This window comes from Actinomadura geliboluensis, assembly GCF_043197915.1.
GTDB classification, from domain to species: domain Bacteria; phylum Actinomycetota; class Actinomycetes; order Streptosporangiales; family Streptosporangiaceae; genus Spirillospora; species Spirillospora geliboluensis.
Genome location: NZ_JBICUA010000001.1, coordinates 1,124,552 through 1,166,528 on the forward strand (window position 1 = coordinate 1,124,552; position 41,977 = coordinate 1,166,528).

The window sequence follows — 41,977 nt, forward strand, 5'->3', positions numbered from 1 at the left end:
GGGGAGATGCCGCCGGAGATCGAGTGGGTGTTCGCCGAGCTCGGCCTCGCGCTCTTCCCCGGCTCGGCGTCCGACCTGCACCTCATGTGCGACTGCCCCGACTGGGGCGACCCGTGCAAGCACGCCGCCGCCGTCCTGTACCTGCTCGCGGAGGCGTTCGACGACGACCCGTTCCTCATCCTGCTGTGGAACGGCCGGGGCCGCGACCGGCTCCTCGCCGGCCTGCGACGCGGCGCCGCGGCCGAACCCGACCCGCTCGACGTCGAGGACGAGCCGCTCACGGCCGCCGGTTTCTGGACTCCCCCGTCCGGCCTGGCACGCCTGCGCGAGCGCCCGCCCGCACCGCCGGTCCCGCCCGGCTTCGTCCTGCAGGTGGCCACTCCCCCGCCGGTAAAGATCCGCCGCCGCTCCCTCCCGGACGTCCTGGCCCCCGCCTACGAGGCCCTCGCCACCCAAGACGACACCCCCGACTGACGAGCCCAACTGACAAGCCACGCCCCCTGACCAACTGCGCCTTCTGACCAACTGCGCCGCCCGGCGGGGAGTCACGGACATGCGCGCCGCACCGCTCGGCCCTGGTCGTCAGGGCGTCAGGGGGTCAGGGCGTCAGGTCAGGGCATCTGGGCGTCAGGGCGTGTCGAGGACTTCGCGGAGTTTTTCGGCGAAGCGTTCGGGCTGGCCGGCCTGGCCGAACTCGCCGCCGAGGAAGCCGCCGTGGTGGCTCGGGAACACCGTCGCGTCCTGGCCGAGCAGTTCGGCCGCCGCGAGGGAGGTGCGTCCGGTCAGGATGCCGTCGGACTCCTCGCCCACCGCGATCACGATCCGTGTGGACGCGGCCTTGAGCGCTGCGGCGTCGGGCCGGTAGTCGCTGACGGCCCAGGACCGGTCGGACAGCAGCGGGTCGCCGCGGGTGCCGTCGTCCTCGGCGGGCATCCCGAACGTCGCGGGGTCCGGCGCGGGCTGGGCGAAGTACGCGTCGGTGAACTCGCCCTTCCACGACGTCATCGCGATGAAGGCCGCCATGCCGGCGCCCCAGCCCTTGCTCTCGTACGCGTCCCGGACGGCGGCGCGGGCGCGCGCGGCGGCCGCGGCGTCCGGCAGCAGCGGGAGGAGGGGCGGCTCGTGCGCGACCAGGACGCCGACGTCGGCGGGGTGTGCGGCCACGAGGGCGAGCGCGGTGACCGCGCCGCCGCTGCTGGCGAACATGTCGACCGGGCCCCCGCCGAGCGCCTCGATGAGGGCGTGGACGTCGCCGGCCTGGGTGACGGGGTCGTGGTCGTCCCGGCCGTCCTTGCGGGTGCTCCGGCCGAGGCCGCGCGGGTCGTAGGCGACCACGGTGCGGTCGGGGAGGTGCGATGCCAGCGTGCGGAAGCCGGTGGCGTCCATCGGCTGGCCGATCGTCAGCAGCGGCGGGCGCCCGCCGGCGGCCGGCAGCGGCCCGTGGACGTCGTACACGAGGTCGGCTTCGGGAGTGCGAAGTGTGTGCTCAGTGGTCATGCCGGTGGTGACTCCGGCTGCGCCGGAAACTCATCGGCGCGGGCTAGAGCGGGAGCCGGGCGCGGACGGTGAAGCCGCCGTCCGGGCCGGGGCCGGCCTCCAGGGTGCCGCCGAGGGACTCGGCGCGGTCGCGCATCCCGCGGATGCCGCTGCCGTCCTCGGACGGTGCGCCCGGCGGCTGCTTCCCGTCGTCCTCCACGGTCACCGTCACGTGCCCGTCGGCGTAGGCGACGCGGACGACGGCGGTGGACGCGGCGCTGTGCCGGGTCACGTTCGTGAGGGCCTCCTGGACGATCCGGTACGCGGCGAGGTCGGCCTCGGCGGGCAGGGTGCGCGGTTCGCCCTCGGTCTCGGTGCGGATCGTCAGGCCGGCGGCGGCGATGCCGGCGGTCAGCTCGTCCAGCCGGGCGAGGCCGGGGGCGGGTGCGACCGGCGCGGCCTCGTCGACCTGCCGCAGGACGCCGAGGGTGGCGCGCATCTCGCGGAGCGTGTCCTTGCTCGCCTTCTTGATCGCGGTGAGGGCCGTCTCGGCGCGCTCGGGTTCGCGGCGCAGGCCGTGCAGCGCGGCGGCGGCCTGCACGTTGATCAGCGAGATGTTGTGGCCGAGGACGTCGTGCAGTTCGCGGGCGATGCGCAGCCGCTCCTCGACGGCGCGGCGGCGGGCCTCGGCCTCCCGGCCGCGCTCGGCGACCCGGGCCCGCTCCTCGGCTTCGCGCAGGTAGGCGCGGCGGTTGCGGACGACGCCGCCGATCGCGACGACGGCGACGAACCAGCCGGCGAGCAGGAAGGACGCCGCGTCGGCGAGGTGGTTGATGCCGTCCTGCCGGTCGGCGGCAACCGAGCCCGCGATCGAGACCGCCGCGAGCACGGAGGCCGCCGCGAGGTGCCCTTCGGCCGCCGCCGTGTAGAGCGCGAGCACGAAGGTGAGCACGAGCGGGCCGTCCGGTTCCACCAGCGGGTAGTAGGCGCCGCAGGCGAAGAAGGTGACGACGGCGACCGTGACCGGGTGGCTCAGGCGGAAGTACAGCGCCGCGCAGGCGACCGCCATCAGCGCCCAGCCGTAGAAGGGCATCCGCGTGGACGCGCCCGTGCGGATCGACACGAGCGTCAGCGCGGCCATGAGCGCGAACGAGCCGCCGGCCAGGAGCGCGTTCGCCGAGCGCGTGCCCGGAGTCCACGGGACGGGGCGCTCGCGTGGTTTCGCCAGTCGCACATGTCCATCCTGCCAGGGTCCGTCCGCTTGCGAGACTGCGATGGGATGTAGTACTTCTACTATCAACGGAAGTAGAAGTCGGGTCGATGATCCAAGTTCCTGTATGGGGGTGCGCGTCAGATGAGCGAGCCGGTGGTCCGGGCGCGGAACCTGCGGATGCGCTACGGCCGCGCCGAGGTGCTGCGCGGCGTCGACCTCGACGTCGCGGCCGGCGAGGTGGTGGCCCTGCTCGGGCCGAACGGCGCCGGGAAGACGACCACGATCGAGATCCTGGAGGGGTTCCGGCGCCGCTCGTCCGGCGAGGTCGCGGTGCTCGGCGCCGATCCCGGGACGGGCGGGGACGCCTGGCGGGCGCGGCTCGGCATCGTCCTGCAGGACTGGCAGGACCACCCGCGCTGGCGCGTGCGGGCGCTGCTCGCGCACATCGCCGCGTTCTACCCGCGGCCGCGCGACCCGGACGAGCTGCTGGCCGCCCTGGGCCTCACCGCGCAGGCCGGGCAGCTGGTCGGGCGGCTGTCGGGCGGCCAGCGGCGGCGGCTCGACATCGCGCTCGGCATCGTGGGCCGCCCCGAGCTGCTGTTCCTGGACGAACCGACCGCCGGCTTCGACCCGGAGGCGCGCCGCGGGTTCCACGGGCTGGTCGAGCGGCTCGCGCGGGAGGAGGGCATGACCGTGCTGCTCACGACGCACGACCTCGCCGAGGCGGAGCGGCTCGCCGACCGGATCGCGATCCTCGTCGACGGCGCCGTGCGCGTCTGCGGCACCCCGTCCGGGCTGGCGTCGGTGGTGCAGGCGGCGTCGGAGGTGCGCTGGCTGGAGGACGGCGCGCGCCGCACCGAGCGGACGTCCGACCCGTCCCGGCTGGCGTTCGACCTGCACCGGCGGTTCGGCGGGCCCGTCCCGGGCCTGGAGGTCCGGCGCCCGACGCTGGAGCAGAGCTATCTCGATCTCGTGTCACGGAAGGAGGCCGCGTGATGAGCGCGCCGAGCATGCGGGCGATGAGGATCGGGCTGCGCCGCGGATGGACGGAGCACGTCCAGTTCCTGAGCAGCCGCAAGGAACTGGCGTCCACGCTGATCGGCACGGTCGGGGTGTACGTGCTGCTGGTCCGCTGGCAGGGCGACACCGTCGTGGAGGGCACCGGGGAGTCCCAGGCCGTCCTGATGACCGCGGGGTTCATCGCGTTCTCGGTGTTCTCCGCGGCGCTGCTGAACCTGCCGATGGGCATCGCGGCCGACCGCGAGGAGGGGACGCTGCTGCGGCTGCGCACGGTGCCCGGCGGGCCCTCGGCCTACCTGGTCGGGCGCGCGGTGTCGGTGCTGCTGCAGATCGCCGGGTACGTGCTGCTGATGCTGGTCGCGGGCGCGGCGGTGGCCGGGCTCCGGCTGCCGGGCTCGCCCGCCGACTGGCTGACCCTGGCGTGGGTGCTCGCGCTCGGCACGCTGTCGGTCGTCCCGGTCGGCGCGGCCCTCGGGGCGCTGCTCCCCGGCCCGCGCAACGCCGCGAGCATCCTGTCGCTGCCGGTGATGGCGCTCATGGTCGTCTCCGGGGTGATGTTCCCGGTGGCGCGGCTGCCGGAGGCCGTGCAGACCGTCGCGCAGTTCTTCCCGCTGTACTGGCAGGGGCTCGGGCTGCGGGCGGTGTTCCTGCCGGACGCGATGGCGGCCGCCGAGATCGGCGGGACGTGGCGGCTGCCGGAGACCGCCGCCGTCCTCGGGGCGTGGGCCGCCGCGGGGCTGCTGCTGGCGCCGTGGGTGCTGCTGCGCGCGACCCGGCGCGAGTCCGGCGCCCGGCTTGCCGAGCGCCGCGAGCGCCGCGCCGCCCAGGGCGCGCTGTGACCCGGCGGGCGCCGGTACCGGCCGCGGTGCGGAGGTGCCGGCCGTGATCCGGAAGACTGGCGCGGTGTCCGCCGACAAGGAGACCGTCTACAACCGCATCCCGGTGCTGAGGGCCGAGCGCGGCGTCTCGCGCCGCGACCTGGCCGCCGCGCTGGGCGTCCACTACCAGACGGTCGGCTACCTGGAGCGGGGCGAGTACAGCCCCAGCCTGCACCTGGCCCTGCGCATCGCCGAGTACTTCGAGGTGCCGGTCGAGGTCGTCTTCTCCCTGAAACCCTTCCCCCGAATCGGAGGCACGTCATGACCAAGCACTCCACCGGGTGGCTCGAGCGGTCCCGGCACAAGCGCGCGGCCCGTCTCGCGGCCCTCAACGAGCAGCTGGAGAGCCGGCTGCCCGCCCGCTACGCGCGGCAGCGGCCCCGCCGGATCCTGGCGGGGGCGGGCGCGGTCACGCTCGGCCTGTTCTGGGTGGACGCCGCCGTGTCGTGGGTGCTGGCGCCGAGCGACACCGCCATGATCGCGAACTTCGTGATCCTCGGGATCCTGATCGTGGTCGGGTTCCCGCTCGCGGGCCAGCTGATGGCGGTGACCCGGGGCCTCACGTCCAAGCGCGAGCACGAGCTCGACGAGCGGCAGCTCCTCGCGCGGCTCCGCGCGTACGCGACCGCGCACCGCGCGACCACGTTCGTGCTGGCCGCCGTGCTGATCATCACGAGCGCCGTCGACACCGAGGGGCGCGAGTCGCAGATCCCCGGCGCGGCGCTGTTCCTGATCCTGTTCGCCATGCTGGCGACGCACGTGCTCCTCCCCCTCGTCGTCGCCACCTGGCAGACGGCCGACCCACCGGACGACGACGAGGACGAGTACCCGGACGAAGACGGCGCCTAGCGCAGATCTCCCATCGTCCCCGCCGGGGGGAGCGTCCTCCAGGGCGGGCGTGCTCCACGGCGGTGGGAGACAGCGCCGGCGCCTAGCGCAGGTCTCCGTTCGTCATGCCCTGCGGGGCGGGCGGGAGGGCGACGAGGCCCAGTTCCGCCCGTCCCGACAGCAGCGGGTGGCTCGGCACCACCCGGACGCTGTAGCCGAACGCGCCGCTGCGCCCGAGCGGGACCTCGCCGGCGTAGCGGCGCCGCCCGCTCTCCGCCGGACCGGCCTCCGCCAGCTCCAGGTAGGACGGCTCGACGAGCGTGTCGGCGTCGTCGACCCGGCCGTAGGCGACCTCCACGGCGACGTCGTCCGGGTCGAGGCCGCCGAGGTCCACCACGACCCGCACCGCGAGCCGCGCGCCGACCTGCGGGCTCTCCGCCCCGTTGGACTCGACGTGCTCGACGGCGACGCCCGGCCACGCCTTGCGGACCCGCTGCTTCCACGCGGCGAGCTCCCGCGCCCCCGCGTGGTCGCCGGCGACCATCGCCCGCTCGGACGCGGCGGCCGGGGCGTAGAGGTCCTCGACGTACTCGCGCAGCATCCGGGTCGCGAGGACCTTCGGGCCCAGCGTGGCGATGGTGTGCTTGACCATCTCCAGCCAGCGGCGCGGCAGCCCGGCGCCGTCCCGGTCGTAGAACGTGACGGCGACGTGGTCCTCGATCAGCTCGTACAGCGCGGCGGCCTCCAGCTCGTCGCGCCGGTCGGGGGCGGACAGGCCGTCGGCGGACGGGATCGCCCAGCCGTTCTGCCCGTCGTACCACTCGTCCCACCAGCCGTCCAGGATCGACAGGTTCAGCCCGCCGTTCAGCGCCGCCTTCATCCCGGAAGTGCCGCTCGCCTCCAGCGGGCGCAGCGGGTTGTTCATCCACACGTCGCAGCCCTGCACCATGAGCTGCCCGAGCGCGATGTCGTAGTCGGGCAGGAACACGATGCGGTGCCGGACGTCCTCGGAGTCGGCGAACCGCACGATCTGCTGGATGAGGCGCTTGCCGCCCTCGTCGGCCGGGTGCGCCTTCCCGGCGATGACGATCTGCACGGGGCGCTCCGGGTCCAGCAGGATCGAGCGGAGCCGGTCCGGGTCGGTCATCATCAGCGTGAGCCGCTTGTAGGACGGGACGCGGCGCGCGAACCCGATCGTCAGGACGTCGGGGTCGAGCGCGTCGTCGATCCAGGAGACCTCGGCCTCGCTGGCGCCGCGCTGCCGCCAGGACTCGCGGAGCCGGCGCCGCGCGTCCAGCACGAGCCGGCGGCGCAGCAGGGCGCGCATCCGCCAGATCTCCGGCTCGGAGACGGCGCGGACGCCCTCCCAGCCGCGGCCGCTCTCCATCACCGACGGCAGTTCGCGGGCGGTGAACTCCAGCACCTCGCGCGCCACCCACGTTCCGGCGTGCACCCCGTTGGTGATGGACCCGACCGGGACCTCGGCGAGGTCGAACCCGCCCCACAGGCCGCCGAACATCTCCCGGCTGACGCGGCCGTGCAGCTCGCTGACGCCGTTGACGCGCTGCGCGAGCCGCATGCCCATCACGGCCATGTTGAACACGGTGCGGTCGCCGCCGGGGTAGTCCTCGCTGCCGAGGGCGAGGATCCGGTCGACGGGGACCTGCCGCTCCTCGCTCGTGCCGCCGAAGTAGCGGCTGATCAGCTCGCGGGGGAACCGGTCGATCCCGGCGGGGACGGGCGTGTGCGTGGTGAAGACGGTGCCCGCGCGCGTCGCCTCCAGGGCCTCGTCGAACGTCAGCCCCTCCTCCGACGCCAGCTCGCGGATGCGCTCCAGGCCGAGGAACCCGGCGTGGCCCTCGTTGGTGTGGAACACCTCGGGCGCGGGGTGGCCGGTGATGCGGCAGTACGCGCGGATCGCGCGGACGCCGCCGATGCCGAGCAGCATCTCCTGCAGCAGCCGGTGGTCGCCGCCGCCGCCGTACAGCCGGTCGGTGACGTCGCGGGCCGCCTGGTCGTTGTCCTCGACGTCGGAGTCCAGGAGCAGTTGCGGGACGCGTCCGACGCGGGCGACCCAGACCTGGGCGCGCAGGGCGTGGCCCTTGGGGAGGCCGATGGTCACGTGCACCGGCGTCCCGTCGCGCTCGCGGAGGAGGGTCAGCGGGAGCCCGTTGGGGTCGATCGGCGGGTAGCGCTCCAGCTGCCAGCCGTCCGGGGACAGCGACTGGGAGAAGTAGCCGTGCCGGTACAGCAGCCCGACCCCGAGGATGGGGACGCCGAGGTCGCTCGCCGTCTTCAGGTGGTCGCCGGCGAGGATGCCGAGGCCGCCGGAGTACTGCGGCAGCGCGGCGGTGATGCCGTACTCGGGCGAGAAGTAGGCGATGCAGGCGGGCCCGGCGTCGCCGCGGGCCTGGTACCAGCGGGGCGCGGTCAGGTACTCGCGCAGGTCCTCGGCGGTGTCCTGGAGGCGGCGCAGGAACCGCCGGTCTTCGGCGAGGCGCTCCAGCCGCTCCGGGGCGACCTCGCCGAGCAGGCGGACCGGGTCGTGGTGGACGGCCTTCCAGAGCGCGGGGTCCACGGCGCGGAACAGGTCGAGCGTCTCGTGGTGCCAGGACCAGCGCAGGTTGAGGACCAGTTCCTCGAGCTGCCGGAGCGGCTCGGGAAGGACGGTGCGGACCGTGAAACGTCGGATTGCCTTCACACAACACCACGCTAAGCGCTGGAATCGGCTCGGCGCGACGGCGAGGTGCGGGCCGCCGCCGCGCGCATCGGTCGCCCCATACCCGTCCGAGCCGCGAAAACCCCCGGCTGCGCTGGGACTTCCGGCCGTTCCGACGGTCACTTAGCGGGACTGGAGAGGCACTTAAAGTTATCCCAAACTACTCGGCGGTAGGTCCGGCGTCGCGGGCATGGGACGTTTCGGAAGTCCCGCTCGGGTAGGGGGGAGACATGCACGTGGAGTCCGGAACATCCCATATGGCCGGAATTCCGAGGCTTGGTCGCATTCCGATTCTGGACGTGTCGCCGGTGGTGGGGTGCGGCCGGTGGCCGGCGAAGGCCGTGGTGGGCGAGACGGTCGAGGTGTCGGCGACGGTGTTCCGGGAGGGGCACGAGCGGCTGGGCGCGGCGGTGGTGCTGCGCACGCCGGACGGCGAGGAGCTGCCCGGTGAGCGGATGGCCGAGGTCGGTGCGGGGCTGGACCGGTGGTCGGCGCTGGTGACGCCGACGGAGCTGGGGTCGTGGTCGTTCCGGGTGGAGGCGTGGGGCGACCCGATCGCGCACTGGTGGCACGACGCGCAGATCAAGGTGCCCCGCGGCCAGGACGTCGAGCTCATGCTCACCGAGGGCGCCCAGTTGTTCGAGCGCGCGGCCGAGGCCGTCCCGAGCAAGGACCGCCCGACCCTGGACCGGCTGGCGAAGTGCCTCGGAGACGAGACCATCCCGGTCACCGACCGGATGGAGGCGGCCGCCGACCCGGACGTCGCCGCCGCGGTGGAGCAGCATCCGCTGCGGGATCTGTTGACGGTGTCGGACTGGTACCCCCTGGTCGTGCACCGCCAACGCGCCCTCTACGGCGCCTGGTACGAGTTCTTCCCCCGCTCCGAAGGAGCCACCTTCGACCCGATGGGACGCCGCGGCCCCACTTCGGGGACCTTCCGCACCGCGATGAAACGGCTCCCCGCGATCGCCGACATGGGCTTCGACGTCGTCTACCTGCCACCCATCCACCCGATCGGGACGACATTCCGCAAAGGCCCCAACAACACCCTGGACGCCGGCCCCTACGACCCCGGCTCCCCCTGGGCGATCGGATCACCCGACGGCGGCCACGATGCCGTCCACCCCGACCTGGGAACCCTGGCCGACTTCGACGCCTTCGTCGCCTACGCCGGCGACCACGGACTGGAAATCGCCCTCGACCTGGCGCTGCAGTGCTCCCCCGACCACCCCTGGGTCCGCGAACACCCCGAATGGTTCACCCACCGCGCCGACGGCACCATCGCCCACGCCGAGAACCCGCCCAAGAAATACCAGGACATCTACCCCCTGGACTTCGACACCGACCCCGACGGCCTCTACACCGAAGTCAAACGCGTCCTGCACCACTGGATGGACCACGGCGTCCGCATCTTCCGCGTCGACAACCCCCACACCAAACCCGCCGCCTTCTGGGAACGGCTCCTGGCCGACATCCACACCACCGACCCCGACGTGCTGTTCCTCGCCGAAGCCTTCACCCGCCCCGCCATGATGCACACCCTCGCCAAAATCGGATTCCACCAGTCCTACACCTACTTCACCTGGCGCAACGCCGCCGACGAACTCACCGCCTACCTCACCGAACTCACCGGCCCCGCCGCCGCCTACATGCGCCCCAACCTGTTCACCAACACCCCCGACATCCTCAACGAATACCTCCAGCACGGCGGCCGCCCCGCCTTCGAAATCCGCGCCGTCCTCGCCGCCCTCCTGTCCCCCACCTGGGGCATCTACGCCGGCTACGAACTCTGCGAGAACACCCCCGTCCGCCCCGGCAGCGAGGAATACCGCGACTCGGAGAAATACCAGTACCGCCCCCGCGACTGGGAAGCCGCCGACCGCACCGCCACCACCATCGCCCCCCTCATCACCCGCCTCAACACCCTGCGCAACACCCACCCCGCCCTCCAGCAACTCCGCAACCTCCACTTCCACCACATCGACCAACCCGAACTCCTCGCCTTCTCCAAACGCCACCTCGACGACGTCATCCTCACCATCGTCAACCTCAACCCCCACCAACCCCGCGAAGCCACCGTCCACCTCGACCTGCCCGCCCTCGGCCTCCCCGACGACCCCCACCACCCCCACACCGTCACCGACCAACTCGACGGCGCCACCTACACCTGGACCAAGTCCAACTACGTCCACCTGGACCCCCAGACCCGTCCCGCCCACGTCCTGACGTTCGGGAGCAGCGAGAGTTGAGCGGACCCCACGAGCCAGAACCCCCGGCACGGGCGCTGCCGGGCGCCGGGCCGGACCCGGCACCGGGCGCTCTGCCGCGAGTCGAACCCGTCCCCGAAGTCCCCCTTGAGACCATCGCCGCCTCCTCCGAACCGGTCCCGGACGCGTTCAGCCCGGAGACGCCGCGCGATCCGCACTGGTTCAAGACGGCGGTGTTCTATGAGGTGTCGGTGCGGGGATTCGCCGATTCCAACAATGACGGCTACGGCGATCTGCGCGGCCTGATCTCCAAACTCGACCACCTGCAATGGCTCGGCATCGACTGCCTGTGGCTGCTGCCCATCTACCAGTCACCGCTCAAGGACGGCGGCTACGACATCGCCGAGTACACACGGATCCTGCCCGACTTCGGGGAGTTGGGCGATTTCGTGGAACTGGTGGAAGAAGCGCACGCGCGCGGTATCCGGGTGATCGCGGACCTGGTGATGAACCACACCTCCGACCAGCACCCCTGGTTCCAGGCGTCCCGCACCGACCCCGACGGCCCCTTCGGCGACTTCTACATGTGGGCCGACGACGACACCGGCTACCCCGACGCCCGCATCATCTTCGTCGACACCGAATCCTCCAACTGGACCTACGACCCCGTCCGCGGCCAGTACTACTGGCACCGCTTCTTCTCCCACCAGCCCGACCTCAACTACGACAACCCCGACGTCCAGGACGCCATGCTGGAGAACCTGCGCTTCTGGCTCGACCTGGGCATCGACGGCTTCCGCCTGGACGCCGTCCCCTACCTGTACGCCCGCGAGGGCACCAACTGCGAGAACCTCCCCGAAACCCACGCCTACCTCAAACGCGTCCGCGCCGAAGTCGACCGCCTCTACCCCGACCGCGTCCTGCTCGCCGAAGCCAACCAATGGCCCGCCGACGTCGTGGAGTACTTCGGCGACCCCGCCGCCGGCGGCGACGAATGCCACATGGCCTTCCACTTCCCCGTCATGCCCCGCATCTTCATGGCCGTCCGCCGCGAACAGCGCTACCCCATCTCCGAGATCATGGCCCAGACCCCCAAAATCCCCGAATCCTGCCAATGGGGCATCTTCCTGCGCAACCACGACGAACTCACCCTGGAGATGGTCACCGACGAAGAACGCGACTACATGTACACCGAATACGCCAAAGACCCCCGCATGAAAGCCAACATCGGCATCCGCCGCCGCCTGGCCCCCCTCCTGGACAACGACCGCAACCAACTCGAACTCTTCACCGCCCTCCTGCTCTCCCTCCCCGGCTCCCCCGTCCTGTACTACGGCGACGAGATCGGCATGGGCGACAACATCTGGCTCGGCGACCGCGACGCCGTCCGCACCCCCATGCAATGGACCCCCGACCGCAACGCCGGCTTCTCCCACTGCGACCCCGCCCGCCTCTACCTCCCCGTCATCATGGACCCCATCTACGGCTACCAGGCCGTCAACGTCGAAGCCCAGGCCAACAACCCCGGCTCCCTGCTGCACTGGACCCGCAAAATGATCGAGATCCGGCAGCGCCACCCCGTCTTCGGCGTCGGCTCCTACGTCGAACTCTCCGCCTCCAACCCCTCCGTCCTCGCCTTCACCCGCGAGATCGACGGGTCGGACGGCAACCAGTGGGGCGGCATGGACACCGTCCTCTGCGTGAACAACCTGTCCCGCTTCCCGCAGCCGGTCGAACTCGACCTGCGGCGGTTCCGGGGCACCGCGCCCATCGAGTGCATGGGCGGCGTCCAGTTCCCCGCCATCGGCGAACTGCCCTACCTGCTGACGCTCCCCGGGCACGGCTTCTACTGGTTCCTGCTCCCGCCGCCGCCCGCCGAGCGCGACCCGGGAGAAGGAGTGATGTAGCCGTGCCGCCGCCAGACCATTCCCTCGTCCGGCTCCTGTCCGACTGGCTGCCCCGGCAGCGGTGGTTCGGCGGCAAGGACGAACCCATCGACGAGCTGTCCCTCGGCACCGCCACCGAACTGCGCACGGGCGACCCCGCCCTGCACCACCTCGTCCTCGACGTCCGCCAGAACGGCACCACCGACCACTACCAGCTGCTCCTCGGCGTCCGCCGCGAACTCCCCGACCGGCTCCAGCACGTGGAGATCGGACGGGCCGCCGGGCACCCGCCGATCACCGGGCACGTGTACGACGCCGCCCACGACCCCGACCTGACCCGTGTCCTGCTCGACCTCATGGCGAGCGAGGCGGCCGTCGGCCCGCTGCGGTTCCGCCGCGCGCCCGGCACCGGCATCCGCACTGGCCTGGAGGGGCTGCCGACCTCGGCGGAGCAGAGCAACACCTCACTGATCTTCGGCGACGCCTACATCTGCAAGCTGTTCCGGCGGCTGTCCCCCGGCGTCAACCCCGACCTGGAGGTCAACCTCGCCCTGACCCGCCAGGGCTGCGAGCACATCGCCGCCGTCCACGGCTGGATCGAGCTCGACCCCGGCGACCCCGCCGAGCCCGCCGCGGAGCCGGTCACGCTCGCGCTGCTGTCGGAGTTCCTGCGCACCGCGACGGACGGCTGGCAGCTCGCCCTCACCAGCGTCCGCGACTGGTTCGCCCAGCCGACCCCGCCGGGCCCGTCGGGCGAGGTCACGGCCGGGGACGCGGGCGACGCCGGCGGCGACTTCGCCGCGGAGGCGGAGCGGCTCGGCGCCGCCACCGCCGAGGTGCACCGCGACCTCGCCGCCGCGTTCGGCGTGGTGCGCACGCCGCCCGAGGCGCTGCGCGGCATCGTCTTCGGGATGAACCAGCAGCTCGACCAGGTCACCGCCGCCGTCCCGGAGCTGCGCCCGCACGCGCACGCGATCCGCGAGGTGTTCGACCGGGTCGCGGCGGACGCGTCCGAGATGGAGTTCCAGCGGGTCCACGGCGACTACCACCTCGGGCAGGTGCTGCGCACCGACGCGGGCTGGGTGCTGCTGGACTTCGAGGGCGAGCCGGCCCGCGCCCCGGGCGAGCGCCGCGCCTTCGCGCACCCGCTGCGCGACGTCGCCGGGATGCTGCGCTCCTTCGAGTACGCGGCGCGGTTCCTGCTCGCGCGCGGCGGCGGCCTGCCGGACGGCACCGCGGAGGCTCTCGAACTGCGCGCCCGCGCCTGGGCCGAGCGCAACCGCGCGGCGTTCTGCGCCGGCTACGCCGCCGCGGGCGGCCCCGACCCGGCCGCGCACGAGGCGCTGGTGCGGGCGTTCGAGTTCGACAAGGCGGTCTACGAGGTCCGCTACGAGGCGAGCAACCGGCCGTCCTGGCTCCCCGTCCCGCTCCGCTCCCTGGCCCGGCTGGCGGGCTGACCCCGGGCCGCGGAGCCGTGGACCGGGGTCACAGGTCGATCGCGTAGTCGAGGACGACGCGGTCGGCGGGCAGGACGATCTCGCGGCAGACCTCCATCACTCCGGCGTGCGCCAGCAGCCGCCGGGTGATGCCGAGGACGGGGACGCCGCCCGTCATGCGGAGGGTCTCGGCCTCCTCCGGGGTCGGCATCCGGGAGCGGACCGCCTCCTCCACCCGGACGGGCGGGTGCCCGAGGTAGGCGAGCTGCGCGAGCGTCCCGCCGGGCCACGGCTCGCGGGCCGGGTCGGCGACGGGGGTGTCGCCGACGAGGTCCCACGGCAGGTAGTTGACGGAGATCTGCTGCGGCTCCCCGCGCGCGAAGAAGACGAACCGGCGGCGCAGCAGCTCGGTGCCGGCCGGCAGCTCGAACAGCGCGCCCAGCTCGCCGTCCGCCCGCACCCGGGTGAACTCCTTGTCGAGCCGGTAGTCCGCCCAGTCGATCTTCTGGTCGCGGGTGAAGGTGGTCTCCGGGACGGCGAGGGGCCGGGTCACCGCGCGGTACCGGTCCATCGCGACGCGGCGCGCCGGGGGCACGACCTTGACGAGCGTGCCGCCGCCGCGGCGGGTCTCGACGAGTCCCTCGCCGCGCAGCAGCGCGACGGCCTGCCGGACGACGATCTCGGAGACGCCGTGGGTCTCGCACAGTTCGGCGATGGTCGGCAGCCGCGTCCCCGGCGGGAGGCTGCCGTCCCGGATCCCCTCCCGCAGCGTGTCGGCGATGCGCAGGTAGGCGGGGCGGTCCGGCACCGGCGTCACCTCCCTACTCTGCGCCGCACGCGCCCGGCGCGGCGTTCGAACGATGTTCGACTCGGCGTTCGATCCCGGCCCGTCCCTCTCCGCCATCCATACCTTCCACGCGCTATCCCGGAGGGCACGGTCCGCTTACGGACAGCTTGACACCTCTTGGCCCGAGTAAGACTTTTGTATACAGAAGAACGACCTCGGGGAAGGGACGACCTTGATGGGCGACTTCGACGAGTTGAAGGCGGCCATCGAGGAGGAGTTCCCGGGCTGGCAGGTGTGGCGCAGCGACGCGGGGCGCTGGTACGCGACCCGCATCGGCGACCTCACCGACGCCGAACTCCAGGCGGGATGTGCGATGACCGTGGCGGCGGACGACTCGGAGGGGCTCCGCCGGCTGCTCGTCGACCAGACGCACGGAGGGCACGGGGACCGGTGACCGGAGGCCATGGGGAACAGCGCGGCCCGGTCCGCGAGCGGGGGCGGACCGGGCCCGGGCGCTCCGGTGCGCAAGGTACCTGTGTCGCTGAGGTGACACAGGAGTGGATCCTCGGGCGGTGGGGTCGTTGTCACCCCTGGGGCGAGGTGGACGTGACCCGGTAGCGGGCGGCGGGCGGGGAGCCGCCCCATGGAACGTGGCCGCACGGGCGGCAGCATTCGGCGCGACCCCACGACGAAGAGTCGAGCCGCCCGTGCGGCCGCAAGCACGCCCGCACAGGTCGCGGCGCGCTCGCCGATCTTGAACGTCAAGCTCGCGGAAACAGGTCCTCCGGTCATGTGAGACCACCGCTTCTCGGGGCACTCCTACAGAAGTAAAGGCTCAGTGACGGGAGGCCATGAGGTCATGGCACGGGTGACGCGCGCGGAGATCGACCGGCTCGTCGGCGGCGACCACCACGATCCGCACGGCGTCCTCGGGGCGCATCCGGGCAGGGACGGCGTGACCGTGCGGGCGCTGCGCCCGCTGGCGGAGAAGGTCGAGGTCGTCCTGCCGAACGGCGACCGGCATCCGCTCCGCCACTTCCACCAGGGGCTGTTCAAGGGCACCCTGCCGAAGGGGGCCTCGCTCGCGGGCGAGGACGAGCGCGCGGCGCCGCTGGCCGTCCCCGACTACCGGCTCGCCGTCACCTACGGGGACGGCGTCGAGACGATCCAGGACGACCCCTACCGGCACCTGCCGACGCTCGGCGAACTCGACCTGCACCTGATCGGCGAGGGGCGGCACGAGGAGCTGTGGCGGGCGCTCGGCGCGCAGCCCCGCTCCTACGCGTCCGCGCTCGGCACCGTGCACGGGACGGGTTTCGCGGTGTGGGCGCCGACGGCGCGCGGCGTGCGCGTGGTCGGCGACTTCAACCATTGGGACGGCCGCGGCCACCCGATGCGGTCGCTCGGCTCCACCGGCGTGTGGGAGCTGTTCGTCCCGGGCGTCGGCGACGGCACCTGCTACAAGTACGAGATCCTCGGCGCGGACGGCGTGTGGCGCACCAAGGCCGACCCCATGGCGCAGTGGACGGAGCGCCCCCCGGCGACGGCGTCGCGCGTGTTCACCTCGTCCTACACGTGGGGCGACGGCGCGTGGATGGACGCCCGCAAGGACCACGACTGGCTGCACGAACCGATGAGCGTGTACGAGGTGCACCTCGGGTCGTGGCGCCCTGGGCTCGGTTACAAGGAACTGGCCGACGAGCTCACCGAGTACGTGCGCGACATGGGGTTCACCCATGTCGAACTGTTGCCGGTCGCAGAGCACCCCTACGGCCCGTCCTGGGGCTACCAGGTGACGTCCTACTACGCGCCCACGTCGCGGTTCGGGAACCCGGACGACTTCCGGCATCTCGTCGACCGGCTCCACCAGGCCGGTATCGGCGTCATCATGGACTGGGTGCCGGCCCACTTCCCCAAGGACGAATGGGCGATGGCCCGGTTCGACGGCACCGCGCTGTACGAGCACGACGACCCGGCGCGCGGCGAGCACCCCGACTGGGGGACGCTCGTGTTCAACTACGGCCGCGCCGAGGTCCGCAACTTCCTGGTGGCGAACGCGTCGTTCTGGCTGGAGGAGTTCCACATCGACGGCCTGCGCGTGGACGCCGTCGCCTCGATGCTGTACCTCGACTACTCGCGCAATGAGGGCGAGTGGTCGCCGAACATCTACGGCGGCCGCGAGAACCTGGAGGCCATCTCCTTCCTCCAGGAGATGAACGCGACGGTCTACAAGCGCAACCCCGGCGTCATGACGATCGCCGAGGAGTCCACGGCCTGGCCCGGCGTGTCCCGCCCGACCCACCTCGGCGGGCTCGGGTTCGGGTTCAAGTGGAACATGGGCTGGATGCACGACACGCTCGAATACCTGCGCCACGAGCCCGTGTTCCGGCACTACCACCACAACGAGATCACCTTCTCGCTGGTGTACGCGTTCTCGGAGAACTACGTCCTGCCGCTGTCGCACGACGAGGTCGTCCACGGCAAGGGCTCGCTGCTGAGCAAGATGCCGGGCGACGCGTGGCAGCAGTTCGCCGGGCTGCGCGCCCTGCTCGCCTACATGTGGTCGCATCCCGGCAAGCAGCTGCTGTTCATGGGCCAGGAGTTCGGGCAGGGCGCCGAATGGGCGGAGGAGCGCCCGCTCGACTGGTGGCTGCTGGAGAACGCCGCCGAGGGCGCCAACCACCTCGGGCTGCAGAAGCTCGTCCGCGACCTGAACCGCGCCTACCGCGCCGAGCCCGCGCTGTGGACGCGCGACAGCGACCACGAGGGGTTCCGCTGGATCGACGGCAACGACGCGGGCGGCAACACCCTCTCCTACCTGCGCTACGGGACGCCCCGCGCCGACGGCGAGCCTCCGGTCCTGGCGTGCGTCGTGAACTTCGCCGGGAACCCGCACGAGGACTACCGGCTCGGCCTGCCCCGCGCGGGCCGCTGGCGCGAGGTCGTCAACACCGACTCCTACGACTACGGCGGCAGCGGCGTCGGCAACCTGGGCCATGTCGAGGCGTCTGGCGAGCCGTGCCACGGCCTGCCGGCGTCCGCGGTGCTGCGCGTCCCGCCGCTGGGCGCGGTCTGGCTCGTGCCCGAATAGGGGCGCGCGCGCAGACCCGCTCGGTCATAGGGTGGGCGCATGCAGCGCCTGCACATCGTTCCGGGCCAGTTTCTGGTCGAGCATCTGCCGCAATCGACGTTCCCCGAGGACGACGACTGGGTCGCGCTGATCCGCGCCCCTGAGGGCCTCACCGTCGTGCGGGAGGCGTCGCCGTTCACCGAGGCGGAACGCTGGGTCGGGTTCTACGGCGAGCCGGACGGCCTGGACGTGCCCGGCACGCTGGCCGCGCTCGTGCAGCCGCTCGCCGACGCGGGGGTGCCGGTCTTCGTGGTATCCACCTACCACGCCGACCTCGTCCTCGTCCCCGAGCACCGCCTGAAGGACGCGACGGAGGCGCTCCGCGGCGCAGGCCACCAGGTCGAGCTCTAGCCCGGGGCTACAGGCGTTCCAGGAGCCAGCGCGGCCCGGTGACGGCGGCGCCGGCGGCCTCGCAGCGGGCGCGCAACTCCCGGTCGGCCGTGACCACCAGGTGCGCGGTGTCGGGCCGGGCCTCCCGGACGAGTTCCACGATCCGGTCGTCGCCGCTGCCGGGCGCCGCCACGACGTGCACCCCGTCGGCGGGCTCGTCCGCGACCGGCCGCGCCGCGCCCTCCACGACCAGGACGACCTCCGGGAAGCAGCGGTCGAACGGCACGACCCCGCCGGGCAGGCCCCGCACGCCGCCGGTCAGCGCCTTCAGGTCGTCGCGGAGCCGGGCGTTCGCCCCCGCGCGGTCCTTCCACCAGCCGTCGGCGCGGGCGCCCACGACGTTCGCCGCGTCCACGACGAGGACGAGGCCCTTCATCGCGTCCCGCAGGCGGGGCCACGACCGGGCGAACGGCGCGAACAGCTTGCGGTCGGTGACCTCCTCCTCCCGCACCCACTCGGCCCTGCGCGTCTCCCTCGACGCCGCGTCCACGGGGACGAGCTCGGTCAGCGACCCCATCACGGACGTGAACGACCAGCCGCCGTGGTCCTCGACACTGGTGCCGTGCACGTTCACCGCGCCGACGTCGAGCGTGCACTCCTCGGAGGTCTCCCGCAGCGCGCCCGTGACGGCGTCCTCGTGGCTGTGCAGCGCGCCGCCGAACATGCCCCACGTCCCGCCGCCGATCCCCCACCAGGCGCGCTGCTGGAGCAGGATCCACACCTGGCCGTCGGCGTCGCGGTGGTAGGCCAGCAGGCCCGCGGCACCGAACCGTCCCCAGTGCGTGTGGCCCTGCCCGCAGCCGGCCCAGCCGTCGCCGTCTCCCATGCGTCCGACGATAGCGCCGGACGCTCGTGACGAACGGCATAGTGCCGCCCCGCCGGGCACCGAATACCATTCTGAAGATCACCGCTGAGCAGGGAGAGTGAGTTGAGCGTCGACGCGAGCGCGGCGGCCCTTCAGGAGGCCGCCGAACTGTGGAACACGCTGTCCGGCGCCGGCTTCATCCAGGCGATGGTGGACCGGCGCGTCCCGGAGATCTCCGACATCAGCGACTACATCGGGCAGGACGTGCGGGCCGCCGAGCCGGGCCGCGTGGAGATCGCGTGGTCGCCCGCGGACAAGCTCTGCAACCCCGGCGGCACCGTCCACGGCGGCTACATCGCGATGATCCTCGACAACGCGGTCTGCCTGGCGGCGAGCAGCACGTGCGAGCACTTCATGCCGATGCTCACGCTCAACCTGAACGTCGACTACCTGCGCGCCGTCCAGTCCGGCCAGACCTACACGGTGACCGGGAGCTGCCTGCACCCCGGCGGCACCCGCATGGTCTCCAACGCGCTGATCACCGACACCGCCGGCCGCCCCGTCGCCCAGGCGTCCGCCAGCGTCATCCCCAACAAGGCGTTCGCCCGCTGAGCTCACTCGGGGTGCAGGAACGGCGCCGGGTGAGCGCATAGGCTGGGGCGCATGGTGGATCCCGGCACAGTCGTCAACGTGATCAAGCAGGCCCGCGAGCGGCGGACGGCGCCGCTGATCCTCGAACTCGATCTCACCGACGGGCTCGTGGAGACCGCGCCGGCCGACCCGATCTCGGCGATCCTGTCCATGCGCCGGACGAACCTGCGGGACGTCCTGGACGGGCTGCGCCGCGCCCGCTCCGACAGCCGGGTACGCGCCCTCGTGGTGAAGGTGTCCGGCGGCGTCGGGCTGGCGCTCGTCCAGGAGCTGCGCGAGGCCGTCCAGGCGCTGCGGGACGCGGGCAAGTTCACCGTCGCGTGGGCCGAGACCTACGGTGAGGGCGGGCGCGGCACCGTGCCGTACTACCTGGCCACCGCGTTCGACAAGGTTTACCTGCAGCCGACCGGCGAGGTGGGGCTGACCGGCGTCGCGCTGGAGGAGCCGTTCTTCGCGGGCGCGCTGGAGAAGGCGGGCATCGAGCCGCGGTTCGCCAAGCGATACGAGTACAAGACCATGGCGAACACGTTCATGGAGAAGGCGTACACGCCGGAGCACGAGGAGTCGTCGCGGCGGCTCGTCGCCTCGCTCGGGGAGCAGATCACCGCCGGGGTCGCCGCCGCCCGCGGGCTGCCGGAGGAGACGGTGCGGGCGCTCGTCGACCGCGGCCCCTTCCTCGCCGACGAGGCGCTGGAGGAGAACCTCGTCGACCGGCTCGCCTACCGCGACGAGGTCTACGCCGACCTGCGGGAGCGGTTCGGCGAGGAGGCGCAGCTGCGCTACGTGTCGCGGTACAACCGCGCGCACGGCCTCGCGAGCCGGCTCCCCCAGCCGGGCAAGCAGGACGTCGTCGCGCTGATCAACGGGCAGGGCCCGATCCGGCTCGGCCGCAGCGGGCGCGGCGGGCCGCTGCCGAACTCGGGGCCCGCGATGGGCTCGGACACGATCGGCGCCGCGTTCCGCGCCGCGGTGAAGGACGAGCGGGTCAAGGCCATCGTGTTCCGGGTGAACAGCCCCGGCGGCTCCGCCGTCGCGTCCGACGCGATCTGGCGCGAGGTCGTCCTCGCGCGCCGCGCCGGCAAGCCCGTGGTCGTGTCGATGGGCAACGTCGCGGCGTCCGGCGGCTACTACGTGTCGATGGCGGCGGACACGATCGTCGCGCAGCCCGGCACGCTCACCGGCTCGATCGGCGTCGTCGTCGGCAAGGCCGTGGTGAACGGCCTGCTGGACCGCGTCGGCATCGGCCTCGGCGCCGTCGCCGACGGCGCCCACGCCCGGATGCTCAGCGCCACCAAGGACTTCAGCGACTCCGAGTGGGAGCGGGTCAACGCCTCCCTCGACCGGATCTACGACGACTTCACGGCGAAGGTCGCCGAGGGCCGGGAGCTGTCCCGCGAGCGCGTCCACGAGCTGGCCCGGGGCCGGGTCTGGACGGGTGCGGACGCGAAGGAGCGCGGCCTCGTCGACGAGCTCGGCGGCATCGATGCCGCGCTCGACCTGGCCCGCAAGAAGGCCGGGCTGGCGTCCGACGCGCCGGTCCGGACGTACCCGCACACCTCGCCGCTGGAGCGGCTGCGCCCGCCGGAGTCCAGCGAGGACCGCACGGCCGCGTCCGCGCGCTTCGACGGGTGGGGGTCGCTCGGCGGCCTCGCCGCGCGCCTCGGGCTGCCCGCCGCGGGCCCGCTGACCCTGCCGGGCACTTGGGAGATCCGCTGAGCGCCGACTTCGTCGAGGCCGTCGCGGGCTTCGCCACGGGAGTGGCCGTGCTGACGGTCCGCGACGGCCGCGACGACCTCGGCACCACGGTGACCTCGTTCATGTCGGTCTCCCTGGACCCGCCGCTGGTGGTGGCGAGCGTGGCGACGTCGTCGTACCTGTCGGAGGTCCTGAACCGGCGGCCCCGCTGGGCGGCGACGGTACTGGCGTCCGCGCAGCGGGCCCTGGCCGGGCGGTTCGCGGCCGAGGGCCGTCCGAGCGCCCGCATCCTGCTGGCCGCCGAGCCGCACCACCGAGGCCCGCATTCGGACGCCCTGATCCCCGACACGGGCGTCTCCGCGCTGGAATGCGAGACCCGCCAGGCCATCGAGGCGGGCGACCACACGCTCTTCGTCGCCGAGGCCCTCGCCACCGACTACGTGACCCGCGACCGCTCGCCGCTGATCCGCGTCAACCGCCGCTACCTGCCCGCCTAGCCGGGCCGAGTCGGCCGGGGTCAGCGGACCCGGCGGCCCGCCTTCCACACGGCGTGGGTCTGCGGGACGCCGGGGCGGTAGGCGAGGTGGATGTGGGACGCGGCGTCCAGGACGTGCACGTCTGCGCGCGCGCCCGGAGCGAGGTGGCCGACGTCGGTGCGGCGGAGGGCCCGGGCGCCGCCGGCGGTCGCGGACCAGACGGCCTCGGCCGGAGTCATGTGCATGTCGCGGACGGCGACCGCGATGCAGAACGCCATGCTCGAGCTGTAGCAGGAGCCGGGGTTGCAGTCGCTGGCGAGGGCGACGGTCGCGCCGGCACCCAGGAGGCGGCGGGCGTCGGGGTAGGGCTGGCGGGTGGAGAACTCGACGCCGGGCAGGAGGGTCGCGACCGTCTGGGACGAGGCGAGGGCGTCCACGTCGGCGTCGCTGAGGAACGTGCAGTGGTCGGCGGACGCGGCGTCCAGTTCGACGGCGAGCCGCACGGCGGGGCCCTGGGTGAGCTGGTTCGCGTGCAGGCGGGGGCTGAGGCCCGCCTTCATGCCCGCCTGCAGGATCTCGCGGGTCTGGTCGGCGTCGAACGCGCCCTCCTCGCAGAAGACGTCCACCCAGCGGGCGTGCGGGGCGCAGGCGGCGAGCATGTCGGTCGCGGCCAGGTGCGCGTAGGCGGCGGCGTCGTCCTTGTACTCGGCGGGGACGACATGGGCGCCGAGGTAGGTGACCTCGTCCGCGAGTTCGGCGGCGATGCGGACGGCGCGCTCCTCCTGCTCGACCGTGAGGCCGTAGCCGGACTTGCACTCGACGGTCGTCGTCCCCTGGCCCGCCATCTCCCCGATGAGGCGGCGCAGGTTGGCGCGGAGGTCGTCGTCGGACGCGGCGCGGGTGCGCTCGACGGTGGTGCGGATGCCGCCCGCCGCGTACTTCCGGCCGCTCATCCGGGCGGCGAACTCCTCGGCGCGCTCGCCCGCGAAGACGAGGTGGGCGTGGGAGTCCACGAAGCCGGGGAGGACGGCCCGCCCGGCTGCGTCGAACGCCTCGTCGGCGGCGGGCGCCTCGGCGGCCGGGCCCGTCCAGGCGACGGTGCCGCCGTCCATGACCAGGGCGGCGTCGCGGAGGATGCCGAGACCGCCGCCGGCGGCCGGGTCGTTGGTGACGAGTTCCCCGATGTTCGTGATGACCGTGCTCACCAGGGCAGCATCTCACGCGGTGCCAGGACGTCCCACCCGGTGCGGTCGCGTCTCACCCGGTGCCGTTACGTCAACACAGTGCCGCTGCGTCTCACGCGGTGCCGGCGCTGTCGGGCGCCGGCACCGCGCGGGCCGTCAGCGGCGGCGCGCGTCGGCCTCCAGGAGGGGGGCGGTGCCGCGCGCGGGCGCGCGCAGGTCGACGACTCCCTGCCGCTCGGAGAAGACCTCGACGACCTGCCGGGTGTGGCTGCCGCCGGCGCCGTGCTCCATCCGCACGCCGGGCCCGACGCGCAGCGACGTGCACTTGAAGTGGATGGCGTAGACGTTCTGCGCCTCACCGCCGACGACGGAGTCGCACACCATCACCTTCTTCGTTCCGTCCTCCATGTCCTGCACGACCGCGTACCCGTGGTCGGTCGGCAGGTAGTAGTCCGAGCTCATGTGACCGTCCTTTCTCGTATGTGTGGTTGGTCAGAGGGGGCGGACGGGCGAGACGCCCTCGCAGTCGATCCCGAACATCACCCGCTTCCAGTCGCCGGCGTAGGCGAAGATCCCGCCGGACGTCGCGACGCCCAGCCTCGACGGCATCCGCGTCGCGTCCACGTGCCTGCGCACGCGCCCCATCGAGTGGACGCCCTCCATGTCCTCCCAGAGCGACACGTTGAGCAGCGTCCGGGCGCGCCAGGCGACCATCAGCGACGACCCGAGGAACCCGGTCGCGTCCCGCCGCACGTCCCGCGCCAGCCGCTTGTGCATGACGAGCACGAGGAGCAGCGCCCACAGGCTCGGGCACTCGAACCGCGTCACCACGATGACGCCGTCCTTCACCTCGCCCGCGGCACCGTCCCGCACAGCGCCTGTGGCGCCGTCCGGCACAGCACCTGGGACGCCGCCCGGGATCACAGCGTCTGCAGCGCCGTCAGCGCCGCCAGCGACACCAGGGCCGTCCCGGACAGGGCGCGAATCGATCTCAGCCATAGCCGTTGCCTTCTCGTTCCCATGTCGACCATCGCGGGCGTGAAGCGCAGGCTCCCCACCGCGACGCTGAGGTTGGACAGCAGCGCCATGCCGACCATGACCGGCGCGGCCGTCCACGGGTCCAGCAGCACCACCGCGGCGACCGCGACCCACACCAGCGACACCGCCTTCTGCGTCGTCACGAGCAGGCCGAGGTCGAAGCCCCAGGCCACGCCGCGCGACCCCGGCGGCAGCCGGTGCACGAGCTGCTGCGGGACCTGCCGCCACACGTGCGGCGTCCGGCCCGCCAGGTCGGCGAGCCCGAACCCGAGGGCCACCGCGGCGAGGGCGAGCACCCGCGCGTCCTCCGGCAGGACCTCGTGCACCCCGCGCCCCACCACGTACAGCAGCAGCGCGACGAGCAGCCCCGCGAGGACGCCGCCCGCGGTGAGGCCGGTCAGGAAGCGCGCGCCGTCCGCCGGACGGCGGCGCATCAGCGGGCCGGAGACTCCGGCCATGGACCGGCCTCAAGGGCTCAGGATGTGCAGGACCGCGCCGATCCCGCCGAGCACCACCCAGGTGACCACGCGCGGCCCGTCAGCTGTAGCGGCACTCGAAGGCCGAGTGCTGCTTGCCGCTGTAGTAGGCCTCGCAGCAGGAGCAGTGCAGGTAGGCGCTCATGGCGCAGCCCCACAGGTAGTCCATGTTGTTGCGGCAGGTGGTCATGGACACGTTGGGGCAGACCGCGAGGTTGCAGCAGTTCTGCTTGCAGATCGCGTACGCGGGCTCGGACCGGCCGAACACCGCCGAGGCGGCGGTCAGCCCGCCCGCGCCGAGCGCGCCGAGGAACCCGCGCCGGGCCCACCGGCCGGTCGCCCGCCCCGCCCGGCCACCGGCGCGGCCTCCCGCGTCGCCGCGCGGGCGGTGCTCCGTCGTGGTGGTCATGACACTCCCTTCGGTTCGTTGACCCTCGTCCTGAGGGCCTGGACGTCCTGGAAGACGAGGGCCGACTCCAGCCGCCCGCCGCGGATGACCAGTGCGGTCGGGCTCATCCGGACGTTGAACTCGTCGGCGACCCAGCTGCCGCCCTCGTCGACGTAGTGCGCGAGGCGGTGCAGCCCGTACTGCTGGACGAAGCGGTCGCCGCGCGCACGCTCCGCCGTGGACACGACCACGGCCATGTCGCCCTCGGCGCCCCTGTCCAGCTCGTCCGACAGCTGCTGGGCGACGTCCTTGCAGGTGGAGCAGGCGGTGCTGAGGACGAGCACGGTCCGGGCGGCGTCGATGTCGGTGCCGGGGCCGGTGAGGCCGGCGAGCTCGGCCGGCCAGCGGCCGGGTTCGGTGCCGAGCCGCGCGTCGTCCAGCGGCCAGATCGCGGGGTCGCGGTCGGCGGCGGTCTCCCGCTCGGTCGGCAGCCGCGAGCTCAGCTCGCCGAGCATCGCGAACAGCAGCACGACGGCGGCGACGAGGACGAGCAGCACGGCGCCGAAGAAGACTTCCATCATGGGGGTGTTCCTCCGTCTATCGCGAGGCAGGGAGGGGCCGGGTGAGGTCCTTGATGAGGCCGCGGTGCGCCCACCCGCACACCAGCAGCGCGCCGAACGCCAGCCCGGTGCCGGACTGGAAGAAGTACGCGGCGGCGGAGCCGGGCGCCGCGGCCGCCAGGTTCACCGCCGGGACGGCCATGAGCAGCGCCCCGGCGAGCACGTTGAACCAGCCGAGCGGCCGGCCGCCCGTCGCGCCGAGGCAGCCGCAGACGGCGCCGCCGCCGCGGACGGCGCCGAGGACGCCGGCCACGGCGAAGCTCGCGCCGAGCACACCCACCGCCCAGGCGCCGGCCGGGCGGGTCGCGGTGCCGGTCAGCGCGAGCGCGGCGAGGATCTCCACCGCCGCGAACGCCCGCACGTGGCCGCTCGCGAACCCGTCGCCCGAGGACCGGACGAGCGCGTTCAGGGCCCGGCCGAGCGGCGCCGGAGAAACCATTTTCGAGACGCCCGCCACGAACAATACGGCGGCCGCGGACGAATTGACGACGACGAGGACGGAATCGTTTACAGCCATGCTGAGGACGACCTCGTTAAAGGAGCGGGGAACTGGGAGCGATCGATACGATCTTTTTAACCCGCCTTGATCAAGGAGTCAATGACGTGCGCGGCCGGGCATGAATTGAGTCGATTGCTCAACCGGCGCGGCGGGACTGCTCATTCGGCGGCCGGCCGCTCGCGCGGCGCGGCGGGGGCGCTCAGGTCCAGGCGCCCGAGCTCGCCCCGGGTCCGCACGCCGAGCTTGGGATACGCCCGGTAGAGGTGGTTCCCGACGGTCCGCGGGCTGAGGAACAGCCGGTCGGCTATCTCCCGGTTGCTGGCGCCGGCCGCGGCGAGCCGCACGATCTGCAGCTCCTGGTGGGTGAGGCCGCCGAGCACCGTTCCCGGAGCGTCCGCCGGTCGTGTTCCGCAGGCTCCGAGCTCCGCCCTCGCCCGCTCCGCCCAGGCAGCGGAGCCGGATTTCTCAAACAATTCGAGCGCGTTGCTCAAATGCGTTCGCGCATCTGCTCTGCGGCGCTCCCTGCGCAGCCATTCACCGTACAGCAGCCCGGTGCGGGCCCGCTCATAGGCGTTGCCGTTCCCGAGCAGTTCCAGCGCGTCCACGAAATGCCGTTCCGCCGCCGCGCCGGCGGCGAGCTGGGCGCGGCACCGCTCGGCCAGCGCCCGCACGTCCGGGGACGCGTCCCGGGCCGCCCGGCGGTCGAGCAGGGCGAGTGGGCGCGCCGCCCGGTCCGGCCGCCCGGCGCGCACCGCCGCCTCGACGCGGTCGGCCGCCTGGCGGGCGGCGCTCGCGGCCGGGCCCGCCGCCGGCACCTCCTCCGGGAGCTCCTCCAGCCGGGCCAGCGCCTCGGCGTGCCGCCCGGCGCCGAGGTCGAGCAGCGCGAGCGCCCACGTCCCGAGGGAGACGGCCGGCGCGACGTCCTCGGCGCGGGCCTGCTCCAGGCCGGCGGCGACCAGGTCCGCGCAGCGCTTCTCGTCGCCCGCCGCCGCGGCGAGCCAGCCGAGCAGGCAGCTCAGCTGGGCCGTCCGCGTCCGCGCGCCGGCGTCGCCCGCCAGCCGCAGCCCCTCCTCGGCCGCCTCCCGCGCCTCGCCGTGCAGGCCCCGCCCGATCAGCGCGTGGGCGAGGACCTGGAGCGCGTAGGGCAGCCGCCCGGCCTCGGTGCGGCAGTCCCGCGCGAACCGCGCGGCCGCCTCGTGCGCGCCGGGGGCGCCGTCCGCGAACGCGATGGTGGACGCGGTGAGGCGGCGGCCCAGCTCGTCCGGTAACGAGCGCCGCAGGTCGGCGAGCCGCCCGGCGGCGCCCGCCGCGTCCATCGCCGCGCCGATCGCGGCCGGCAGCCGGGCCAGCGCGGAGCCCGGCGGCAGCGGAAGGGCGCCGAGCGCGTCCAGCGCCTCCCGGACGAGCCGGGCGTCGCCCGCGTGCCAGCCGCACCGGGCGGCGTCGGCGAGCAGCAGCGCGGCACCGGCGGGATCGAGCCCGGCGAGCGGCGCGGCACCGGCGACCAGCGTCCGCGCGGCCCGGCGCGGCGACCCGCACTCGGCCTCCGCCGCCGCGCCGGCCCGCGCCAGCTCGGCGCGCGTCAGCGGGTCGGCGGCGAGCCGGCGGGCGCGCGCGACGAGGTCCCGGGCCCCGTCGAACAGGCCCGCCGCGCAGGCGGCGCGGGCCGCGGCGGCGAGCCGTCGGGCGCGGGCCCGCTCCCCGGCGGTCAGCTCCGCCGCCCGCGCGTGGCAGACGTAGGCGCGCCGGTCCCCCGAGCACGCTCCGGCGCGCTCCAGCTCGGCCGCGACGTCCGCCTGGTACCCCAGGGACGCGGCGGCCAGGTGCCACGTGCGCGCCTCGGGGTGCGCGGCGCCCGCGCTGTCGGCGAGCGCCCGGTGCGCGGCCCGCCGCTCGGACGGCGTCGCCCGGTGGTAGGCGACGGCCCGGACCAGCGGATGCGCGAACGCGATCGTCGTGCGGGTCGCCGCCAGCAGCCCGGCGCGCTCGGCGGGCGCGAAGTCGGCGACGGTCGCGCCGACGCTCGCCGCGGCGCCCGTGACGCGGGCCGTGTCGCGGGTGTCGTCCGCGGCGGCCAGGAGCAGCAGCGCCCGGGTGCCGGGCGGGAGTGCGCCGAGCCGGGCGCACAGCTCGGCCTGGAGCGTCCCCCCGACCGGGGAGGCGCCGTCGTGGAAGGTGAACGGGTTGATGCATCCCGCGCGCTGCGCCGGGGACAGCGACGCCGCCAGCAGCCGCAGCGCCAGCGGGTTCCCCTCGGCCTCGGCGAGGACGCGGTCCCGCGCGGGCGGCGCCAGGCCGGCGCCGGCCGCGGTGCCGCGCAGGAACGCCGCGGCCTCCTCCGGGCAGAGGCGCCGCAGCCTGATCTCCGCCAGGCCGGACGAGCCGAACGTGCTCTCGTCGCGGGCGGCGGCCAGCAGCGCGGCCGGCTCGGCGCCGAGGCGGCGCGCCGCGTACGCCAGCGCGTCCGCCGACGCGGCGTCCAGCCACTGGGCGTCGTCGACGAGGCAGACCACGGGCCGGTCCGCGGCGAGCCGGTGCAGCAGCGCGAGGACGGCGCGGCGCACGGCGAAGACGTCCTCGCGGCCCGCCGCCGCCTGCGGTTCGATCAGGGCGCGCAGCCGCTCGGCCTCCGGGCCGCCCAGGTCGCGGACCGGCCGCAGCATCAGCTCCAGCGACGCGAACGGCTGCTCGGCCTCCGGCGGGGACCCGGCGCAGCGCAGCACGAGCGCCCCGTCCGCCGCGTCCGCCGCGTGGTCGAGGAGCACGGTCTTGCCGATCCCGGCCTCGCCCCGGATGACGGCGGCCCCGCCCGTCCCGGCCCCCGCCCCGGCGACCAGCCGTTCCACCTCGGCCCGTTCGGCGGCTCTGCCCTGGAACATGGGGCCCCCACGCGTGCGGCTGCGACTTTCAAGATCGTCCACCGCATGATCGCATGGCCCCGACCAACGACCCCCTATCCCTGAGGTCTCCTCAATGTCACCACTCCGGACCACACCGCCGACGACCCACAGCCCCCTCCCACACCCCAACCCCCCACGTCCCGCCAACGCCAGCACCCCTGACCAGCGCCACCACTCCGGACCACACCGCCGACGACCCACAGCCCCCTCCCACACCCCAACCCCCCACGGCCCGCCAGCGCCAGCACCCCTGACCAGCGCCACCACTCCGGACCACACCGCCGACGACCCACAGCCCCCTCCCACACCCCAACCCCCCACGGCCCGCCAGCATCAGCACCCCTGACCAGCGCCACGACCAGACCCCCGAGGCGCCCTTGTCAGGTGGGCGTGGTGACGTCGGTGACGGCCCTGGCGAGGGCGGCGGGGACGTCGTCGATGAGGAGGTGGCGGCCGTCGTGGACGATGGGGCGGCCGGAGACGACGACGTGCCGGACGTCGGCGGCGGTGGCGGCGAAGACGGCGGCCTCGGCGGCGTAGTCCGGGGCGGCGCCGGCGGTGCGGACGGAGTCGAGGTCGACGGTGACCAGGTCGGCGTACGCGCCCGGTTCCAGGCGGCCCGCCTCGGGCCAGCCGAGCCCGTAGTGGCCGTTGGACGTGGCGGCGGCGAGCAGTTCGCCGGCGGTCCAGTGGCCGCGGGCGCGGGTGCGGAGCCGCTCGTCCAGCTCGACGGCGCGGGCCTCCTCGAACATGTCGATGACGGCGTGCTGGTCGGAGCCGAGGCAGATCGGGGAGCCGGCGTCGGCCAGGGCGCGGGCGGGGCCGATGCCGTCGGCGAGGTCGCGTTCGGTGGTCGGGCACATGCAGACGCCGGTCATCGTCGTCCCGAGGAGGCCGATGTCCTCGTCGGTGAGGTGCGTGGCGTGGACGGCGGTGGTGAGCGCGCCGAGGGCGCCGGCCTCGGCGAGCAGCCGGGTCGGGGTCATGCCGTAGGCGTCCAGGCACGCCTCGTTCTCGGCGGGCTGCTCGGACAGGTGGACGTGCAGCGGCGCCCCGTGCTCCTTCGCCCAGGACGCGACCGCGCGGAGCTGCTCGCGGGGCACCGCCCGGACGGAGTGGATCGCGGCGCCGACGCGGGCGTGCAGCCGGCCCGCCTTGTCGGTCTGCTCGTAGAGGCTGTCGACGCGGCGCGCCCAGTTGCCGGCGGTGCCGTCGCCGAAGCGCAGCTGCGGGCCGGTCAGGGGGCGGCCGATGCCGCCGGTGAGGTAGCAGGCGTCGAGGAGGGTGATCCGGATGCCGGCGTCGGCGGCGGCGGCGATGAGCGCCTGGCCCATCGCGTTGGGGTCGGCGTAGGGGGCGCCGCCGGGCCGGTGGTGCAGGTAGTGGAACTCGCCGACGCAGCTGATCCCGGCGAGGGCCATCTCGGCGAAGACGGCGGTGGCGAGGGCGCGGTACGACTCGGGGTCGAGCCGGTCGGCGACCTGGTACATCTGCTCCCGCCACGTCCAGAAGGTGCCGGAATGGGCCTGGACGCGGGAGCGGAGGGCGCGGTGGAAGGCGTGGGAGTGGGCGTCGGCGAGGCCGGGGAGCGTGAGGCCGGGGAGCCGCTGGGCGTGCGGGGCGGACCGGACGCCCGCCGCGACGCTCGTGATCCGCTCTCCGTCGGCCTCGATCAGCACGTCGGCCGCCACGCCGTCGCCGAGCCAGGCGAACTGGGCATGCCACTGCATGGTGGGACCCCTACCCGCGCGCCAGGTCGTCCAGTACCGCGGTAAGGGCCTCAACACCGGCCAGGCAGTCCGCCGGCTCGGCGGACTCGGCGGGCGCGTGCGAGACCCCGGTCGGGTTCCGGACGAACAGCATCGCGGTCGGCACCCGCGCGGACAGCACGCCGGCGTCGTGGCCCGCGCCGGTCGGCAGGACGGGCGCGCCGCCGCCGAGCGCCGCGCCGACCCGGTCGCGCAGGGCGCGGTTGAAGTCGACGATCTCGGTGTAGGACTCCTCGGCGAGGTCGACGCTGACCCGGTGCGGGCGGGCGGCGACGCGGGCGGCCTCGTCGATCTCCCGCACGGTGCGCCGGACCCGCTCGTCCTCGGGGCCGCGCGCGTCGAGCCAGGCGGTGACGGACGAGGCGATCGCGTTCACCCCGCCCGGCACGACGCCGACCTTCCCGACCGTCGCGACGGTGCCGTTGCGCTCGGCGGCCTCGCGGGCGGCGATGACCATGCGCGCGAACGGCAGCATCGGGTCGCGGCGGTCGGCCAGGAGGGTCGTCCCGGCGTGGTTGCCCTCGCCGGTGAAGTCGAACCGCCACCGGCCGTGCGGGACGATCGCGCCGGCGATCCCGACCGGTGCGTCCAGGGCCCTGCCTTGCTCGACGTGGAGTTCGACGTAGCAGCCGATGCGTCCGAGGAGGTCCTCGTCCGGGCCGATGGCGTCGGGGTCGAACCCGGCGTTGTGCATGACCTCCGCGAAGGTGTGCCCGTCACCGTCGGTCAGCGCGCGCGCCCGCGCCGGGTCGATCGCCCCGGTGAGCAGGCGCGACCCCAGGCAGGCCACACCGAACCGGGCGCCCTCCTCCTCGGCGAACGCCGCGATCCCGATGGGCTTCGCGGGCGTGGAGCCGCGCCTCCGGAGCTCGTCGACGGCCGCGAACGCGGACACGATGCCGAGCGGGCCATCGAACGCTCCCCCGCCCGGCACCGAGTCGAGATGGCTGCCGGTCAGGACGGCCCCGTGCCGGGTACCGTCGGCCGGGAGCCACCAGGCGACCATGTTGCCGTTGGCGTCGTGCTCCACGTCGAGGCCGCGGCGGCGCGCCTCGTCCAGGAACCAGGCGCGGCACTCCAGTTCGGGCGGCGTCCACGCGAACCGGTGGTAGCCGCCGGTCGCCTCGTCCCGCCCGACCGGCAGCAGCTCCGCCCACATCTCCTCGAAGCTCATGCGCTCCCCGCTCATCCCTTCCTGGTCCGCTACCGCTCAACCTCTCATGGGGATCTTGACGCCGCGCTCGTCGGCGACCTCGGCCGCCCGCTCGTACCCGGCGTCGACGTGCCGCATGACGCCGGTGCCGGGGTCGTTGGTGAGGACGCGCCGGAGCTTCTCGCCGGCGAGGGCCGTCCCGTCCGCGACGCAGACCTGGCCCGCGTGGATGGACCGGCCGATCCCGACGCCGCCGCCGTGGTGGACGGACACCCAGGTCGCACCGGACGCGGTGTTGAGCATGGCGTTCAGCAGCGGCCAGTCGGCGATCGCGTCCGAGCCGTCCTTCATGCCCTCGGTCTCCCGGTACGGGCTGGCGACGGAGCCGCAGTCGAGGTGGTCGCGGCCGAGCACGATCGGCGCGCTGATCTCGCCGCGCGCGACCAGGTCGTTGAACGCCTCGCCGGCCTTGTCGCGCTCGCCGTAGCCGAGCCAGCAGATCCGCGACGGCAGGCCCTGGAAGTGCACCTTCTCCCCCGCCATCCGGATCCAGCGGGTCAGCGGCTCGTTGTCGGGGAACAGGTCGAGGATCGCCTTGTCGGTGCGGGCGATGTCCTTCGGGTCGCCGGACAGCGCCGCCCAGCGGAACGGCCCCTTGCCCTCGCAGAACAGCGGCCTGATGTAGGCGGGGACGAAGCCGGGGAAGTCGAACGCCCGCGCGTACCCGGCGAGCTGCGCCTCCCCGCGGATCGAGTTGCCGTAGTCGAACACCTCGGCGCCCGCGTCCTGGAAGCCGACCATCGCCTCGACGTGCGCGGCCATCGACGCGCGGGCCGCGGCGATGAAGCCGTCGCGGTCCTTGTCGCGCTCGTCGGCCATGTCCTCGAACGCGACGCCGCGCGGCAGGTACATCAGCGGGTCGTGCGCGCTGGTCTGGTCGGTGACGATGTCGATCGGGGCGCCGCGCCGCAGCAGCTCGGGGACGACGTCGGCGGCGTTGCCGAGCACGGCGATCGACAGCGGGCGCCGGGCGGCCCGCGCCTCCTCGGCGAGGCGCAGCGCGTCGTCCAGCGAGTCGGCCCGCACGTCGCAGTACCGGTGCGCGACGCGCCGCTCGATGCGGGACGGGTCGCACTCGACGCAGATCGCGACGCCGCCGTTCATCGTGACGGCGAGGGGCTGCGCGCCGCCCATCCCGCCGAGCCCGGCGGTCAGCGTGACCGTCCCGGCGAGGGTGCCGCCGAACCGCTTCTCGGCGACGGCCGCGAACGTCTCGTAGGTGCCCTGGAGGATGCCCTGCGTCCCGATGTAGATCCACGACCCGGCGGTCATCTGGCCGAACATCGTCAGCCCGAGCGACTCCAGCCGGCGGAACTCCTCCCACGTCGCCCACTGCGGGACGAGGTTGGAGTTGGCGATCAGCACGCGGGGCGCCCACTCGTGCGTCCGGAAGATCCCGACGGGCTTGCCGGACTGGACGAGCAGCGTCTCGTCCCCTTCGAGGTCCGACAGCGACCGGACGATGCCGTCGAAGGCGTCCCAGTTGCGGGCGGCCTTGCCCGACCCGCCGTAGACGACCAGCTCGTCGGGGTGCTCGGCGACCTCGGGGTCGAGGTTGTTCTGGATCATGCGGAGGGCGGCCTCCTGCGGCCAGCCCTTGGCGGCGGTGAGCGCGGTGCCGCGCGGCGCGCGAACGGGACGGGGTCCAGACATGTCGGGCTCCTTTGGGACGGCGGGCCGGTGACGGCATGTGCCGGGCGTCCTGGCGGGTGACGGGGCCGGCTCAGGACGGCCCCCGCTCAGGACGGCTCCGGCTTATGACAGGGGGCCGGTGACGGATTCGGCGGCGGCGACGAGGGAGCCGTCCCGCACCAGCGCGGTGGCGGCGGCGATCTCGGGGGCGAGGTAGCGGTCGGGGCCGGGCGGCGGGACGGCCTCGCGCAGCCGGGCGACGACGGCGCCGGTCGCGGGGCCGGGGCGCAGCGGGGTGCGCAGGTCCAGCGCCCGCGCGGCGGTGAGGATCTCGATCGCGACGACCTGGGCCAGCCCGTCCACGGCCCTGCGCAGCTTGCGGGCCGCGTTCCAGCCCATCGAGACGTGGTCCTCCTGCATGGCCGAGCTCGGGATGGAGTCGGCGCTCGCCGGGGCGGCGAGCCGCTTCAGCTCCGACACGATCCCGGCCTGCGTGTACTGGGCGATCATGTGCCCGGAGTCGACGCCGGGGTCGTCGGCGAGGAAGGCGGGCAGCCCGTACGAGCGGCTCTTGTCGAGCATCCGGTCGGTGCGCCGCTCCGACATGGACGCGACGTCGGCGACCGGCACGGCGAGGAAGTCGAGCACGTACGCGATCGGGGCGCCGTGGAAGTTGCCGTTGGACTCGACCCGCCCGTCCGGCAGCACCACCGGGTTGTCGATCGCGGACGCCAGTTCCCGTCCCGCCACCAGCTCGGCGTGCTGGAGGGTGTCGCGGGCGGCGCCGTTCACCTGCGGCGCGCAGCGCAGCGAGTAGGCGTCCTGGACGCGGGTGCAGTCGGGGCCGCGGTGCGAGTCCATGATCTCGGACGCGGCGAGCAGCAGCCGCAGGTTGGCGGCGGACGCGGCCTGCCCGGGATGCGGCCGGAGCGCCTGCAGGTCGGCGGCGAAGACCCGGTCGGTGCCGAGCAGGGCCTCGACGGTCATCGCGGCGGCGACGTCGGCCGCGGTGAGGAGCCGGTGCAGGTCGCCGATGGCGAGGGCGAGCATGCCGAGCATGCCGTCCGTGCCGTTCAGCAGGGCGAGCCCTTCCTTCGCGGCGAGCTTGACGGGCGCGATGCCGGCCGCGGCGAGCGCCTCCGCCGCCGGCTTCAGCGCGCCGCCCGCGTCCCGGACCGAGCCCTCGCCGATCAGCGCGAGCGCGACGTGCGCGAGCGGCGCGAGGTCGCCGGAGCAGCCGAGGCTCCCGTACTCGAAGACCTGCGGGGTGATGCCGGCGTTCAGCAGCGCGGCGAGCGTCCGCGCCGTGGTCGGCTGCACGCCGGTGCGGCCGGTCGCGAGCGTCCGCAGCCGGAGCAGCATCAGCGCCCGGACGACCTCCCGCTCGACCTCCGGCCCCGACCCGGCCGCGTGCGACCGGACGATGTTCAGCTGCAGCTGGTCGCGCAGCTCCGGAGCGATGTGCCGCGTCGCGAGCGCCCCGAACCCCGTCGACACCCCGTACACCGGTGTCGGGCGCGCGGACAGCTCCTCGATGTGCGCCCGCGCCTCGCCGATCAGCTTCAGCGCCTCGTCGGTCAGCGCGACCTGGGCGCCGTCCCGCGCGACGGCGGCGACCTGCGCGAACGTCAGCGCCTCCGGCCCGACCTCAACCATAGGAACACCCATACCCACCATTGGACCCGCCCGGCGGCGCCCGCCCCACCCCCGGACGGCGTCTTCTGTCTCGGATACGAGACAATGCGGCCATGTCGCAGGTCCCCGCCGCCCGCCGCGCCCTGGCGGTGCTGCGCCTGCTGGCCGCCGCGCCGGGGCCGCTGCCCGCGTCGTCCATCGCCCGCGCCCTGGACGTCCCCCGCTCCAGCACGTACCACCTGCTCACGGCGATGGCGGAGGACGGCTTCGTCGCCTACGTCCCGGAGGAGCGCCGCTGGGGGCTCGGTGTCGCGGCGTTCGAGATCGGCTCCGCCTACCTGCGGCACGAGCCGCTGGAGCGCCTGGCCCGCCCGCTGCTGCGCCGCCTCGTCGACCAGGTCGGCGAGATCGCGCAGCTGGGCGTCCTGCACGGCGCGGAGACGCTCTACCTGCTGAAGGAGCAGCCGCCCCGGCACGCCACCGTCGTCACCGACGTGGGCGTCCGGATGCCCGCCCACCTGACCGCGAGCGGCCTGTCGCTGCTCGCGCACCTGCCGTCCGCCCAGGTGCGGGCGCTGTTCCCCGGCCGCTTCGTCGACCGGACGGGCAAGGGCCCCGCGTCCCTGCGCGAACTGCGCCGCACCCTCGCCGAGGACGCCCGCCGCGGCTGGTCCGTCGAGGACGGCCACATCACCGAGGGCTTCGCCAGCATCGCGGCCTGCGCCTTCGACCACACCGGTCACCCCACCGCCGCGATCACCGTCACGTTCCGCCGCGACGCGCACCCGGTGGAGACCTGGCCGCGGCTCGCCGCGCCCGTCCGCAGGACGGCCGAGACCCTGACCACCCGCCTCACCGGCCGCCTCCCCCACTGAGCGGCCCCCCTGCCGAAAGACAGGGGCGGCCGATGGCGTTCGGGCGGTGCGGCGACGACCTGCCGATTCCTAGGTTCGAACCCGGAATGACCGACGATCCGGCGGGAGACCTTGTGATCACGTTGCGGGGCCTGACGAAGCGGTACGGGGACAAGACGGCGGTGGACGGGCTGACACTCGAGGTGGCGGCCGGGAAGGTCACCGGGTTCCTCGGCCCGAACGGCGCGGGCAAATCGACGACGATGCGGATGATCGTCGGGCTGGACCGGCCCAGCGCGGGCGAGGCGCTGGTCGGCGGGCGGCGGTACGCGGGCCTGCCGCGCCCGCTGCGCCAGGTCGGGGCGCTGCTGGACGCGGGCTTCGTCCATCCGGGCCGGGCCGCGCGGGCGCACCTGCTCGCGATGGCCCGCAGCAACGGCATCGACCGGTCGCGGGTGGACGAGGTCCTCGGCCTGGTCGGGCTGGAGGCCGTCGCGGGCAAGCGGGTCGGCTCCTATTCGCTCGGCATGCGGCAGCGGCTCGGCATCGCGGGCGCGCTGCTCGGCGACCCGCCGGTGCTGATGTTCGACGAGCCCGTGAACGGCCTCGACCCGGACGGGGTGCTGTGGGTGCGGGGGCTGATGCGCGGCCTCGCGGCGGAGGGCCGCACGGTGTTCGTGTCGTCCCACCTGATGAGCGAGATGCAGCTCACCGCCGACCGCCTGGTGGTGATCGGCCGGGGCCGGCTGCTGGCGGACGCCCCCATGGGCGAGGTCATCGCGCGCGGCCCCGGCAACGCCGTCCGGGTGCGCACGCCGGGCGCCGCCGAACTGGCGGCGCGGCTCACCGCCGTCCGGGCCGCGGTCCAGCGGGTGGACGAGGACGAACTCGAAGTGAAGGGCGTACCGGTGGACCGGGTCGGGCTCATCGCCTTCGAGGCGGGGGTGCCGGTGCTGGAGCTGCGCACCGTCGAGGCGTCCCTCGAAGAGGCGTACATGGAACTGACCGGGGCGAGCGTGGAGTACGGGGTGAGACGATGAGGCGCGGCGGCATGCCGGGGGCGCTGGCGGCGGAGTGGACGAAGCTGTGGTCGCTCCGGTCCACCTGGTGGGGCCTGGCCGGCGCGGTGCAGCTGATGGCCCTGATGTCGATGATCCTGGCGACGAGCACGGTCTCGAACAACACCCGCCCGCCCGCGGGCGAGGAGCCTCCCGGCGTGGTGTCGGTGAGCGGGATCGCCACCGGTTCGGTGGACATGGTGCAGTTCGTCGTCCTCGCCCTCGCCATCCTGATGATCACCGGCGAGTACGCGACGGGCAGCATCCGGGCGACGCTCCAGTGGGTGCCGCCGCGCACCCGGATGCTGTCGGCGAAGGCGGCCGTCGCGATGGCGGTCGTGTTCCCCGTCGGCGTGCTCCTCGCGCTGACCGGCACGGCCGTCGCGTACCCGATGCTCGGGAAGTGGGGGCGCCTGGACGCCGGCGACGCCGTGCGCGACGCGCTGCTGACGGGCGTGTACCTGGCGGTGATGAGCGCGTTCATCCTGGGCGTCGCGGCCATGCTGCGCAGCACCGCGGCGACGATCACGACCGCGTTCCTGTTCGTCCTCGTGCTGCCCGTCACGCTGGTGAACGCGCGGTCGGAGCTGCTGAAGGACATCGCCGACGGGCTGCCGAGCACCGCCGGCCGGCACCTGCTGAACGGCGACGGCCCCTACCCGGCTGCGGTCGCGGTGCTGATCATCGCCGCGTGGACGGCGGCGGCGCTATGGGGCGGGATCACCGTCCTGCGCCGCCGCGACGCCTGACGCGGCCCGGTCGACGAGACGGCGGAGGATGCGCTCGGCGTCCGTCCACAGGACGGCACCCCCGATCCCCGGCACCACATGGCGCCGAGCGTGCGGAATCCGCGTCGCGAGGGTGGCGCCGTTGTCGGGCGAATGGCTGGTGTCCAGTTCCCCGTACCAGAGGTCGACGGGCACCCGGACGCGGCCGAGGTCGAAGGGCCAGCGCCCCATCGCGAGCACGGTGTCGCGCGCGTAGCCGCCGGAGCCCTGCGCGAACGCCTCGTCCAGGGCCCGGCGGTAGGCCGCGGCGAACGCCGGGTCCCGGTACACCCGCAGGTCGGGTTCGGGGCTGCCGCCCATGACCATCGCCAGCATCGCCTCGGCGCCGAACCCGCGGAACATCTCCTCGGCGCCGAGGGGATCGGCGGCCACCCAGTCGACGAGGCCCCGCAACTCCTCCGGCAGCGCCCCGGCGAACGGCGGCGCGGCCACCTCGTCCGCCCCGGAGACGACGGCCACCGCCGCCGCGATCCCGTCGACCGCGCACGCCAGCGCGAACGGCGCCCCCTGCGAGTTGCCCACCACGGCGGGACGCTCCAGCCCCCGCAGCGCGGCGAAGTCACGCATGTCCGCCGCGAAGTCGGCGAACGTCCGACCGGGCGACGGCGACGACACCCCGAGCCCGGGCCGGTCCACCGAGACGAGCCGCACCCCCAGCGAGTGAACGACCCCCGGCCCGAACCCCAGCCACCTGCTCGTGGCGGCACCGGGGCACAGCAGCACGGGCACGCCGTCCTCCGGCCCCCACTCGGCCCAGCCGAGCACCCGCCCACCGGGCAGCGTGCTCTCTCCCATCCGTTCGGGATCCGCGACGAACTCCATGATCCACATCATGGCCACCGCCCCCGCTCCCCCGCACCATGTTTTAACCGCCCCCCGCCCGCGACCTCCCCGTAGCGCCGGGCGAGCGGCAGGAACAGGGGCGTCGACGATCGACTCGATGCGCGCGGCCTTCACGGCTTCGAGGTCCATGAACAGGTCGAACGGCATGGCGAGCACGGTCGGCGGGATCCGTCCCAAGTCGATCTCACCGCGGTCATGGGCACGCTGGTAGATGGCCTGGATGCGCGCAGGCCGCCGGTCGCTCAGGATCACGTCGCGCACCTGGGCGGGGGTGAGCCCGGTGCCGGCCAGCAGCCCCCGAGAACGCGGCAGCCGCGATGATGGCGAAGAATCCGGCGCGCGCCTCACCCATGCCGGTCAGCGCGGCGAGGAGGCCGCCGCACAGGTCGCCGGTGACGGGGACGTCGACCGGATGGCCGTTCCGGTAGTGCTCAAGTGCGGCGAGCACGAGCCGGTCCTCGTTGGGCCAGCGGCGGTACAGCACGGCGATGCCGCGCGCGGCGACGGACTCCATGGTCAACTTCGCGTAGCCGACGCTGGCGATCCGCACGCTGGCCGTGGACCTGCACTCGACGGCCAGCACGATCCAGTGGGTCACCACCGGCTTCCTTATTGGCCGTCGCGATCCCGACGACCGGTTGGGCAGAGCATCGCTGGGGCGGCAAGCGGGTCTGGACGGCCGCGTTGATGCTGTTCGTGCTGGCCTCGGCGCTGTGCGCGACATCCTGGACCGACACCTCGCTGATCGGCTTCCGGGCGCTGCAGGGGTTCGGCGCCGGGCCGATCTTCCCGCTGATGCAGACGCTGGCGGTGCGCGCCGCGGGCGAGCGCATCAGCCGCCGGCTGATGGCGGCCGTCAGCCTGCCGATCGCGCTGGCCCGATCCTCGGCCCGGTGATCGGCGGCGTGATCCTTAACTGGCTGAGCTAGCGCTGGCTTTTCCTGGTCGACGTGCCGCTGATCGCCCCCGGCCTCCTGCTCGCACGGCGGTTGCTCCCCACCGACCGTCCCGAACCCGGCGCCGTCCGAACGCGCCTGGACTAGATCGGCCCTGTTGCTCCTCACGCCGTCACTGGCGCAGCGGCGACCGCACCGCGGAGGAGGAGGAGTGCGCCGTAGACGGACAGGAAGTCAGGGGTGCGCTGGTCGATGTCGTGGTCGATGCGTTCGGCGTAGGTGCTGGCGGTCTTGGTGGCGGCACCGTGGTGACCGGTGTGCTGCTCGGCCTCTCACGACTATCCGAGGACGGCGGGATCACCCACGCCTGCCACCGCTCACGGGCGCTGCGCTGCTCGCAGCCTTCATCGGCTGGGCGGCACGCCCGTGCGAGCGCGGCCCCAATCGTCGACATCCGCCTGCTGCGCCTACGATCGCTGGGCAGCGCCTCCGCCGCCCTCTTCGCCGCTAGCGCCGGGATGTTTCTGCTGCCGCTCTACTACCAGCACCTGCGCGACGAAAGTGTCCTGCAGGCCAGGCTGCTGCTCATCCCGCAGAGGGGCGGCGCACTCGTCTCCCGCTTCGTGATCGGCACCCTGGTCGACCGTTTCGGCGCACGCGCGGTAACGATCGCCGGTTTCCTCCTAGCCGCCCTCGCCACCGCCCCTTCGCCCCTCGCTGGACCGGCCACGAACCTGGGGTGGCTGGGAACCGCGCTCTTCCTCCACGGCCTGGGAATCGGCGCGGTGCTGATCCCCCCATGTCCGTCGCCTACAAGGACGTCCAGCCATCCGGCATCCCGGACGCCATCATGAACACCCGGATCGTCCAGCAGGTCGGCGGCTCGTGCGGCACCGCGATCGTCGCCGTCGTCCTCCAACCCCTGCTGCCCCAAGGCGCCACCAGTGCCTTCCAGGACGCGTTCTGGTGGGCGATGGGCATCACGGGCCGCAGCACTCGTCCCCGCCATCGCCCTCCCGAGAGCCGCCGCCCGTCACCCGAGTGACCCGGAATCAGTCGGCGACGTGAGCCAGATCCGGGATGTGCGCGGCGGCGATGCGGGGCCTGGCCGGGGGCTGAAGAAGGAAGAGCCTCTTCCCCAGCCGCTCCATCTCGCCGCCACGCCCGCAGATGAGCCCAGCGCAGAAGTCCACCAACTGCCGGGCCACGTCGTCGGTCAACTCGGTGAGATCCATGAGCACCGGGTCACCCTTGCGGAAGAAGTGCCCGACGTGCAGCACCTCGTTGTAGTCCTTGGGGCAGAGCGTCCTAATCACAGGACAAGTCTGCCCACCCTCCCCCGCAGCGCAAGACCGCGTTCGGTCATTCGTCCAGCACACTGGTGTTCTGGCACGCGGTCAGCTGCCACCGCCCGTCCTCCTTCGCCATGACGAACAGCGGAGTCCCCACCTCCCGCCCGTCGGCCGACTCGTACACCTGGCGCACCTTGACGGCGGCAACGTCCGGACGGATGAACAACACGTGCTCCACCTCGAACGTGACCTTCGTGTCCTGCATCGCACCGGGAAGCACCCGCCGCGTGAAGTCCGCGATCGCATCACGCCCGAACAGCCGCTTCCCATGCCCTGTCGTCCAAATCGCGTCCTCCCGGAACAAACCGACGAACTCATCGGGAAGCTCATTGTTCTGCGAGTGTTCAACCGCGGCGACAACCACCTTGATCGCCTCGATCTCGTCCTGCCGCGACTGCGTGACACTGCCTGTTGCACTCATGAAGCTCACTCTCACCCCTCAAGCGCGCTTGAGGTCAAAACGAACAGCCCACCAGACGCCGACATCGCACTCGCCCCACACGACATGCCTGCGCCACAAACTCGATTCGATCAACACCGGTCACAGCCTCCATCCGCAACACGCCAACTCGACCGACCACGGCCCCGTGCCTAGGTCGGTGGGCAGGTGCGAGTGCGGTGCCAGGGGCGGAGTGTTGACGGGTTGCTCAGCTTGGTGATCAAGGGAGGGCCCGCTCCTCCGACGGCTGCGAGGCCGTGCGAGTCATTCTCGGATGGGGCGGGTGATATGCCAGGTGCCCGAGGGGGTAATCCAGACAAGCAGGCCCGGCCAGACCTGGGCGAGCCTCCAGCCGCGTGACTGACCCTTTTTCATCCGGCTGGACAGATGCCGATCACAGCATGATCGCGACGTTGGCGTCCGGCCAGTGAAGCGAAGAAGCCCCTGGTAGACGACTTGATCACCACAATCTCGACGTCCGAACCAGGGGCCCTGCGTGCTGTTCTACCGTGCTGCCGTCGATTTGTCGCGTTCAACGCTGAACTACCTGGCCGCCGTGATCCGGCGGCACCGCAAGGCGATCGGGTCACCCCGGCGGCTGCTCAACCCCGGTCGGCAGGCCCTGCTGGTACTGGCCCACCTGCGCAAAGGCGAGACCTTCACCCAGCTCGGGGCCGGATTCCAGGTGTCGACGAGCACGGCCTGGCTGCCTAATGACTTTGTCAAGCCGCTGCGGGCGTGTAGTCGGTGCTGTAGGGGTGTCGGGTGCGCAGGATGGCGTGCAGGACGTTGACGC

Annotated in this window: 41 protein-coding genes and 1 pseudogene (1 of these 42 only partly in view); 21 read left to right on the top strand and 21 right to left on the bottom strand. The window is 73.5% G+C overall.

Annotation, left to right across the window (positions count from 1 at the left end; genetic code table 11):
- Positions 1–474 carry the 3' portion of an SWIM zinc finger family protein gene (locus ACGFI1_RS05355; RefSeq protein ID WP_392783112.1) on the top strand. 333 nt of this gene lie to the left of the window's left edge, so only the last 474 of its 807 coding nucleotides appear in the window; its start codon lies off the left edge, out of view; its stop codon occupies positions 472–474.
- 153 nt (positions 475–627) lie between these two features.
- On the opposite strand, the gene ACGFI1_RS05360 is transcribed toward ACGFI1_RS05355, so the two are convergent.
- Together ACGFI1_RS05360 and ACGFI1_RS05365 are read right to left on the bottom strand one after the other, a co-directional pair.
- Positions 628–1,497 (bottom strand): alpha/beta fold hydrolase, encoded by an 870-nt coding sequence (locus tag ACGFI1_RS05360; RefSeq protein WP_392783115.1) that lies wholly within the window; start codon positions 1,495–1,497, stop codon positions 628–630.
- A gap of 43 nt (positions 1,498–1,540) precedes the next feature.
- A complete protein-coding gene (locus ACGFI1_RS05365; protein ID WP_392783117.1) occupies positions 1,541–2,710 on the bottom strand; it encodes a sensor histidine kinase in 1,170 nt (389 codons plus the stop codon).
- 120 nt (positions 2,711–2,830) lie between these two features.
- Between ACGFI1_RS05365 and ACGFI1_RS05370 the strand changes: the two genes are divergently transcribed.
- The 4 genes from ACGFI1_RS05370 to ACGFI1_RS05385 are packed head-to-tail and all read left to right on the top strand — an operon-like array spanning position 2,831 to position 5,436.
- Positions 2,831–3,685, top strand: coding sequence for an ABC transporter ATP-binding protein (locus tag ACGFI1_RS05370; RefSeq protein ID WP_392783120.1), 855 nt, complete (start codon positions 2,831–2,833; stop codon positions 3,683–3,685).
- Positions 3,685–4,548: an ABC transporter permease gene (locus ACGFI1_RS05375; protein WP_392783123.1), complete on the top strand. Its 864-nt coding sequence runs from the start codon at positions 3,685–3,687 to the stop codon at positions 4,546–4,548. Before ACGFI1_RS05370 ends, ACGFI1_RS05375 begins: the two co-directional genes overlap by 1 nt.
- A gap of 43 nt (positions 4,549–4,591) precedes the next feature.
- On the top strand, positions 4,592–4,852 hold the full coding sequence (locus ACGFI1_RS05380) for a helix-turn-helix transcriptional regulator (protein ID WP_217711284.1): 261 nt from the start codon (positions 4,592–4,594) through the stop codon (positions 4,850–4,852).
- On the top strand, positions 4,849–5,436 hold the full coding sequence (locus tag ACGFI1_RS05385; RefSeq protein WP_392737060.1) for a hypothetical protein: 588 nt from the start codon (positions 4,849–4,851) through the stop codon (positions 5,434–5,436). The genes ACGFI1_RS05380 and ACGFI1_RS05385 overlap by 4 nt, the downstream gene beginning before the upstream one ends.
- An 82-nt stretch (positions 5,437–5,518) precedes the next feature.
- Here ACGFI1_RS05385 and glgP read toward each other — a convergent pair whose 3' ends face one another.
- Complete coding sequence (gene glgP, locus ACGFI1_RS05390; protein ID WP_392783126.1) at positions 5,519–8,116, bottom strand: alpha-glucan family phosphorylase; 2,598 nt, start codon at positions 8,114–8,116, stop codon at positions 5,519–5,521.
- A 275-nt stretch (positions 8,117–8,391) separates the two neighbouring features.
- Here glgP and ACGFI1_RS05395 point away from each other — a divergent pair, with 275 nt between their 5' ends.
- From ACGFI1_RS05395 to ACGFI1_RS05405, 3 genes are all read left to right on the top strand, one after another.
- Complete coding sequence (locus tag ACGFI1_RS05395) at positions 8,392–10,383, top strand: alpha-1,4-glucan--maltose-1-phosphate maltosyltransferase (RefSeq protein WP_392783133.1); 1,992 nt, start codon at positions 8,392–8,394, stop codon at positions 10,381–10,383.
- A 113-nt stretch (positions 10,384–10,496) separates the two neighbouring features.
- On the top strand, positions 10,497–12,248 hold the full coding sequence (gene treS / locus ACGFI1_RS05400; RefSeq protein ID WP_392783241.1) for a maltose alpha-D-glucosyltransferase: 1,752 nt from the start codon (positions 10,497–10,499) through the stop codon (positions 12,246–12,248).
- 2 nt (positions 12,249–12,250) lie between these two features.
- On the top strand, positions 12,251–13,684 hold the full coding sequence (locus ACGFI1_RS05405) for a maltokinase N-terminal cap-like domain-containing protein (RefSeq protein WP_171069201.1): 1,434 nt from the start codon (positions 12,251–12,253) through the stop codon (positions 13,682–13,684).
- Between the two features lie 28 nt (positions 13,685–13,712).
- Here ACGFI1_RS05405 and ACGFI1_RS05410 read toward each other — a convergent pair whose 3' ends face one another.
- On the bottom strand, positions 13,713–14,480 hold the full coding sequence (locus tag ACGFI1_RS05410; RefSeq protein ID WP_392783136.1) for a GntR family transcriptional regulator: 768 nt from the start codon (positions 14,478–14,480) through the stop codon (positions 13,713–13,715).
- 205 nt (positions 14,481–14,685) lie between these two features.
- Between ACGFI1_RS05410 and ACGFI1_RS05415 the strand changes: the two genes are divergently transcribed.
- From ACGFI1_RS05415 to ACGFI1_RS05425, 3 genes are all read left to right on the top strand, one after another.
- Complete coding sequence (locus tag ACGFI1_RS05415) at positions 14,686–14,904, top strand: hypothetical protein (RefSeq protein ID WP_392783139.1); 219 nt, start codon at positions 14,686–14,688, stop codon at positions 14,902–14,904.
- A 405-nt stretch (positions 14,905–15,309) separates the two neighbouring features.
- Positions 15,310–17,541, top strand: coding sequence for a 1,4-alpha-glucan branching protein GlgB (gene glgB / locus ACGFI1_RS05420; RefSeq protein ID WP_386867500.1), 2,232 nt, complete (start codon positions 15,310–15,312; stop codon positions 17,539–17,541).
- A gap of 39 nt (positions 17,542–17,580) precedes the next feature.
- Positions 17,581–17,931 carry an ACT domain-containing protein gene (locus ACGFI1_RS05425; RefSeq protein WP_387078745.1) on the top strand — a complete coding sequence of 117 codons (351 nt, stop codon included), beginning with the start codon at positions 17,581–17,583 and terminating at the stop codon, positions 17,929–17,931.
- A 7-nt stretch (positions 17,932–17,938) separates the two neighbouring features.
- Here the strand turns inward: ACGFI1_RS05425 and ACGFI1_RS05430 are convergent, their stop codons facing one another.
- Positions 17,939–18,796 carry an NUDIX domain-containing protein gene (locus ACGFI1_RS05430; RefSeq protein WP_392783143.1) on the bottom strand — a complete coding sequence of 286 codons (858 nt, stop codon included), beginning with the start codon at positions 18,794–18,796 and terminating at the stop codon, positions 17,939–17,941.
- A 102-nt stretch (positions 18,797–18,898) separates the two neighbouring features.
- Between ACGFI1_RS05430 and ACGFI1_RS05435 the strand changes: the two genes are divergently transcribed.
- From ACGFI1_RS05435 to ACGFI1_RS05445, 3 genes are read left to right on the top strand one after another with little or no spacing between them, the layout of a single operon-like run.
- Positions 18,899–19,387: a PaaI family thioesterase gene (locus ACGFI1_RS05435; protein ID WP_392783146.1), complete on the top strand. Its 489-nt coding sequence runs from the start codon at positions 18,899–18,901 to the stop codon at positions 19,385–19,387.
- Between the two features lie 51 nt (positions 19,388–19,438).
- A complete protein-coding gene (gene sppA / locus ACGFI1_RS05440; RefSeq protein ID WP_138638758.1) occupies positions 19,439–21,142 on the top strand; it encodes a signal peptide peptidase SppA in 1,704 nt (567 codons plus the stop codon).
- Positions 21,127–21,618 (top strand): flavin reductase family protein, encoded by a 492-nt coding sequence (locus ACGFI1_RS05445; protein WP_138638764.1) that lies wholly within the window; start codon positions 21,127–21,129, stop codon positions 21,616–21,618. The genes sppA and ACGFI1_RS05445 overlap by 16 nt, the downstream gene beginning before the upstream one ends.
- A 20-nt stretch (positions 21,619–21,638) precedes the next feature.
- Here ACGFI1_RS05445 and hutI read toward each other — a convergent pair whose 3' ends face one another.
- The 12 genes from hutI to hutH all read right to left on the bottom strand — a co-directional run bounded on the left by hutI (position 21,639) and on the right by hutH (position 34,984).
- Positions 21,639–22,802, bottom strand: coding sequence for an imidazolonepropionase (gene hutI / locus ACGFI1_RS05450; RefSeq protein ID WP_392783150.1), 1,164 nt, complete (start codon positions 22,800–22,802; stop codon positions 21,639–21,641).
- Positions 22,803–22,937: 135 nt separating this feature from the next.
- A complete protein-coding gene (locus ACGFI1_RS05455; protein WP_138638756.1) occupies positions 22,938–23,243 on the bottom strand; it encodes a hypothetical protein in 306 nt (101 codons plus the stop codon).
- Positions 23,244–23,273: 30 nt separating this feature from the next.
- On the bottom strand, positions 23,274–23,654 hold the full coding sequence (locus ACGFI1_RS05460; protein ID WP_392783153.1) for a hypothetical protein: 381 nt from the start codon (positions 23,652–23,654) through the stop codon (positions 23,274–23,276).
- 47 nt (positions 23,655–23,701) lie between these two features.
- On the bottom strand, positions 23,702–24,277 hold the full coding sequence (locus ACGFI1_RS05465; RefSeq protein ID WP_138638754.1) for a hypothetical protein: 576 nt from the start codon (positions 24,275–24,277) through the stop codon (positions 23,702–23,704).
- Positions 24,278–24,356: 79 nt separating this feature from the next.
- A complete protein-coding gene (locus ACGFI1_RS05470; RefSeq protein ID WP_138638753.1) occupies positions 24,357–24,704 on the bottom strand; it encodes a twin-arginine translocation signal domain-containing protein in 348 nt (115 codons plus the stop codon).
- Positions 24,701–25,264, bottom strand: coding sequence for a hypothetical protein (locus tag ACGFI1_RS05475; protein ID WP_138638752.1), 564 nt, complete (start codon positions 25,262–25,264; stop codon positions 24,701–24,703). The genes ACGFI1_RS05470 and ACGFI1_RS05475 overlap by 4 nt, the downstream gene beginning before the upstream one ends.
- 16 nt (positions 25,265–25,280) lie before the next feature.
- Positions 25,281–25,820 (bottom strand): MauE/DoxX family redox-associated membrane protein, encoded by a 540-nt coding sequence (locus tag ACGFI1_RS05480; protein WP_392783156.1) that lies wholly within the window; start codon positions 25,818–25,820, stop codon positions 25,281–25,283.
- Positions 25,821–25,960: 140 nt separating this feature from the next.
- Complete coding sequence (locus tag ACGFI1_RS05485; RefSeq protein ID WP_392783159.1) at positions 25,961–28,681, bottom strand: AAA family ATPase; 2,721 nt, start codon at positions 28,679–28,681, stop codon at positions 25,961–25,963.
- Positions 28,682–29,082: 401 nt separating this feature from the next.
- A complete protein-coding gene (locus tag ACGFI1_RS05490) occupies positions 29,083–30,432 on the bottom strand; it encodes a formimidoylglutamate deiminase (protein WP_392783162.1) in 1,350 nt (449 codons plus the stop codon).
- Between the two features lie 10 nt (positions 30,433–30,442).
- Positions 30,443–31,645, bottom strand: a complete 1,203-nt coding sequence (locus tag ACGFI1_RS05495; RefSeq protein ID WP_392783245.1) for an allantoate amidohydrolase — start codon at positions 31,643–31,645, stop codon at positions 30,443–30,445.
- Positions 31,646–31,681: 36 nt separating this feature from the next.
- Positions 31,682–33,337 carry a urocanate hydratase gene (hutU, locus tag ACGFI1_RS05500; protein ID WP_392783166.1) on the bottom strand — a complete coding sequence of 552 codons (1,656 nt, stop codon included), beginning with the start codon at positions 33,335–33,337 and terminating at the stop codon, positions 31,682–31,684.
- Positions 33,338–33,439: 102 nt separating this feature from the next.
- Positions 33,440–34,984: a histidine ammonia-lyase gene (gene hutH, locus ACGFI1_RS05505; protein ID WP_392783169.1), complete on the bottom strand. Its 1,545-nt coding sequence runs from the start codon at positions 34,982–34,984 to the stop codon at positions 33,440–33,442.
- A gap of 80 nt (positions 34,985–35,064) precedes the next feature.
- Here hutH and ACGFI1_RS05510 point away from each other — a divergent pair, with 80 nt between their 5' ends.
- The 3 genes from ACGFI1_RS05510 (at position 35,065) to ACGFI1_RS05520 (ending at position 37,612) form a co-directional block, all read left to right on the top strand.
- Complete coding sequence (locus ACGFI1_RS05510; protein ID WP_386867524.1) at positions 35,065–35,826, top strand: IclR family transcriptional regulator; 762 nt, start codon at positions 35,065–35,067, stop codon at positions 35,824–35,826.
- A gap of 113 nt (positions 35,827–35,939) precedes the next feature.
- Positions 35,940–36,845 carry an ATP-binding cassette domain-containing protein gene (locus tag ACGFI1_RS05515; protein WP_392783173.1) on the top strand — a complete coding sequence of 302 codons (906 nt, stop codon included), beginning with the start codon at positions 35,940–35,942 and terminating at the stop codon, positions 36,843–36,845.
- The gene (locus tag ACGFI1_RS05520) at positions 36,842–37,612 is read left to right on the top strand and encodes an ABC transporter permease (RefSeq protein ID WP_392783175.1); all 771 of its coding nucleotides are present in this window, start codon (positions 36,842–36,844) and stop codon (positions 37,610–37,612) included. Before ACGFI1_RS05515 ends, ACGFI1_RS05520 begins: the two co-directional genes overlap by 4 nt.
- Here ACGFI1_RS05520 and ACGFI1_RS05525 read toward each other — a convergent pair.
- Together ACGFI1_RS05525 and ACGFI1_RS05530 are read right to left on the bottom strand one after the other, a co-directional pair.
- Positions 37,571–38,473, bottom strand: coding sequence for an alpha/beta fold hydrolase (locus tag ACGFI1_RS05525; RefSeq protein ID WP_392783178.1), 903 nt, complete (start codon positions 38,471–38,473; stop codon positions 37,571–37,573). The two genes, ACGFI1_RS05520 and ACGFI1_RS05525, sit on opposite strands and share 42 nt — an antisense overlap.
- Before the next feature lie 214 nt (positions 38,474–38,687).
- Positions 38,688–39,092 carry a hypothetical protein gene (locus ACGFI1_RS05530; RefSeq protein WP_392783181.1) on the bottom strand — a complete coding sequence of 135 codons (405 nt, stop codon included), beginning with the start codon at positions 39,090–39,092 and terminating at the stop codon, positions 38,688–38,690.
- 14 nt (positions 39,093–39,106) lie between these two features.
- Here ACGFI1_RS05530 and ACGFI1_RS05535 point away from each other — a divergent pair, with 14 nt between their 5' ends.
- The 3 genes from ACGFI1_RS05535 (at position 39,107) to ACGFI1_RS05545 (ending at position 40,435) form a co-directional block, all read left to right on the top strand.
- Positions 39,107–39,391, top strand: coding sequence for an MFS transporter (locus ACGFI1_RS05535; RefSeq protein WP_392783184.1), 285 nt, complete (start codon positions 39,107–39,109; stop codon positions 39,389–39,391).
- Positions 39,392–39,647: 256 nt separating this feature from the next.
- The gene (locus ACGFI1_RS05540; RefSeq protein WP_392783187.1) at positions 39,648–40,244 is read left to right on the top strand and encodes an MFS transporter; all 597 of its coding nucleotides are present in this window, start codon (positions 39,648–39,650) and stop codon (positions 40,242–40,244) included.
- Positions 40,241–40,435 (top strand): hypothetical protein, encoded by a 195-nt coding sequence (locus ACGFI1_RS05545; protein WP_392783190.1) that lies wholly within the window; start codon positions 40,241–40,243, stop codon positions 40,433–40,435. The genes ACGFI1_RS05540 and ACGFI1_RS05545 overlap by 4 nt, the downstream gene beginning before the upstream one ends.
- A 7-nt stretch (positions 40,436–40,442) precedes the next feature.
- Here the strand turns inward: ACGFI1_RS05545 and sepF are convergent, their stop codons facing one another.
- On the bottom strand, positions 40,443–40,706 hold the full coding sequence (sepF, locus tag ACGFI1_RS05550; protein WP_301177213.1) for a cell division protein SepF: 264 nt from the start codon (positions 40,704–40,706) through the stop codon (positions 40,443–40,445).
- Between the two features lie 46 nt (positions 40,707–40,752).
- The gene (locus ACGFI1_RS05555; protein ID WP_392783248.1) at positions 40,753–41,163 is read right to left on the bottom strand and encodes an SgcJ/EcaC family oxidoreductase; all 411 of its coding nucleotides are present in this window, start codon (positions 41,161–41,163) and stop codon (positions 40,753–40,755) included.
- Positions 41,164–41,677: 514 nt separating this feature from the next.
- On the opposite strand from ACGFI1_RS05555, the pseudogene ACGFI1_RS05560 reads away from it, so the two are divergent.
- Positions 41,678–41,887 (top strand): annotated as a pseudogene (locus ACGFI1_RS05560) (helix-turn-helix domain-containing protein); the annotation flags it as partial.
- Between the last annotated feature and the right edge of the window lie 90 nt (positions 41,888–41,977).

What these genes read in the sequence shown, in the direction of transcription:
- ACGFI1_RS05360 (WP_392783115.1), bottom strand. Translation starts at nt 1,497, where the DNA reads ATGACCACTGAGCACACACTTCGCACTCCCGAAGCCGACCTCGTGTAC.
- ACGFI1_RS05370 (WP_392783120.1), top strand. Translation starts at nt 2,831, where the DNA reads ATGAGCGAGCCGGTGGTCCGGGCGCGGAACCTGCGGATGCGCTACGGC.
- ACGFI1_RS05375 (WP_392783123.1), top strand. Translation starts at nt 3,685, where the DNA reads ATGAGCGCGCCGAGCATGCGGGCGATGAGGATCGGGCTGCGCCGCGGA.
- ACGFI1_RS05385 (WP_392737060.1), top strand. Translation starts at nt 4,849, where the DNA reads ATGACCAAGCACTCCACCGGGTGGCTCGAGCGGTCCCGGCACAAGCGC.
- ACGFI1_RS05395 (WP_392783133.1), top strand. Translation starts at nt 8,392, where the DNA reads ATGGCCGGAATTCCGAGGCTTGGTCGCATTCCGATTCTGGACGTGTCG.
- ACGFI1_RS05415 (WP_392783139.1), top strand. Translation starts at nt 14,686, where the DNA reads ATGGGCGACTTCGACGAGTTGAAGGCGGCCATCGAGGAGGAGTTCCCG.
- glgB (WP_386867500.1), top strand. Translation starts at nt 15,310, where the DNA reads ATGGCACGGGTGACGCGCGCGGAGATCGACCGGCTCGTCGGCGGCGAC.
- ACGFI1_RS05425 (WP_387078745.1), top strand. Translation starts at nt 17,581, where the DNA reads ATGCAGCGCCTGCACATCGTTCCGGGCCAGTTTCTGGTCGAGCATCTG.
- ACGFI1_RS05430 (WP_392783143.1), bottom strand. Translation starts at nt 18,796, where the DNA reads ATGGGAGACGGCGACGGCTGGGCCGGCTGCGGGCAGGGCCACACGCAC.
- sppA (WP_138638758.1), top strand. Translation starts at nt 19,439, where the DNA reads ATGGTGGATCCCGGCACAGTCGTCAACGTGATCAAGCAGGCCCGCGAG.
- ACGFI1_RS05455 (WP_138638756.1), bottom strand. Translation starts at nt 23,243, where the DNA reads ATGAGCTCGGACTACTACCTGCCGACCGACCACGGGTACGCGGTCGTG.
- ACGFI1_RS05465 (WP_138638754.1), bottom strand. Translation starts at nt 24,277, where the DNA reads ATGGCCGGAGTCTCCGGCCCGCTGATGCGCCGCCGTCCGGCGGACGGC.
- ACGFI1_RS05470 (WP_138638753.1), bottom strand. Translation starts at nt 24,704, where the DNA reads ATGACCACCACGACGGAGCACCGCCCGCGCGGCGACGCGGGAGGCCGC.
- ACGFI1_RS05475 (WP_138638752.1), bottom strand. Translation starts at nt 25,264, where the DNA reads ATGATGGAAGTCTTCTTCGGCGCCGTGCTGCTCGTCCTCGTCGCCGCC.
- ACGFI1_RS05480 (WP_392783156.1), bottom strand. Translation starts at nt 25,820, where the DNA reads ATGGCTGTAAACGATTCCGTCCTCGTCGTCGTCAATTCGTCCGCGGCC.
- ACGFI1_RS05485 (WP_392783159.1), bottom strand. Translation starts at nt 28,681, where the DNA reads ATGTTCCAGGGCAGAGCCGCCGAACGGGCCGAGGTGGAACGGCTGGTC.
- ACGFI1_RS05490 (WP_392783162.1), bottom strand. Translation starts at nt 30,432, where the DNA reads ATGCAGTGGCATGCCCAGTTCGCCTGGCTCGGCGACGGCGTGGCGGCC.
- ACGFI1_RS05495 (WP_392783245.1), bottom strand. Translation starts at nt 31,645, where the DNA reads ATGAGCTTCGAGGAGATGTGGGCGGAGCTGCTGCCGGTCGGGCGGGAC.
- hutU (WP_392783166.1), bottom strand. Translation starts at nt 33,337, where the DNA reads ATGTCTGGACCCCGTCCCGTTCGCGCGCCGCGCGGCACCGCGCTCACC.
- hutH (WP_392783169.1), bottom strand. Translation starts at nt 34,984, where the DNA reads ATGGGTGTTCCTATGGTTGAGGTCGGGCCGGAGGCGCTGACGTTCGCG.
- ACGFI1_RS05510 (WP_386867524.1), top strand. Translation starts at nt 35,065, where the DNA reads ATGTCGCAGGTCCCCGCCGCCCGCCGCGCCCTGGCGGTGCTGCGCCTG.
- ACGFI1_RS05520 (WP_392783175.1), top strand. Translation starts at nt 36,842, where the DNA reads ATGAGGCGCGGCGGCATGCCGGGGGCGCTGGCGGCGGAGTGGACGAAG.
- ACGFI1_RS05525 (WP_392783178.1), bottom strand. Translation starts at nt 38,473, where the DNA reads ATGGAGTTCGTCGCGGATCCCGAACGGATGGGAGAGAGCACGCTGCCC.
- ACGFI1_RS05545 (WP_392783190.1), top strand. Translation starts at nt 40,241, where the DNA reads ATGAACACCCGGATCGTCCAGCAGGTCGGCGGCTCGTGCGGCACCGCG.
- ACGFI1_RS05555 (WP_392783248.1), bottom strand. Translation starts at nt 41,163, where the DNA reads ATGAGTGCAACAGGCAGTGTCACGCAGTCGCGGCAGGACGAGATCGAG.